The organism is Corynebacterium suicordis DSM 45110 (assembly GCF_015351405.1).
Classification (GTDB): Bacteria; Actinomycetota; Actinomycetes; order Mycobacteriales; family Mycobacteriaceae; genus Corynebacterium; species Corynebacterium suicordis.
The window spans coordinates 747,669-804,452 of the sequence record NZ_JADKMY010000001.1 but is presented as its reverse complement, the minus strand read 5'-3'; the positions used below and the strand labels follow the sequence as shown (position 1 = coordinate 804,452).

Genomic DNA, 56,784 nt, shown 5'->3' with positions numbered 1-56,784 from the left:
CATGAGCAGTTCGACCTTCGTCGCCGCGTACCGGAAGACAGTGCCCTCGGCCACATCCGCCGCGCGCGCGACCTCGCTCATCGAGGTCCGCTCGAAACCGCGCTCTTCGAACAGCGCGCGCGCCGCGGCGAGGATGCGGGCGCGCTTCTCCGCCTTCGCCCGCTCGCGCCTGCCCCGCGTCGCCGACGGCGCCAGTTCCGTGTCATCCCGAGTTTCCATGCGGCCATTGTAGTCGACTCAATTCTGAGTACACTCAATATCGAGGCCGGGTGATCGGCATCCGGCACGCGTCAGGAAGGATGGATCATGCAGCACACTGCAGGTAACTACGAGGCGTTCGCGCGTCCCCGCCCCGCCCAGCACGCGCAGGAGACGAAGGCCTACATCGTCGGCAGCGGGCTGGCCGGACTCGCGGCGGCCGTCTTTCTCATCCGCGACGCCGGGGTCCCCGGTGCCAACGTTACGATCCTCGAGAAGGACGACATCGCCGGTGGTGCGCTCGACGGCCTCGACGTTCCGGAGAAGGGCTTCGTCATCCGCGGCGGCCGGGAGCTGGAGAACCACATGGAGTGCCTGTGGGACATGATGCGCTCCATCCCCTCCCTCGAGCTCGAGGGCACCTCCGTGCTCGACGAGTTCTACTGGCTCAACAAGGATGATCCCAACTACTCGCTGCGTCGGGCCACCGTGCGCCAGGGCGAGGATGCGGGCCACGAGGGCCGCTTCGACCTGCCGAAGCGGGCCCAGAAGGATCTGCTCAGGATCTTCCTCGCCGAGCGTGCGGAGATGGAGGGCAAGCGCATCGACGAGGTGATGGGCCGTGAGTTCCTCGACTCGCCGTTCTGGATGTACTGGCGCACCATGTTCGCCTTCGAGGAATGGCACTCCGCGCTCGAGTTCAAGCTCTATCTCCACAGGTTCGTCCACCACATCGGCGGACTGCCCGATTTCTCGGCGCTGAAGTTCACGAAGTACAACCAGTACGAGTCCTTCGTCCTGCCGCTCATGCACTACCTCACCGAGCACGGCGTCGTCTTCCAGTCCGGCACCGAGGTCCTCGATGTGGACTTCGCCCACCGCAACGGCGAGATCCGCGCCACCGCGATCCATTGCCGCCGCGACGGCGCCGAGGAGACCATCGAGCTCGGTGAGCACGACCTCGCGCTGATGACGATCGGCTCGCTGGTGGACAACTCCGATGAGGGCGACCACCACACGGCCGCCGTGCTCAACGAGGCCCCGGCCCCGGCCTGGGACCTGTGGAAGCGCATCGCGAAGAAGGACCCGTCGTTCGGGCGCCCGGAGGTCTTCTGCTCCTCGATCGAGGAGACGAAGTGGGAGTCGGCCACCGTCACCACGCTCGATCAGCGCATCCCGGCCTACATCGAGCGCATCGCCCAGCGCGATCCGTTCAGCGGCCGCGTGGTCACCGGCGGCATCGTCACCGCCGAGGACTCCTCCTGGCTGCTGAGCTGGACGGTCAACCGCCAGCCGCACTTCAAGAAGCAGCCGAAGGATCAGATCGTCGTCTGGGTCTACGGCCTGTTCGTCGACGTCGATGGCGACTACGTGAAGAAGCCCCTGTCGCAGTGCACCGGCGAGGAGATCACCCAGGAGTGGCTCTACCACCTGGGAGTGCCCGTGGAGGAGATCCCTGAGCTCGCGGCGACCGGCGCCCGGTGCGTGCCGGTGATGATGCCTTACGTGACGAGCTTCTTCATGCCCCGCCGCGCTGGGGATCGGCCTCGGGTAGTCCCGGAGGGCGCCGAGAACTTCGCGTTCCTCGGGCAGTTCGCGGAGACCGGCCGCGACACGATCTTCACCACCGAGTACTCCGTGCGCACCGGCATGGAGGCCGTCTACGAGCTCCTCGACGTGGAGCGCGGCGTGCCGGAGACCTGGGGCTCCACGTACGACGTGCGCGACCTCCTCGAGGCCTCGGCGCGCATGCGCGACGGCAAGAAGGTGGAGATCCCCGGCCCGGCCGCGCTGCGCAGCTACCTGCGCGACAGGCTCGAGCACGGAGAGATCGGCCAGCTCCTCGAGGAGCACGGCCTCATCTGAGTCCCGCCCACCGCGGGTGCGCCTCGGGCCCGGTCCCGAGGCGCGCCTAGGCTGGTCCCATGTCGCCCACCGCTCCCCTCGGCTCCGAATCCCGCCTGCCCGCCGCCTGGCGGCCCTGACGCCGGCCCTCGCCGCTGGCCGGTGCGCGGCCCACGCCGGCCCAGCTCGCCGCGGCGGCGGACGGCCCGGCTCGCGACGACGTGCCGCCGCTGCCCGGCGATGCCGAGTCCGCGGGCTTGGTGCACCTGCTCATCGTGGGCATCACCGCATGCCGTCAGGTTTTCGACCGTCCCGGTGCGGTGCTCGGGGTGCAGCCGGTGGCCGATGAGTCCGGGGCGCCGTGGGTGCCCGGGTGGCCGGACGGGGTGGCCCTGTGGGCGCTGCCCAACCCCAGCGGGCTCAACGCCCATGAGACCCCCGCGACGCTGGCGCAGAAGTGTCGGGAGGTGTGAGCTGCCACCGGCGCCCCGCCCGCCTCCCTGCGGGGCTGAGCCGCCGCGCTCAGGCCGACGGAGCCTCGGGCTCGGGGGCCTGCTCGGCGCGCGCCGCTGTGCCGAGCGCCCGGCCCAGGCCCTGCGTATCCGTGCAGCCGGCCAGCCTGCGGTCGAGCGGATCGGGCCACCAGCGCTTAAGCCCACGGTGAAGCGCCGCGCTGCGCTCGAGCAGGGCCGCTCGCTGCTGGAGCTCGCACTGCCGGCGAGCGTGTTGAAGAGCGCCCGCAGCCGCCGCTGGATCTGGACGCTGCCGGTGCCGTATTGGCGGATCTCGTCGGTGGCCGCGGCCACGTAGTCGGCCCAGCTGCGCGTCCAGTCGCGCAGCACCGACGCGTCGGGGTGGGCAGCCAGGAGCGTCTCGCGCTTCGCGATGTCCGGGGCGAGTTCGGCGAGGATGTCCTCGATCTCGTCGAGCGCCTGGACGGCGCGGCTGGGATCGTTGACCGCGTGCGAGAGCGCCTTGAGCGCGATGTCGACCATGGTGCGGATCGCGCCGAAGGGCCCGCTGGCGGGCGAGAGCACGTCGCCGAACGCCAGCGCCTATTCGAGCGCGCGGCACTGGGCCCGGCCCACCGGCGCCGAGGTCCGGAAGAGGATCACGCCGCTCGGCACGGGGGTGCCCAGGCTGGGCACGAGCTCGATGCGCATGCCCCACGCGTCCTCGCAGTCGAGCAAACGCGGGATGTTGACGGCGAGCACGTCGTCCCCCTGCGGGGCGCGGTGGCGCCGACACACCGGGCGGCCGCCGGCGGCAGTGCCGGTGGCGAGCTCCGCGGCGCGGGTGTGGAAGCGGGCCGGGTCGTAGCGGGTGGAATCGCGGCCCTCGGCGGCGAGGTGGCGTAGCAGCGCGCCGGGGTTGAGCAGCCGGCACACGCGCACCGCGACCGCGTGCAGCGGCGGCGCGAGCGCGCGGTCGAGGGCAGGCAGCACGGCGCCGAGGGCGAGGGCGAGCAGGAAGAGGCGCAGGGGGATGCCCCACATCGTGGGCACGCGGACCTGGCGGCACATGGCCGCCCATTCGCGGCGGGCGGCGGCGGTCTCCCGGCGGGCCGGGCCCGCCTCGGAATCGCCGTCCCCCAGCGCTGCACCCACACGGACCTCCTCGCGACCGGGCCGCCCGGCGGCGCGACCGCCGCACCCGTGGCGCGACAGGGCTAGCCTACCGAGCGCGGCCCACCTCCACCACAGAGCGGGCGGGACTCAGCCCTGCGGGTCGTCGTAGAAGCCGCCGCCCGCGCCGGCGCCCATGCGGCCGCGGTCGATGTAGTGCTCCTTGAGCCAGGCGGCGAGGCGCCGGCTGTGCTCATCGCCGCTCGACAGGATGTTGTAGGCGGTGCCGAGGCCCACGACGTCGTAGATCTGGAACGGTCCCATGGGCGCGCCCGTGGCGATCCGCCAGACGTTGTCGACGTCCTCTGGCTGTGCGTAGCCGCCCGCCGCCAGGTCGAGGGCCGCATTGAGGAAGGGCACGAGCAGCGAGTTGAGCACGTAGCCGGGGCGCTCCTTGAGCACGGGGATGGGCACCATGCCGATGGCGCGGGCGAACTCCACGACCGTGTCGAAGACCGCGGGGCTCGTCTCCGCCGTGCCCATGACCTCGGCGGTGTTGAACTTCCAGATCTGGTTGGCGAAGTGCAGGGCGAGGAAGCGGTCGGGCCGCCCCGTGAAGTCCTTCATGTCGCTGGGCAGCAGGGTCGAGGAGTTCGTCGCGAAGATCGTGTGCTCGGGGGCGAGCGCCGCGAGCTTCTCGTAGGTCTCGCGCTTGATGTCGAGGCGCTCCGGGACGGCCTCGATGATGAGATCGGCATTCCCCGCGGCCTGCGCGAGGTCCGTCGTCGTCGCCAGGCGCTCGAGCGCTGCCTGCGTGCTGGCCTCGGTGGCGCCCTCGACCTCGACCCGGTAGGCGGTGACGAGCGCGTCCAGGCGCTTGCGGCCGGCGCTCAGGGCCTCGTCGCCGATGTCGTAGACGGTGACGTCGAAGCCGGAGTAGGCGGCCTGGTAGGCGATCTGGGCGCCGAGCACTCCGGCGCCCAGCACGGTGACGCGGGCGATGTCGCTCATGGTGTTCCTCCTCGATGGGCCGCCGGGGCGGCAGCCGCGCAACCTGCGCGCCTATTTTTGAGCTTACTCATTTTTCCGCGCTCGGCAAGGGCGCGGCCCGGCGCCCGCTCCCCTCGCGTCCGGGGCTACCTCCGCAGCGCGCGGCGCACGAGCGCGGCGGCGAACCGCGCCCGGTCGGCGGGGGCAACCAGCCCGGCCAGCGCCTCGGGCTCGGCTGGCAGCCCCGCCCGGCGCGCGCCCTCGAGCACCTTGGCATCGAAGACCGGCGGGAGGGACCAGATCCCCTGGACCTCGCGCAGGAAGATCTGCGCCCCGGCGGGCCCGATGCCGGGAAAGGCGCGCAGCAGGCGGCTCAGGGCCGCGGGCTCTGCGTGCCCCGCTGCACGCAGCCGGCGCAGGTCACCGCCGTAGTCCGCGAGCAGGTGCTCGGACATGCGGCCCAGGCGGGTCGCAGTGCTCTCGTCGTAGCGGCGGTAGCCGTCGCGGCCCAGCGCGGCGACGCGCTGGCGGTGCGTCGAGGCGCGCATGTGCGCCGGGGGTGGTGAGGCCGGCGTCCCACAGCTCACGTGCGGCGGCCACCGCGATGTCCGCCCCATCGTGGTCCCTTCACAGTGGAGCAGGTCCATCGGAATCTTAGCTATGGCCACCGACAACGAGAGACGTGTTCGGGGCGCAGAAGGCATCTATGGACCTATCGCCAGACGTTGGATCGGAACACTCAGACCCCTTGCCCTCAGGGCCCAAGCAACACAACCCCTGGTCAGGCCGGCTCCCTATACGTTGAACCGGAACTCAACCACGTCGCCGCAGATAGCAACCTCTGATTGCACCGGTTTCGCAACGGCGGCAGAGAAGCCTCCGCGCGCTAGACCACACCACGCACAACCATACGATTCAGTCGGTATCGATGGTCCGGACGACGGCGAGAGCAAAGCCGGCGCAGATCACGAACACCGCACCACCCACCGCCACGGGCAACGCGAGATGCACGCCAGCGAGAAGCCCGCCGATTAATGATCCAAGGGCAAGGCCGATCAACCCAAGGACGCGCGACGCGGCATTGACCCGCCCGAGGAGCGCATCTGGCACGAGACGCTGGCGAAGCGACGTCGCACAGATCCCCCACACCACGGCGTGGAGAATATAGATCGCCAGTAGCACCGAGGCCACCACTGCATTGCCAGTTACAGCGAGGGCCAGCAATGAGGCGGCCCCGGTGAGCAAACTTGCAACGATCGTCCAGCGGTAGCCGATCCGCGAGCGGATACGAGCTGTCGCGAAGGAGCCGACGAGCCCACCGAGCGCGGACACGGCCAGGATGAGCCCGTACCCAACGCCATCGACTCCCAGCTGCTTCTGAGCGAAAATGACGAGGATGGAGAACGGAAGCATGTAGCCGATACTCGCCAAGGCTCCAATCAATGCCAATCCCCCGACGAGGCGGTGGTGCGCGAGCCACGTTGCTCCCGCGACGGCTTCTCGCCATACCGAGGCGCGCGCCGTGGGCGCAACCGCCTCAGATGGTCTGCCCCGATGCACGGGGAGTGCCAGCGCGATCAAGCCCGCAGCTGCCCACAGCCCGCCCATTGCGTAGACGGGGGGCGGCTGCGGCGATCGCGAAGAGGAACCCGCCGAGTGGTGAGCCAGCGAACTCGTCGGCCACCAGTTGCGCGGCCGAGATCCGGCCGTTTGCCGTGTCCAGCTTGCCCTTCTGGACAAGGCCGGGAACGAGAGAGACCGCGGCGTTATCAGCAGCGCTCTCGAGTGTGCCGATGACCGCGTAAGCGGCGTAGAGGAGGACGAGACCTCCGATGCCCAGGTGCACGCAGATCGCGAGGGCGATGACGGCAACTCCCCGCAGAATATTTGCGACGATCAGGATTAAACGGCGGTCCACACGATCAACCCACACACCGATCGGCAGAGCCACGAGCAGGCGGACGAGAGCGTACAGCGTCGAGAGTCCAGCGATCCAGCGTGGATCGTCGGTAAGCGAGGCCGCCAGCAGCGGGATCGAGACGAACACCAAACCGTCAGCCAGGTTCGACGCGGCGTTCGCTCCCCACAGGACTCGAAAAGACCGACCGAGAGACACCCGCCCCAGACTACCAATTGCACCGCCACCAGCGGCTCATGGGAGCGAGCTGTTAGCGGGACGAAATCACTCGCACTCAGGCGGAACGAGACCTGCCCCAGTGAACCATAGCGTTGCTAGGCAACCGACTTATGAGTCAGACAGATTTTTGAGTCAGCGCACCTTCCGCGAGATCGCGCGTCGAATAACTTGAACCCACCACAGAACTGCGCAGCCGAAGCCACTCGCCAGAGACGCTACCGCAACGCGACAACGAGAATCGGCCTCTGCGGGAGCTCCGCAGAGGCCAACCAAAGTCCCAGGTCAGCGGGACAAACGCTTAGCAACTGATGGTAAAGCGGAACCTGTCCATCGAACCCAACCGGAGGCCGAGAAGATAAAACCCCTGGTCAGAGGCCCTTATTAGACATTAAACCGGAACTCCACCACGTCACCATCGTGCATGACGTATTCCTTACCTTCTTGGCGCACCTTGCCCTGGGCCTTCGCCTCAGCCATTGAGCCCAAGTTATCCAAGTCAGAGAACGCCACAATCTCAGCCTTGATGAAGCCACGCTCGAAGTCCGTGTGGATCACACCGGCAGCCTGAGGCGCAGTGGAGCCCTTGCGGATAGTCCACGCACGGGATTCCTTCGGACCAGCGGTCAGATAGGTCTGCAGACCCAGAGTCTCAAAACCAGCGCGAGCCAGCGCGTGCAGGCCCGGCTCATCCTGCCCCACGGAAGCCAGCAGTTCAGCAGCCTCTTCGTCATCCAGCTCCAACAGCTCGGACTCAGTAGCAGCATCCAAGAACACGCAGTCAGCGGGAGCCACCATGTCGCGCAGCTCCTGCTGCTTGGACTCATCCGTCAGCACGGCCTCATCGGAGTTAAAGACATAGAGGAATGGCTTGGCGGTCATCAGGTGCAGATCCCGGACGGCAGCCAGGTCAATCTCACCCTTGGCAGCAGCGGAAGAAAGAGTGCGGCCATCCTCAAGAATCGTCTGCGCCTTCTTGGTCCCCTCCACCAGCTCGGCCAGGTCCTTGTTCTTCTTGGCGTCCTTTTCCAAGCGAGGCAGAGCCTTCTCAATGGTCTGCAGGTCAGCCAGGATCAGCTCGGTCTCAATCACGGAGATATCAGCCGAAGGATCCACGCGGCCATCCACGTGGATCACGTTGTCATCGGAAAACGCGCGCACCACCTGGCAGATCGCATCAGCTTCGCGAATGTTCGCCAGGAAGGCGTTACCCATGCCTTCTCCATCGGAAGCACCCTTCACAATGCCCGCGATATCCACGAAAGACACGGTGGCAGGCAGAATCCGCTCCGAGCCGAAGATCTCAGCCAAGCGGTTCAGGCGTGAGTCCGGCAGCTCCACCAAGCCAACGTTCGGCTCGATGGTGGCGAACGGGTAGTTCGCGGCCAGCACATCGTTGCGGGTCAGGGCGTTAAACAGGGTGGACTTGCCCACATTTGGCAGTCCAACAATTCCGAGAGTAAGAGTCACGCTGGTCATCCTATCGTGTTCCGCAAACGGATCAGCGGTGGCGTCGGCAAAAAGAACCAACCAACCCACCCACCAAAAACAAATTTTTCCAATTACCCCCATTCGCTAACAATCCGACCCGACCTGCCTATATATTCAACGCACATTGTCAATCCGCACATCTTTGATGTGACCTCGTTCGCAAATGGCGAAAAAAGAAAGAACACGAGTATGGCTGAAACCACTACAACGTCTAGCCAGAGGCAGACGTTTGACTCCCGCCTGGTCTTCCTCATGGCGGCCATTGGCTCCGCTGTGGGCCTGGGCAACATTTGGCGTTTCCCTTATGTCGCTTATGAAAATGGCGGCGGCGCCTTCCTGATTCCTTACCTGGTCGCACTGCTGACCGCGGGTATTCCTATCCTGTGGTTCGACTTCACCGTCGGCCACCGCTGGCGTGCCTCCGCTCCCCTGGCTTTCCGCCGCCTCTCCGGAAACGGCGAGGTCATCGGCTGGTTCAAGGTGGGCGTGAGCTTCTTCATCGCCGTCTACTACGCCGCCATCGTGGCGTGGGCAGCCATCTACACCGTGAAGTCCTTCAACAAGGCCTGGGGCGCTGACCCAGAGACCCACCTATTCAATGACTTCCTCCAGGCTGACACTACCTCCACCTTCTCCGGTGAATACGTGATGCCAATCCTGCTGGTCATGATCGCCGTGTGGGTCTTCTCCATCCTGGTGCTGGCACTGAACGTGAACAGTGGCATCGGCAAGCTGACCGTGGTCTTCGTGCCCGTGCTGGTGGTTCTCTTCGCCATCCTCGTGGTTCGCGCACTCTTCCTGGAAGGCGCTGCCGAGGGCCTGAACGCCTTCTTCACTCCTAACTGGGGCGCGCTGAAGGACTCCAGCGTGTGGATCGCCGCTTACGGCCAGATCTTCTTCTCTCTGTCCGTGGGCTTCGGCATCATGCTGACCTACGCTTCCTACCTGAAGCCACGCACCAACCTCACCGGCACCGGCCTGGTTACCGCGTTCGCCAACTCCTCCTTCGAGGTGCTGGCAGGCATCGGCGTGTTCGCCACCCTGGGCTTCATGGCCCACTCTCAGGGCGTAGGCGTGGACGAGGTTGCCACCAACGGCATCGGCCTGGCCTTCGTGGCCTTCCCGACCATCATCAACAACATGCCGTTCGGCGAGTTCTTCGGCGTGCTGTTCTTCCTCTCCCTCTTCCTGGCCGGCATCACCTCGCTGATCTCCATCATGGAAGTGGTCTTCTCCGCCATCAATGACAAGCTGGGATGGACCCGCGCCAAGTCCGCCATCATCATCGGCTCGCTCATGGCCATCATCTCCACCGTCTTGTTCGCTTCTACCTCCGGCCTCATGGCGCTGGACATCATGGACAAGTGGACGAACAACCTTGGCATCGTGTTCTGTGCCATCGTCGCCCTGGTCATGGTGGCTTGGGTTACTGGTCGACGCAACGAAATCACCCAGCACCTCAATGCCATCTCCTCGGTTCGCGTGGGCATGGTTTACCAGCTCTTCGCGTTCATCGTGACCCCATTGATCCTGGTGTACTTCCTGTACAAGGAAATCTCTTCGCTGATCAGCGAGGGCTACGGCGATTACGCGGCCAACCAGCTGAACATTTATGGCTGGGCTGTGGTGGGCATCATTGTGCTCAACGCAATCATCTGGACGTTCATCCCATTCCGCAACCAGACCGTTCTCTCCGGTGTTCCCGGTTCTGACTACGGTGTTCCGAACAAGGGACGCGCCAAGGGTGAGCCCAACACGCTGGTGAACACCCACATGTACACGGCTGCTGGTACTGCTACTACCGGCGCTGCAACTTCCGGCAAACCAACCTCCACCGGTGAGAACCCGGAAGGCCCTTCCGCCACCGCCCATCCTGCAAGCCCAAGGGGTTAATCACATGACTACAACCGCAATCATTCTGATGGTGCTGTTCATCGCGATCATCTGGGGCGGTCTCATCGTCTCCGTGGCGATGCTGCGCGGCACCAATGATGACATCGCCGGCGAACTCGGCGAAGCCCTCGGCACCGACGATGCCACCCTGGCGGGACTCAACCGCTAGATATTCTTTCCCACCAGTCCCGGCCATAGTGCACAATAGGGAGAATGAGCCCTAAAAAGCGTGATAACGACGCACGCCCCGCACACAATGGCCGGGATTTCGCGGATATGTTGGCCGGTTCAGACCGCCTCGATCCAGAAACCACCCTGCCTCTTCCCGATAGCGCAGTAGATAACTCTTCGGAACCTACCCAGCCTTCCGCTCCAGAATCCTCCCCTCCACTCCCCAACGGAGTTGTTGAGGGTCGCCAGGCTGATGAAGCTGCAACGGCGCCGGATTACTCCGAGAGCAAGGCCCTCCCCGCCGAGGACATGACTCCAAATGAAGAAACTCTGGATAAAGACCTGAAGACCAACGAGGGTCTCAACGAGGAAGTACGCGACCGCGCGGAGGTCATCGGAACCACCGGCCGCTGGTTTGCCGGCTGGTGCCTGCGCTTCCTGGTGATGGGTGCTGCCGCCTACATCCTGTTCAACTTCCTGGGCCAGGTATGGGCGGGCATCCTGCCAATCCTGCTGTCCATCATCGTGTGTACCGTCCTGTGGCCAGTGGTCCGGACGCTGCGCAAGTGGCACATCCCCAATGCTCTGGCGGTGCTCATCGCCCTGCTTGGTTCCTTCGCTGCCATCGGCGGCATCCTGGGTGCCATGGCTCCCTCTGCGGTGGATCAGACCGGTGAGCTGATCAACAAGGCCAATGACGGCATCTTCCGCATCCAAGATTACCTCTCCGGCCCTCCTTTCAACATCGAGTCTTCCCAGCTGAACGACGCCATCAGTCAGGGCACCAGCTGGCTGCAGGAGCAGGCTGGTCAGATCGCCACCACCGTTGCCGCCGGCGCTTCCGCCACCATGTCCGCACTGGTGACTCTGTTCATCGTGCTGGTCCTGACCTTCTTCTTCCTCAAGGATGGCGAGCACTTCCTGCCTACCGTGCGCCGCATTACCGGCCGCCGCGTGGGCTGGCACCTCACCGAGGTCCTCACCCGCATGTGGAACACCCTGGGCGGATTCATCCGTACCCAGGCTCTGGTGAGCTTCATCGACGCGTTCTTCATCGGCATCGGCCTGGTCATCCTCGATGTCCCACTGGCAGGATTCCTGGCAGTGATCACCTTCTTCGCCGGCTTCATCCCCATGGTTGGTGCTGTGACCGCTGGTGCACTGAGCGTTTTGATCGCTCTGGTAGCAGTGGACTTCACCACCGCGCTGATCGTGCTGGCCATCATCATCGCCGTACAGCAGCTGGAGGGCAACATCCTGCAGCCAGTGCTGCAGTCCCGCGCGATGAACGTGCACCCAGTGATCATCCTGCTGGCCGTCACCATCGGTGGCACCCTGTTCGGCATCGTGGGAGCCTTCCTGGCCGTGCCAGTTGCTGCCATGATCATGGTCGCGCTGCGCTACATGGGCGATCTCACGGACCTCGCCACCGGAGAAAAGACCTCCGCGCAGATCAAGTTCTCCACCACCGCAGGTGCTCTCACGGGCGCCCAGAGCGAGCAGGCTGCCAAGCAATGGTTCTCGCGCCTCAAGCAGTCCCAGGACGAGTCAGCTGCGGCCAGCTCCCACCATGCGCACTCCGAGGGTTCCGATTCCGGCAAGTTCAAGTTGGGCGCGCTTCTCAAACCACTGCGGGGAAATACTAAATCTTCGGAAGACGAGAAGTAACATCTAAACCCGTGCCTGAATCCACCTATAGTCGTTCGCGAGCCAAATCCCGTCACTCAGCACCAACGGATCGCCCCATGTTTCCCGTGTGGGCACCGATGCTGATGATGATCGGTGTCACCATCACCGGACTGATTTTCGCGATAGACAAGGGGATCACTCCCCTGGTGTTTTTCATCCTCTTCGCCATCGCCTGCGTGCTGTGCACGCTGCTGGTGGAGCCCCGCGGGCTTTTCCTCACCGTTGTCACCCAGCCGATCTACTACGTGATCGGCACGGTGCTCATCGGGTGGATCGCCGCCGCGGATTCCGTGTCCTCTGCGGGCACGAAGACCAAGGTCCTCACCACCGCTTACCCAGCCATTGAGCATTTCCCCTGGCTGGCTGTGCCTTTCCTCATCTCGCTCATCATCGCGGTCATCCGCTGGCGCCGGTTCAATGCGAAGCGAAACCGTGCATTGCAGGCGGAATCTTTTGCTCGACGCCGCCGCCGTGAGGCCGATGAAAACAATCGTTTGAGCTACACCAGTGCCCGCTCCCGCTCACGCAGCGAGGAATTCTCCGGCCGCACCTCCCGCGCAGCTGAGCTGCAGGATGCGGACGAGAATGATGCGGAGTTTGAACGGTTTGAGTCTGAGTTTGAACGGGCTGACTATGAACGCACTGACTATGCTCGCGCTGACTACGAACGCCTTGAGCCCAAGCGCTCACGCCCCAGCGCCAGCTACCGCTCCCCTAGTTCACGAGCTCGCGAGGGCGAGCAAACCCACACTGTGGACGAGCTGCTGCGCAAGGCCGAACAGCGCCGCGCAGCGCGCAGCGAACTCCCCCGTGCAGATGTCATTGAGCCGATAGAGAGCGTTGAATCTGCGGAGCAGACCGGACCCGAAAGGTCTACGCTGCCTCGCCCGGCTCGGCGATACCGGGCGTCGGAATAAAAACCTTTAGCGGTTAGTGCGGGAGGGGCGCAGCTCGCGCGGCAGGGAGAAGATCAGATCTTCGGTTGCGGTGGTGACTTCCTCCACGGAGGTGAAGCCGTTCTCCGCCAGCAGATCCAGCACACCGCGGACCAGGATCTCCGGCACCGATGCGCCGCTGGTCACGCCCACGTTGGTCACGCCATCTAGCCATGCCAGATCGATCTGGTTGGCGTAATCCACCAAGTAGGATTCCTTGGTTCCGTGCTGCAGGGCCACTTCCACCAGTCGCTTGGAATTGGAGGAGTTCTGGGAGCCCACCACGATCATCAGCTCCACCTTCGGCGCGATTGCCTTGACGGCGACCTGGCGGTTCTGGGTGGCGTAGCAGATGTCATCGCTCGGAGGATCCTGGATATCCGGGAACTTCTCGCGGAGCATGCGGACGGTATCCATGGTCTCGTCCACGGACAAGGTGGTCTGGGAGAGCCAGATCAGCTTGGTTCCCTCGGGGAATTCCAGGGCGTCCACGTCTGCCTGGCCATCGACCAGGTGGACCACGTCTGGAGCCTCGCCCGCGGTGCCTTCCACTTCTTCGTGTCCGTGGTGGCCGATCAGCACGATCTGGTAGCCCTGACGCGCAAAGCGGATGACCTCGTGGTGCACCTTGGTGACCAGCGGGCAAGTGGCGTCCAGGGTGTTGAGCTCCAGGGTGCGGGCCTCCTGGTGCACCATCGGGGACACGCCGTGGGCGGAAAACACCACGTTGGAGCCGTGGGGAACTTCGGTGGTTTCATCCACGAAGATCACGCCGCGCTCTTCAAAGGTGGTCACCACGTGCTTGTTGTGCACGATCTCCTTGCGCACAAACAGTGGCGCCCCGTACTTTTCCAGGGCTTTTTCCACAGTTTCGACTGCGCGATCCACACCGGCGCAATAACCGCGCGGCGCGGCCAGCAAAACCCGCTTTTCAGACTGGTTGTACTGTTCGTTCACGGTGGTCTCGTCTGTGTGAGTAGTGGTCATGTCAGCCATGTTAACGCACGTGCGAAATGCGAGTCTGGGTGCCATCTGGGTTGCCCTGTCTTGGCAGCCCATACAATGAATAATTGTGAGTCCTCAAAGTTCATCCCCTGGCCAACCAACCGGCCAATCTTCTGCGCCTGATTCCGCCAACCAACCGGCCGGCCCCGACGCCCCGTGGCACGTGGCGCAGTTAAACGCGAAGGTCAAGCAGTGGATCGAGCGGCTGGGCCAGATCTGGGTGGAGGGCCAGGTGGCGCAGATCAACATGAAGCCCTCGTGGAAGCTCTCCTACATCACCCTGCGCGATGTGGAGCAGGAAGCTTCCGTGCAGGTCACCTTGAGCACCAGCAAGTTGGCGGCCATGCAGCCCCCGCTGCAAACCGGCGACCGGGTGATCATGCACGGCAAGCCCGCCTTCTACGCAGGCAGGGCATCCTTTTCTCTGTGGGTCACGGCCGTGCGCCACGTGGGCATCGGCGAGCTACTGGCGCGCATTGAGGAGCTCAAGCGCGCCCTGGCTGCGGAGGGTTTGTTCGATGCTCGCCTGAAGAAGCCCCTCCCCTTCCTACCCCGACGCATCGGTTTGATCACCGGCCGTGGATCCGCCGCAGAACGCGACGTGCTCTCCGTAGCGCAGGCGCGCTGGCCCGCCGTGCAGTTTGAAGTGATCAACACCGCCGTGCAGGGTCCCACCGCTGTGCCCCAGGTTATCGACGCCCTTGCTGCCCTCGATGCCAACCCAGCCGTAGATGTGATCATCATCGCCCGCGGAGGCGGGTCCGCGGAAGATCTCCTCCCCTTCAGCGAAGAGGCACTGGCCAGGGCAGTCTCCCGCGCGAAGACCCCGGTGGTCTCCGCCATCGGGCATGAGCCGGACACGCCCGTGCTGGATAACGTGGCGGATTTCCGAGCCGCCACACCGACCGACGCCGCCAAACACGTGGTTCCAGACGTGCTTGCGGAAAAGGCACTACTGGATGAGCTGCGTGGCCGCGCTGGCGGGGCATTGCGCGGATGGGTGGCCAACGAGAAGAAAGGCCTCGGCAATATCCGGAGCCGGCCAGTGCTGGCAGATCCTCTCCTGCCGGTGAAACAACAGCAAGGCCTGCTGGAAGAAGCCATCGCGCGGAAGGATCGCGCGCTGGGGCTCGCGGTGCGGGAGAGGCGCAGCCACATTCAGGGACTCAAGGCGCAAGTCAATGCGCTGGGCCCCGCGCAGACCCTGGCGCGCGGATACTCCGTGGTGCAAGTGGTGCCGAGGGATGGGTCTGGGCCCGCTGTGGTGACAGGCATAGAGCAGGCGCCGCCTGGATCACAATTGCGCATTCGCGTAGCTGATGGTTCCATCACCGCGGCCGCGATGGGAGTGCAGGCCGCGCCTGGTGGCGTCGGGAAAAAATTGGAAGCCAATCCAAACAACAACAACACTGATCACACCGAGAAGGATGAAGACAATGAGTGAGCAACAACAGCAGTTCCGCGCGCTGGACGAACTGAGCTATGAGCAGGCTCGGGATGAGTTGGTGGAGATCGTGAAGATTCTGGAGCTCGGGCAGATGAGCCTGGATGAATCCCTGAATTACTGGGAGCGCGGCGAAGAGTTGGCGGCTTACTGTGAGCGCTACCTGGATGGTGCCTCCACCCGGATCGAAACCGCTCTGGAGAAGCGCAATAGTGCGCAGGAGGATGCGGAAGAGGTCCTCGAATAGTTTAGTGGGGACTAACTAGCTGGGCTGCTTGATCGGCTCAGTTTTCAACGTGATCTCCGCAGCTTGGCGCATGTGCGCGTCATCGGCCATGCTTTCCAGGATGAGGCGGACATCCCCCAGGTCAGTCACCCACAGTGAGCGGGCATCCTCACCCTCCATGACCTTCCACTCCTTGCCGCCGATGTTCTCGGTGCGGACTTCCTCCCGATAATCATCATCGGGCTGCACTGCATGCTTCATATCCGCCGGGGTTTGAGTCAGGGAAATGAACTTATCCCCATCGATCACCCAACCGGTGACCACAGAGGACTCGCTGCCCACCTGCGTGCGGCGCTGCGAGTTGGGCACCCACCCTTCCGGCATGTGCGGGTAGCGGATGGGGAAGTTCAGGGCCTGTGCGTCCATGGCGAGGATGTTCTCCGCGTCCACCTCTTCCACCGGGCCGCTGGTATCGGGAGACCCCGGGTCCACGCTGCACATGCCGGTGAAACCCACCACCAAAAACATGGACACAATGAGCACGCCCAAAGTCAGAAAAAGATCCTTGGACGACTGAAACACGCGGGGTTTTTCGATACGCACAAGCGCCATTATCGCACTAACCGGCACTCAACCCCCCAATCGGTGGCGTGGTTTGTGCTCGAAACGGCGCAACAGTGTCACAATGGACAACAGCAATCGATAAAAGAAACCTACGAAAAGAGTTGGTGCACATGACCGCCACGGCGAACGTCAATCCGTCTGCTGATCGCAAGAACGAAGCCCCAGACCGCAACCTGGCCATGGAGTTGGTTCGCGTTACCGAGGCAGCAGCCTTGGCATCCGGCAAGTGGGTTGGACGCGGGCAGAAGGAATCCGGCGACGGTGCCGCGGTGGATGCCATGCGCCAGATGATCAACTCCGTGGCCATGCGCGGCGTGGTTGTCATCGGTGAGGGCGAAAAGGACGAAGCCCCCATGCTGTACAACGGCGAAGAAGTGGGCAACGGCGAAGGTTCCGCCGTGGACATCGCTGTGGATCCAGTGGACGGTACCACGCTGATGGCTGAGGGTCGCCCCAACGCCATCTCCGTGATCGCAGCTGCTGAGCGCGGCTCCATGTACGACCCATCCGCCGTGTTCTACATGGACAAGCTGGCCGTGGGCCCCGAGGCTGTGGGCGTGGTGGACATCGAAGCTCCCGTGGCCCACAACATCAACGCCGTGGCCAAGGCCAAGGGCACCGTACCTGGTGGCATCACCGTGGTGGTGCTGGATCGTCCCCGCCACCAGGACCTCATCCGCGAAATCCGCGAAGCCGGCGCCAAGGTGCGCTTGATCGGTGACGGCGACGTAGCCGGTGCCGTTGCCGCAGCTCAGGATGACCTGGTGAACTCCGTGGACATCATGATGGGCATCGGAGGCACCCCAGAAGGCGTGATCTCCGCTGCCGCCATGAAGTGCATGGGTGGCGAGATCCAGGGCAAGCTGTGGCCTCGCAACGAGGAAGAGCGTCAGAAGGCTATCGATGCCGGACATGACCTCAACCGCGTGTTGACCACCTCTGACTTGGTGAACTCCGAGCACTGCTACTTCGTGGCCACCGGCGTGACCAATGGCGACATGGTGCGCGGTGTCTCCTACCGCAAGAATTCCGCCATCACCCGCTCCCTGGTGATGCGCTCCAAGTCCGGCACCGTGCGCCACATCGAGAGTGTGCACCAGCTGAACAAGCTTCAGGAATACTCCGTGCTGGATTACACCAGCTAGTAGTTGATCCGCATTCCCCGGCGTATGTTCGCGCGTATTCTGGGGACGTATTCTGGGCACATTTTCTGCGCGCATTTCTGGGCGCTAGAAATTCTCCCTGCATCACAACACTAATGAAGGTGGATTGAATATGACTGAGCAAGACTTCCGCATCGAACACGACACCATGGGTGAAGTGAAGGTTCCCGCCAAGGCTCTGTGGCGTGCACAGACCCAGCGCGCAGTGGATAACTTCCCCATTTCCGACCGTCCTTTGGAATCCGCACAGATCCGCGCCATGGGTCTGCTCAAGGCAGCCTGCGCGCAGGTGAACCTGGATCGCGGACTGCTTCCAGCTGATCGCGCCGAGGCCATCATCTCCGCTGCCAAGGAGATCGCCGACGGAAAGCACGATGCAGAATTCCCCATCGATGTCTTCCAGACCGGCTCCGGAACCTCCTCCAACATGAACACCAATGAGGTCATCGCGTCCATCGCGAAGGCCAATGGCGTGGAGGTTCACCCCAACGATGACGTGAACATGGGCCAGTCTTCCAATGACACCTTCCCCACCGCGACCCACGTGGCCGCCACGTTGGCCGCTGTGGAAGACCTCATTCCTGGGCTGAAGGTCCTGGAAGAGTCCCTGCAGAAGAAGTCCAAGGAATGGGAGAAGGTCGTTAAGTCCGGCCGCACCCACCTCATGGATGCAGTACCCGTGACCCTGGGTCAGGAATTCGGTGGCTACGCCCGCCAGATCACCCTGGGTATCGAGCGCGTCGAGGCCACCCTGAACCGCCTGGGCGAGCTGCCTATCGGCGGCACCGCAGTGGGCACCGGCCTGAACACCCCAGCTGATTTCGGCGCTAAGGTCACCGAGGAGCTCATCAACCTCACCGGTGCCAAGACCCTCAGCGAGGCCGTGAACCACTTCGAGGCTCAGGCTAACCGCGATGCCCTGGTTGAGTTCTCCGGCGCCATGCGCGGCGTGGCAATCTCCCTGAACAAGATCGCCAACGACATCCGCTGGATGGGCTCCGGCCCACTGACCGGTCTGGGCGAGATCCACTTGCCTGACCTGCAGCCAGGTTCTTCCATCATGCCGGGCAAGGTCAACCCAGTGCTCTGTGAGACCGCAACCCAGGTTGCTGCACAGGTCATCGGCAACGATGCCGCTGTGGCTTTCGGTGGCTCCAACGGCCACTTCGAGCTCAACGTGTACATCCCAATGATGGCCCGCAACGTGCTGGAATCCGCCAAGCTGCTGGCCAACACCTCCCGCCAGTTCGCCACCCGCTTGGTGGATGGCATCGAGCCAGATGTGGGTCGCATGCGCACCCTGGCTGAGTCTTCCCCATCCATCGTGACGCCACTGAACTCCGCAATCGGCTACGAAAATGCCGCCAAGGTGGCCAAGGCCGCTTTGAAGGAAGGCAAGACCATCCGCCAGACGGTCATCGACATGGGCTTCGTGGATAACGACAAGCTCACCGAGGAAGAACTGGACAAGCGCCTGGACGTGCTTGCCATGGCGAACACCGACCGCGATAAGTAATCAGCGCTTCGTCTTTTCTCGAGCTCTCAACCCGAGCTCCGTTGCATCACTCTGCAACGGATCTCGGGTTTTCCGCTGCCCCAGACCACGTTCCTCAACCGCTCGAAAAACTTTCAGAAAAGTCTACAGTGAGTGCAAAAGTTCACAGGTGGACATTTTCACTCAAGGAAGTCTAGTCTGGAGTCTTGTGAATTTGAGGATAATTTCTCGCCAATTAAGGCCAGATAAGGAACTACACTCACGACTATGAATCCCTCCTACCCAGACCGGAAGACCATGGGACTGCGCGAGCTCAAGCGCCTCGAGACGCATCTCCGCATCGAGGACAAAGCCACTGAACTCTTCTTAAAACGTGATTATGACGATGTCACGCTAGAAGAGATCTGCGAAGCCGCCATGGTCTCGCGTCGCACCTTCTTCAACTACTTCCAGTCCAAGGAACACGTGGCGGTGGGATCCGCGCCCATCAACTTCTCTTCTTTCAATTTCCAACAGATCGAAAATCTCCGTGTCCCCGAAGGCTCATCGCTGATTCACGAGCTGTCCAGCATCGTGGCCAAGGTACGCGTGGAGCATGCTGCGTCGATGGAGGCAGGTTCCATCCATCCGGAACTTTCTGCCGAACTGCGCAAGCGTCGCACCGAATTGCTCCGCCGCACCCCGTCGCTGGGCATGTCCAAGCTCAGCACCTTTGAGAAGACCCGCAACCAGCTGGCCATCGCCGTGACCAAGAACATGGAGACGTACCCGGAACACCGGATGCTCCCCCACCGCTCGCTGGCGCAAGAAGCTCGCTTGGTGGTGACTTCCACCACCATCACGCTGTGGGCCGCGTCCATCCTCCCGATGCAGCCCGATGCCGCCTATCTCACCGAACAATCCGTAGACACCACTGCCTCGGACTTTGCACAAATTTTCTCCGCTATGACTGTTTCTTCTCTATTTCCACCCGCAGAATAGGTTTGTCTTGTCACACCCAGTTTCCCCCGCTGAAGAACCCAATAATTCCAAGTCTCTAGATTCGACCAAGCCTCTAGAGTCCCAGGCCAGCACCCCGCCGAACAACAACGTGGCGGTTGTGGTGGCTTGTCTCATGCTCACCATGCTCATGTCCTCCCTGGGACAGATGATCTTCTCCACCGCGCTGCCCACCCTAGTTGGCGAGCTCGGTGGCGCAGAACACATGACGTGGGTCATTTCCATCTTCCTGCTCACCATGACCGTGGGCATGCCCATCTACGGCAAGCTCGGTGATCAGTTGGGTCGCAAGCCTCTGTTCCTCGCCGCCATCGTGCTGTTCCTCATCGGTTCCGTGGTGGGAGCGCTGGCGCAATCCATGAACATGATGATCTTCGCTCGCGGCATCCAGGGTCTGGGTGGCGGTGGCCTGATGGTGCTCTCCCAGGCCATCATCGCGGACGTGGTTCCCGCCCGTGAGCGCGGTAAGTACATGGGCGTGATGGGTGCCGTGTTCGGCGTGAGCTCCGTGCTCGGCCCACTGCTCGGTGGCTTCTTCACCGATGGTCCCGGCTGGCGTTGGGCGCTGTGGTTTAACGTCCCCCTGGGTCTGCTTGCCCTGTTTACCGCCGCGAAGGTTCTGAAGCTTCCTCGACGCCACTCCACCGCGGCCCATGACATCTTGGGAACCATCACGATGATCGTCGCCACATCTTCCCTGATCTTGACCGTGACGTGGGGCGGCCGCGAGTACGCCTGGGATTCCCCGCTCATCATCACGATGATCGTCGTAGCGATCCTGGGTTCCATTCTGTTCGTGTTCTTCGAGAACCGTCACTCCAACCCGCTCATCCCGATGACTCTGTTCAAGCACCGCAACTTTGCGCTGACTGTGGCCAGCGGCATTGTTCTGGGCGCGAGCATGTTCGGCACGCTGAGCTTCCTGCCCACGTACATCCAGATGGTGCACAACTTGTCCCCCACCAAGGCGGGTCTGATGATGATCCCGATGATGGCAGGCATGATTTTCACGTCCATCGTGGTGGGTCAGTTCGTCACGCGCACGGGATCCTATAAGTGGTTCCCCGTGGTGGGCATGTTCGTGATGGCCGCAGCTCTGCTGCTACTCGGTCAACTGGACGCGGACGATACCCTGGTCCACCTGGGCCTCGTAGAAGCACTCATGGGCTTAGGTCTGGGACTTTCCATGCAGACCCTGCTGCTCATCGTGCAGAACACCTTCCCTTTGCGGATGGTGGGAACGGCGACGGCGTCGAACAACTTCTTCCGCCAGATCGGCGGCGCGGTGGGCGTGTCCGTGGTGGGCTCGCTGTTCACCCACCGGCTCAGCGATCTGATGAAGGAAGGGCTGCCCGGCGCGTTCGCGAAGCTCTCCCCTGAGGAAGCCGCGCAGGCGCAGGCCTACAAGGGTGGCGCGAACTCCATGACCCCAGAGATGGTGCACAATGCACCGGGGGCTCTGGGTGAGATGATCGTGAATAGCTACAACGACGCTCTGGTCCCCATCCTCGGTGCGATGGCTCCCCTGGCGATCTTCAGCGCGCTCGTGGTGTGCTTCGTGAAGCCCGAGAAGCTGAAGGAAACGCTGGACTAGCTTTCTTCAGCTGAGGCTTCCCAGGCCGGGCCGTTTTCGAGGATGCGTTGCATGTAGACCACATCCCGCCACTGCCCGGCCTTTCTGCCGTATTCCATCAGCCCCATGCGGTGCAGCACACCCACTTTTTCAAAACCACGGGATTCATGCAGCTTGATGGAGGCCACATTCTCCGGGAAGATACTGGAGTGCATCACCCAGAATCCTTGCTCGGCTGCGGCCTTGAGCAGGTGATCCAGGAGACGACCGGCCACGCCCTTACCCTTGGCTGCGGAGGAGACGTAGATGGAATCTTCGATCACTCCGCGCAGTGCCTCGCGGTGGCTGGTGGGGGCTGCAGTGACCCAGCCGATGATGGCCTTTTCACCGTCCTCGTTGGTCTCCTCCGCGACAAAAGCCAGGGTCATGTGGCGGTTCTTGGAGAAGACATTCCACTGCGGTGCCACGCGCTCATAGGTGGCCTCGCCCGTATCCATTCCGTTTTGCAGAATCACACGAACTTGCGGGTAATCGGATCCGGTCATGGGACGAATCTCGATGCTGGCTTTCTCAGCGGAAGTCATGCGCACAATTTTGCCTCACGGAACGGGGTCCCCGCTAAATTTATGCACAATTTTCCCACCCCAGGGGGTTAGTTACCCGTTTTCCAGCAGGTTGGTCACCAGTTCCGCGATCTGCGAACGCTCGGAACGGGTGAGGGTCATGTGCGCGAAGAGCGGGTTACCCTTGAGCTTTTCGATGACCGCCTGGATGCCATCGTGGCGGCCCACGCGCAGGTTGTCTCGCTGGGCTACGTCGTGGGTCAGCACCACGCGGGAATTCCGTCCCAGGCGGGAGAGCACGGTGAGCAACACATTGCGTTCCAGGGACTGGGCTTCATCCACGATCACGAAGGAATCATTGAGGCTGCGTCCGCGGATGTGGGTCAGAGGCAGGACCTCCAGCAGATCCCGGCTGACAACTTCCTCGATAATGTTATCGCTGACCACACCCTCCAGGGTGTCGAAGACAGCTTGAGCCCATGGGTTCATCTTCTCGTTTTCGCTACCCGGCAGGAACCCCAGATCCTGTCCGCCGACCGCGTAGAGCGGGCGGAACACCACGATGCGCTTGTGCTGCCCGCGCTCCATCACTGCTTCCAACCCAGCGCACAGTGCCAGCGCAGACTTACCGGTTCCGGCGCTTCCGCCCAGGGAAACGATGCCGATTTCTTCATCCAGCAACAGATCCAGCGCCACACGCTGCTGCGCGCTACGCCCGCGAATGCCGAAGGCTTCCAAGTCAGCCGGTACCTGATCCACCAGGCCATCGCCCACCACGCGCGCCAGCGCGGACTGGCTGCCAGCGGTCAGCTGCACACCGCAGTGCACGGGTAGTTCATCCAGATCCACACCGGTGACGGTCTGCACTCCGGTGAGGTCCACCTCGCCATTGAGGTAGAGCTCATCAATCAGGTGGCTGGGCACTTCCGCCCGCGCCATGCCGTTGTAGCCGGTCAGCACCACATCCTGAGCCTTGTATTCATCGGCATCCAGGCCCACGGATCCGGCCTTCACGCGCAGCGGTACATCCTTGGTGACCAGCGTGACGTCATGCCCCTCGGCACGCAGGTTCAGTGCGCAGGCCAGAATGCGGTGATCATTATCTGAGCCGCGCAACCCGGATGGCAGCACTTCCTGATCCACGTGGTTGAGCTCCACCTGCACGGTGCCCTGCTCCTCGTTGATCACGCTGGGCAGATCCAGGCGACCATGCTCAGTGCGCAGATCCTCCAGCAGGCGCAGAGCCTGACGCGCGAACCATCCGAGTTCCGGGTGATGCCGCTTACCTTCCAGCTCGCTGATCACCACCACCGGCAGAATCACGCGGTGTTCTGCGAATTTGCGCAGAGCGAAGGGGTCCGAAAGCAAAACGGACGTGTCCAGCACGTAGGTTCTCACATCAGTTTCTGCGAGATTTGCGCTGGCCACGCCCGTTTCGGTGGCGGTTTGATCTGTTGTGCGCCCTGGATAGTTCAGGGCTGGTGTGGTGTTCATGTCTCTAACCGTAGAAATCCACAGTGGAAATTACATGTTTGTGAGTTGAACATTAAGTTAATATGCCCAACGGTCTACTAGAGGTTCAGACCAGCGGTTTTCCGCCGAATTAGCGCTTCTTCCGCGGCCGATTCTTCGCCGCCGGACCCGTCACCAGGGCACTACTCTGCTGCGCCGCCTTCTTCTTCGCCTTAGATTTCTGCTGCGGATTGTGCTGACGAGAACTATCGGATTTCCGCCCGCGGCACACGCCCACGAAATCCTGGACCTCATCCGAGTCCTTATCCCGCAGCCACACGGCGATCACGCGCGTCGACCCGGCCGAGGTGGCGTCGAGAAGATCACGATGCACCACCCCGCGCATGTTGATGGCACGCAACAACGGCCGCGGCGCAATCACCACACCCACGTTCGCAGCCACCACCCCCAGGGCTTCCTTCACGGCTGCCACATCCACTTCGCCATCCGCGGGCGTGACATACATTTCCATCTCACCGGCCAACTCCGCGTAACGCACCCGCTCCATGACCTTCACCGGGTGGTCCTTCGGGGCAGCCACGCCCAGCTGTTCCTCATAGAGATCCACGGAATGATAAGTATTTTTATCGACGCCAGCATCTCCCACCCGCAGCAATGCCACATCTGCAGCGCCTGCCTTGATGTACTTCAAGGGATCTTCGGCCTGTGCACCGGCTACTCGCCAGTGACGAACGCGCTCATCAAAGCGAGTGAACCACTTGTCCGGCTGGACTCCGGGACTGAACACGACTCGTAGAAACTGGGTAGGCATGTGTTCATTCTAGGGGCAGCGTTAGAATAGCCAATGTGAGCTCTCAAAATGCGAAATCCGGTCCACCCATGAAGCCGTTGACGGCGGCCAAGAAACTGAACATCTACCTGCCAGCGGCGCCGCAGGAGTTTCAGGAGAACGACCTGACTCATGAGCAGTTCGTGGAGATTCAGAACAATCCGCCCGAGTGGCTGGAAACGCTGCGCCGGGAAGGACCACACCCACGCCCCGAGGTGGCCCGCAAGCTGGGCATCACCATCACCGCGCTGAAGAAGCACAACGTGGATGATTCCATGACCACCGCGCAGATCAAGTCCCTGCTGGAGGATCAGCCGGAGTGGTTGCGGGAGTCTCGTCGGCAGATGGCTGAGGAGCGCGAGCGCCAGCTGGCTGCCGAGGAACGTCAGAAGCAGTCCTAGGTTCTGTTTCCGCTGGCGCGGCAAAACTAACGGGAGCAGCAAAGGCCGCCTTGTGAGCCGCGCGACGCAAAGTGGCCAGCACCACCGGGGCTGCCACCAGCAATAACGCGATGGTCACCAGCGCGCGGATGATGTCCCACCCCAGCGAGGTACTGAGGGAAAAGACGATGAAGCGGTGGAGATTCTCCACCACGGCCGCGCCGGGAACATAGGACAGTTCGGTGTCCGCGCCCAGCGTGAACGGCCAAAAACTTAAGTTCAGCGCGAGGCCATAACCCAGCGCGGCGATCGCACCGTATGCAGCGAGCACCAGCATCTCCAGTTTCCCACGCCACTGCGGGAGCAATCCGGCGCCAAACGCCACCCAGGCCGCGCCCAGCATCTGATACGGCAGCCACGGCCCCACCCCACCGGTGAGCAGCGCGGAAGCGAACATCCCGGTGCAGCCCAGCACGAATCCAAAGGCTGGCCCAAATACCCGTCCGCCCAGGATGAGCACGAAGAACACGGTCTCAAACCCCGCACTTCCCGCCCCGAGTGGACGCACCGCTGCCACCGCGGCCGAGAGCACCCCGAGCATCGCCACGGCTTTCACATCAAAGCCCTCTTCGCTGATCTCCGCCAGGACCACTGCCAGGATCATGGGGATGAGCACCGCGATGATCAGCGGAGTGCGCGAGGAAAAACCCTCCAGTGCGCCGGGACTGGCGAACAACGGCCACGCGAACATCACCACGCTGGCCAGCGCCACGATCCCTAGGAACACCAGCGATTTCCTGCGCAATCGGATGGCGTTAGTCGTCTGCTCAGGCATCCAGAACCCCAGCGCGTTGCACGTCAGCCACGGTGAGCCAGCGGGAATCGTGGTGCACACCCGCGGTCACCTTGGCTACCTGCGGGGCATAGCCCACTGAGCTGGAGAGAATATCCACCGCGGGGCCATCGGCGATGATCTCTCCCCCGGCCATCTCCAGCACCCGATCCGCGCACAAGGCCGCAAACTCCACATCATGGGTGGCGATAAGCACCGCGTGTCCGCGCTCCCGCAAAGTCTCAAGTGCGCTGACCAGCGCTCGCTTTGCCGAATAGTCCAAACCGCGGGTGGGTTCATCACACAGAATTATCTGCGGGCCGGCTGCCAGCTGAATGGCCAGCACCAGGGCCAGGCGCTGCCCCTCGGAGAGATCCCGCGGGTGCGCAGAATCCGGCACCCCGGGAAGCAACGAATCCAGGATGCCACGGGTATCCGCCCCAGATTCTCGATCACTGCGCTCTAATTCCTCCCGCACGCTGGGGAGATACAGCAGGTCGGTCGGGGTTTGCGGGACCAGGCCCACCAGCCGCCTGCGCGCACCCGGTTTGAGCTGAGCCGGATCCGCTCCCTTCACCGAAACCTCGCCAGAAGTTCTAGCCAGCCCTCCCTGCAGGGCCCACAGCAGCGTGGATTTCCCGCAGCCGTTACGCCCCATCAAAACCGCCACCTCGCCCCCGCGAAGGCTGAGGTCGGTCTTCTGCAGCGCCTCAATTCCCGGGTAGCTCACGCGCAATCCGCGAGCTTCGAGGAGCACCTCACCTTGAGGCTCCGCAGTCTCTGATCCCGGGCGGGGGGTGGAATGGAGTTGGCGTCGCAAAGCAGACCCTGCAACTCGCGCCTCCCGCACGGACAAAGGCAACGGCAACCAACCAGCCCACCGACCCAGTTCCACCACGGGTGGGGCCACCTCCGAGGTACGCATGATCTCCCGCGGCTCCCCCACCTGCACGTATCCCTGGCTATCCACGTGCGCCACGCGATCCGCATACTGCAGCACGCGCTCGATGCGATGCTCGGCAACCACGACCGCTGTGCCCATCTCATGCGCCAAACGCTGGATGATACCCAGCACGTTATCGGCGGCGTTCGGATCCAACGCGCTGGTGGGCTCGTCCATCACGATCAACGCTGGGTTCGCCATGAGCACCGCCCCCAGCGCCACTCGCTGCTGTTCCCCGCCGGAAAGCATGCGCAGGGGCATCTCGCGCAACTCCGCAATGCCCAGCAGATCCAGGATTTTCTCCATCCTCCGCCGCATCTCCGCCCGCGGCATCCCCAGCTGCTCCATGCCATAGGCCAGCTCCTCTTCCACGGTGTCCGCCACGAACGTGGATTGCGGATCCTGATGCACCACCCCGATGGCATCGGCCAACATTCGCGGCGGGAATTCGCGGGTATCACGGCCCAGCACGCGCACGGTTCCGGACAGCGTGCCGCCCGTGGTGTGTGGCATGGCCCCGGTCATTGCCCGCAGCAACGTGGATTTTCCACTCCCTGTGGCACCGACCACCAGCAGGATCTCGCCCTCGTTCAGGGTCAGGGAAACCTCTTTGAGTGTTTCGACGCCAACCCCTGCGTAGCGCGCGGACACCCGATCCATCTCCAAAAGCGGCTCGGTGGACCAGGGTTCGCGAAGCGGGATATTTTTCATGCGCTCATCTCAACTTTCCTTCGCGGGCTCCTGCGCCGGGCAACGGGTGCCGGTTCTGGGGTGAGCACTGCGGGCAGGGCTGCCACGAGCAGGGAGGCGATCACCAGCCACGGTACTTCCGGTGGCGCGAGGGGGAAATTGGGCTGCAGTAGTGCGCTGGGGTGAATGGCTTTGGTGAAAAATACGGACATTGCCACCAGCAGCCCGCAGCCCACGGTCAGCCATTCTGCGCCCGCCCATTCGGGGCGGAAGTATCGCGTGACCTGCGAACGCTTGCTCTGCAGGCGCAGCGCCACAAACACTAGCGCACAGCTCACGAGCAGCACGCCCACGTTCACCAGCGGCGGCAGTGTCGCATCCAACAGCAGGTAAAGCCCCACGCACACCCCCACCAAACCGCAGAAAGATACCGCAGTATTGAGCCTTCGTTGCCCCCGCGGGAGCAAAGCCCTACGGCCGTATCCGCGAGAATCCATGCTTGCCGCCAATTTGAGCGCGCCTTCCAAGGTGTCCTGCAGCACCGGCAGCAAGAGTGCCGGGATGCTGCGCAGTCCCGTCGTATTTTCGCCACGCAATCCCTGCGCCCGGCGCACACGCACCAGAGATTCCGCGAACTGCGGGGCCAGCGACAACGCGATCACCACCGCGGTGCCCACTTCCCCCAACGCGGCGGGTAAGGAGCGCACCAGCTGCTTGGGATTGGCCAGTGTGTTCGCGGCACCCACAGCGATGATGATGGTGCCCAGCCGCAGACCATCCACCCCGGCCTGCACCACGCCTTCCCAGTACACCGGCCCCAGTATCCCGATGCCCGCTGCCCATTCGGGAAGATACAACCGCGGAAACTCCAGGAGAAGCAGCTTGCCCATCTTCACCCCGACCAGCACATACATGCCCAGGCGGAAGGCCACGATGAACCCCGCCAGCGCCACATAGAGCCCAAACGCCCGGGCCCATGGCGCGTTTCCCTGCCGAGCCACCACCACCAGCCATAACACTGCGATCATGCACAGCAGCACCAGCGGGTTATTCACGAAACCCGCGCTCACCGCCATCCCCACGGCCCAGATCCACCACGCCCACGGATTCAGGGAACGCGGCGCAGCTTGACCCAACACGGTGAATGCAGACTAAGCGGGGAAATTAAACGGTGCGGCGAGAATTGCGCTTGCGCACGAAGTACATGGCCAGCCCCACCAGTGCCAGCAGAACCACGATCACGCCGGCGATCGGTAGCCACACGTTCTCGCTCTTTTCTTCCTCAATCACCGTGTCATCATCGTTCTGCTTGTTCCCAGCCTCCGGTACTTCTCCGGGCTGTGCGGAGTTTCCGAATGCCCAGCCTTCAACGGTGCCGGCCTTGGCGATCTGCTCGTTGGCACCCTTCTCGCTGAATGCCCACTCCCCGCCCAAAGGCGCGGTGTAGTAACCCCAGAAAGCATCCATTTCCGGCGCCTTGGAACAATCCGCGTTCTCCGGAGCACCATTGATCTGGCAGATCATGCCCGGCATGCTGGACACGGGGGTGACTTCGAATCCGGCCTGATCCAGCGCTTCCAATCCCGTGGCGCCGTCCTTGGCGCAACCTTCGCCTTCACCGGCGACGACCACGGTCACCTCGTCGGTTCCACAGCTGCTGGTTTCCGCGCCTGCGGTGCTCATCATGGTGGTGCTCAGGCAGCTCATGGCAACCAGGCCGCTCGCGGATACTGTGGCTGCCAGTCGACGTGTGAAAGTGTGGGAATTCATCGCACCATTGCTTCTTTAGTGTTGAGTGACCACTTCCCTCGCTGGGAGTGGGTAGACATGAAGATCCTATACTGCGGCCAAGACAGCGCATGCGAAAAACCGCCCGCAAGCTAATGCTCGGAGCGGTTTATCTCGCAAAAGTTTTCGGTGACGAGCCGGAAACAGTGCCATTCAATCTTGCTCGGATATTCAGCCGCGCAGGTGACGAGTCTGCGCAGATCGTGTGAGTATCCCGCCACGCTTAGCTCGAATCCGCTTCGGCGGTATTAACTCCGCGGATCGGGCTCGGCTGCCGGAGAGAAGAGATCCGGTTGCCAGTGGCTATTCCACAACTGCAGTGCATCTCAGGTGACTAGCCTGTGACACATAGATAGGTTAGCTAGACCTCACTTAGTATGTCAATATTTTCGCAACTTCTTTGTTGTTTAATTGCATACCCGCAGGCAGCTCCATTTATTTTCTTTTCGACGCCACCCTCTTCCGCCCTCCCCCAGGCCCCTCCCGATCCCTCACCCGCGGTAAACGAGGACCCATCCACCCCTCCGCTACACACAAAGCGAAGATATTTAGCAAAGAGACTGCGTAAGCGATATGGTTATAGCCATTGCGAGGTGCAGATCACACTGAGTGTCTGTGAGTCTCCAAAACCATATTTTCCTTGATCCTCTGAGAGGGAGTTCATGAAGAATTACTTGCCACGCGAAATTTTCGAAGATGAGCACAACATGTTCCGCGAAACCGTTCGCGACTTCGTTAATGCCGAAATCAAGCCAAACGTAGAGCGCTGGCACGAGCAGGGCTACTGCGACCGTGAGATGTTCAAGAAGGCAGGCGACATGGGCCTGCTGGGCATCATGGCACCGGAGGAGTTCGGCGGCGGCGGCATGGCCAACGACTACCGCTTCAACGCAATCGTTTCCGAGGAACTCGCCGAAGCTGACTCCGGATCCGTCATCGTAGGCATCCAAACCGTGAACGATTTGGTCATCCCCTACCTCGATCGATTTGGCAATGACGAACAAAAGCGTCGATTTCTAGCGCCGCTGATTGCGGGCGACAAGATCGCCGCTCTGGCCATGACCGAGCCGGGCGCCGGTGCTGACCTCGCTGGTATCCGCTCCATCGCCCGCAAGGACGACAACGGCGACTACATCCTCAATGGCTCCAAGACCTTCATCTCCAACGGTGTTCAGGCTGACTTCACCCTCGTCGTGTGCGTCACCAACCCGGAGAAGGGCCGCGCTGGCGTGTCCATGCTCATCATCGAAGATGGCATGGAGGGCTACACCAAGACCGGCCCGTTGAAGAAGGTTGGCCTGAAGTCTCAGGACACCGCCGAGCTGTCCTTCGAGGACGTTCGCGTTCCCAAGGAGAACCTGCTGGGTGAGGAGGGCGCCGCTTTCGGCTACCTGCGCACCAACCTGGCTCAGGAGCGCCTGTCCATCGCCGTGGGCTCCATCGCCACCTCCCGCCGCGCGTTCGACCTGGTCTTCCAGCACGGCAAGGACCGCAAGACCTTCGGTAAGCGTCTCGTCGATCACCAGGCTTACGGCTGGGAGCTCGCCAAGATGGTGACCGAGATCCAGTCCGCTCAGTCCTTCGTTGACGCCTGCATTATGGAGAAGGTCGAGGGCAACCTCGATGAGGTTACCGGCGCTATGGCTAAGTACCTCACCACCGAGCTGCAGATCAAGGTCGTTAACCAGGCTCTGCAGATGCACGGTGGCTACGGCTTCATGATGGAGTACCCGATCGCTACGCACTACCTCGATTCCCGCGTGCAGCCGATCTACGGCGGCCCGAACGAAATCATGATCGAGATCATCTCCCGCCGCCTGGCCAAGAGCGAGTAATCCTCTAGCGCTAGTCGCAGGGCGACTCGCCCCCAAGTCTTCACCACCCGTTCCGGTTTTCCCCGGTGCGGGTGGTGTTCGTCGTTTCGCGGGGCTAGTCGATCGTGGTGCGCAGCGTGACTTCCTTCACCATCACCAGCAGCACGAACGCAGCGATACAGAACGGCAGCATGATGAGAAAGACCGGGGTGAGCGCGTCATTGTACGAGTTCACGAACACGTCGTGGATCGGTCCGGGCAGGTGGTTGACGATGGCCGGGGTCAGGCTTCCCTCCGTCACGTGACTGGACTGTTCCTGCGCCTGCAGCTTTGCAGACATCTCCGGTGGGAGCTCGGCCATCGCGGCTGGGATTCGTTCCTTAATCAACGTCGACAGGTGGCTGGAGAAGATACCGCCCACGAGGGCCGAACCCAGCGCTGCGCCGAGCTGGCGGATGAAGTTGTTTGTGCCGGTCGCCACGCCCACCTTCTTCAGCGGGAAAGAGTTCTGCACGACCAGGATGAGAATCTGCATCGTCATACCAAGGCCGAGCCCCAGCAGGAACAGGCACATCCCCAAGTACCACAGCGAGGTATCCGGGGTCAGGCGGTGGAAGAGCACCAGCGCGATGCCGACGATCACCATGCCCACGGGCGGGAACACTCGGTAGCGACCCGACCGGGTGACGTAGCGTCCGACGGTAATCGACATCACGAGCATGCCGATCATCATGGGGATCATCATGTAGCCGGACTTCGTTGGGTTCAACGAGTGGACCATCTGAATGTAGGTCGGCATGTACCCCATCACGCCGAACATCGTGATACCAATGCACAAGCCGGCGAGCGTAATCATGCGGAAATTGTGGCTGCGGAAAAGGTCCAGCGGAATCATTGGCTCCTGGGCCTTGCGCTCGACCGCGATGAGCAGCATCAAGGAGACAACAAAGCCGATAATGAGGCCGATGATCACCGGGGATCCCCATGGGTACTGGTTTCCTCCCCAAGTGGTGAACAGAATCAACGTCGAGGCCGTCGATGCCATGAACAGCATTCCCAGCCAGTCGAGGTTGAGCTTCGTCTTGCGCGCGGGCAAGTGCAGAGCCCAAATCGTCACAGCGATCGCCAGTAGGCCCAGCGGAATGTTCATCCAGAACGCCCAGCGCCAGCCGGGGCCATCCGTGAACCAACCACCGAGGGTGGGGCCGAGCACTGAGGACACACCGAAGATGCCTCCCATGTAGCCGGCATACTTGCCGCGCTCACGGGCGGAGACAACGTCCGCCATAATGGCCTGCGACAGAATCATCAAACCACCGCCGCCCGCGCCCTGGATACCGCGGCCGATAATCAGCATGGTCATGTCGGTCGCCAACGCACCCATGACCGAACCCACCAGGAAGATGGCGATAGAGGCGATGAACAGGGGCTTGCGGCCCATCTGGTCGCCGAGCTTGCCATAGATCGGCATCGTAATGGTCTGCATAAGCAGGTAGGCCGTGATGACCCACGACATATGTTCGACGCCACCAAGGTCACCGACGATGGTCGGCAGTGCGGTGCCGAAAAGCATCTGGTCGAGGGACGCCAAGAGCATCGCCATCATGATGGAAGCCATCACCGCGGCAATGTTGGTCTTCTGGCTCCCTGAATTGGCAGCAGTGTCCTCAGCAGCGGGAGTCGCCTTGTGGGGTTGACTCATGATTCTTTTCCTTCGTTGTGCGCCTGAGGACCGCTGTCGCCAACAGCGCGCTGGTTGTCGGCGGGGGCTTCTTTCGGCGAGTGGACGGGGCAGTATTCCTGATCGAGCACGTAGGCCATCGTTCCTAGTGCGCCCACACAGGCATTGTAGAGCTCGGCGTGTGATGATGACGTGCCGTTCATCCAGTAGTGCGTGCCCATGCGGATGGCCGAGTGTGCCATCGTGACGAGCATGCGGGACTCTTGTTCGGCATCCACCGTGGGCAGTCGGCGCGCCTCGGGGTGACGGTCGAAGTACTGCCCTACCAAGAGCGAGACCAGATCGAGCTGGCGCATCATTGACATGACCCGAGCCGCGGCCAGCTCCTCGCTGGCGTGCATGATTTTCTTGCGGCGGCGCTGCAAGGTGGCCATGAACTCTTCGGAGCGGCCTTCGTTGAGCTGGGCTTGCTGCAGAATCAAGCGAATAATGCCCTTGATGAGCTCGTTGGCCGAGGTGGCGAAGAATTCGTCTTGCAGCTCGTCACTGATGTCTGTGTGGAGCCGCTCTAGTGTGGCGGTTCGCTTGGAGTCGAAGTAGTTGAAAAACGTGCGCTTCGAAATGTGAGCGGCGTGGCAGATGTCATCGACGGTGACGTTCTCGTAGCCGTTGTCGAGGACCAGTTGGGTGGCGTGATCCTCGATACTGCACAGGGTCTCAATTCGTTTGCGTTCGCGTAATCCAGCTTCTTCGACGGAAGCGTCGAAGTACGGGATATGGGAACTCACAGAAGTAAACCTAGTGAATATTTACACCAGGTGCAATGTTTTACCGCGGGCGAGCCAGCCACACTACCAGTTGCCAGCCACTACTGCCCGGTAAAGCTCGGCGGCCGCTTGTCCAGGAATGCCTGGATAGCCTCGAGGTGATCGGAGGTCGTCCCCAACTTGTCCTGGGCCACGGACTCCTCCGAAGCTCCAGCAATGGTCTCGGCGGCGCGCTTCACCAAGTTCTTCGTGGCGACAAAAGAGGCCGTGGGACCGCTAGCCATGCGGTCGGCCAGCACCTGCGTAGCGGCGTCGAGATCCTCGGGAGCAACCAATTGAGTAACGAGCCCGAGGTCGTTGGCGCGCTCTGCGGGGATCTTCTCGTCAAGAAGCAGCAATTCCAGCGCCTTGGAACGGCCCACAGCGTGGACGAGCGTCACGGACAGGCCCGAGTCGGCCGTCAGCCCCACACCGGAGAACGCCCCCTTGAACGAGGCCGCGGTGCTCACCACGCGCAGGTCGCACGCCATGGCCAGCCCCCAACCGGCACCGGCGGCCGGGCCCGGGATAGAGGCGATGACGGGCACGGGGATGGCCAGCAGGGCGGCGACCATGGGGTTGTATTCGCGCACAACCTTGCCGGTGGCCCCGCCTGTGCGCATGTCCTCGAGTTGCTCCTTGAGGTCCTGGCCAGCACAAAAAGCCTTGCCCTCGGCGCGCAGCACCACCGCGCGGATCGTGCCAGCCTCCGCATCGGCGGCCGCGCGGATGAACGCATCGAGCAGCGCGCGGCGGAGCTCACGGTTGAGCGAGTTGTGCGCCTGAGGGCGGTTGATGGTGATGGTGCGCACCGCACCGGTGGTGGAAACGAGCAGTGTGTCCTGAGTCATAGTTCAAGTCTAGGACACGTGCCCATCCTGATAATCCACGAGGAAGGGCAAAAACCAATGCGCCGGTTCGGAGAGCTGGTTTTTCGAGCTCCACACCACCCGCAGCGGCCGGTCGAAACTCACCCCCGCCACCGGAACTTCCACGTACTCCCCCGTGGCCAACTGCGCGGCCACCGCCCGGCGCGCGATCACACCCGGCGCGCCCAGGGCCCCGATCGCCGTGCGCTGGGCTCCCAGCGAGCCGAACTCCCCGGCCGGGGGTGCGAGCCTGCCGAGGACATCCTCCACGACCTCCCGGGTGCCACTGCCCTGCTCACGCAGCACCAGCGGCGTGGATTGCAGCTCCTCCATCGTCACCTGAGCAGGGGCAGGTGCGGCCGTGCCCGGTCGCGCTGCTGGGCGTTCATCGTTATCCGAGTTATCCGACGCCACCCAGTGGTGATCTGCCGGCACAACAACCACCAGTTCATCGTGGCCCAACACCCGTTGGTGCAGTTCGTGCGCCACCCAGTTGCCCTCCACCACCGCGAGCTCCGCTTGGCCTTGGACCACCTGGTGTTGGGCTTCCCGGCTATTGAGCTGGCGCATGTGCAGATGGGTCTGCGGGTGGGCTCGTTGGTAGGCCGCCGCCCAGCGGGGGTAGTCCAACTCCGCCACCGTGTGGGAGACCACCAGGGTGAGCTCCTCGGTGATGTCTTCGCCGATGGCGGCCTCCAAGCCGCGGGCGCAATCGTTAAGAGCCTCCTCCAACCCCTCGAGGGCGCGGACGACTTTCTGGCCCGACTCTGTGGTGGAACTACCCGCGGCACCGCGCCAGAAGACGCGCGTGTTCAGGTGTTTTTCCAGCTTGGCGATGCGCGTGCTGACGGCTTGCTGGGAGACTCCCAGGTATTTAGCGGCCTGGTTCATGCCGCCATGCCGGGCGACGGCGAGGACGGCATCGACCGTGAGGGCATCGGGAACGTAGCCGCGTCGAACATGGGACGACGCATCGTTACCATCATGTCGTGGAGGGTACATTCATTCATTGTAACCCCGTTCCGTTTTTACGCTCTCCCGCATCGGTTCGGCGGTGCTTAACCTCGAAAACATGATTAAGACACAGAGCAGGTTGGAACTACCACCACTAGGACCCGGCTGGGCCGGAGCAGTTATGGGACTGGGCATCACCTCGTCCCTCATGGATATTCACTTGAGCCCGATCATGGGCCACCTCCCCGCCGAGATCATGCTCGGCGCCGCAACACCCCTCGCCCTGGCACTCGCCGTGGGCTTCATCAAGTACCGCAACCCGGGCTTCTACGCCAGCGACATGCCGGCATGGGGCATGGTCTCCATGGGCATCCTGGCCCTGGGCAGCGCATACTCCCTCATCTTCAACGCCTGGCCGATTCACGCATTCTGCTGGGCAGTCGGAACCGTCTTGGGCGTGATTACCTGCGTGAGGTTCCTCCACTTCCTCATCTTCAACCACCACCCCGCACCCGCCTTCACCTGGGGACTACCGCTCGTGGCACCCATGGTTGCCGCAACCTCCTCGGCGCAGCTGGCACCGCACGCCGGTGACTGGGGCTCGACCGTCCACGGGATCGGCGTAGCCTGCTTCGTGCTGGCCTGGGCCGCAGCAGTGCCGGTATTCGCCTTCGTCTACCTGCGCACCTTCCCGAAGATCCCCACCAGCTTCGCCACCACCGCATGGATCCCGCTGGGTCTGGTTGGCCAGTCCACCGCAGCTGCACAGCTGCTCGCCGGTGAACAGTGGCACTTCCGCACCATGATCTACGGCATCGCAATGCTCAGCGTGGGCATCCCGCTGGCCGTCTACGCCCTCATCAAGCACTGGGGCGCAGCCCTCGGCGGCACCCCGATGTCCTACAACCCCACCTGGTGGGCCAGCACCTTCCCCGTGGGCACCTGCTGCCTCGGCGCCCACATTCTGTCCACGCAGCCCGCTGCACTTGCTTGGGGCATGAGCTGGATGAACGGCATCAGCGCCGCCCTGCTGGTCCTGCTTCTCGTCCACGTTACCTGGGCAGCCTTCGGAGTCATCAAGATCATTGAAAACCCCTTCCGCCCGGTGCGCACCAACGGCCCCAGCACTGTTGCTCAGCTGGGACTGGCCAACTCCGCAAGCCACTAGATTCACTGGGATCACTTGGCTCGCTAGGATCAGCCACTACACCCGAGTACCCCTCCCGCTCTGTCTGATCACAACAAACAACAAGCCCGCCGATGGTTTCTCACCATCAGCGGGCTTGTTGCAGTGCTGCATGCTTCAATGCTGCTTGTCTCAATGCTGTTCGGAGCGTCAACCAGCTCGGCAATCGAGAAGGCTAGCCGCGGACGATCTCCGCGCCAGCATCCTCCATCTCCTGAATCGCGGACTTTCCGCCCTGCTCAGTCACCGCCGAGCACAGCCGTTCAATGACGCGCACTTCGAATCCAGCCTTCAACGCATCCAGTACCGTGGCGCGCACGCAGAAGTCCGTGGCAATGCCCACCACAGTCAGCTTCTCAACCTCGCGCGAACGCAGCCACTGCTCCAGCGTGTCGCTGGCACCCTCCAGGTGCCCCTCGAAGCCGGAATAGGCAGCCGTGTACTCGCCCTTGCGGAACCAGACCTGCACGAGGTCCGCGTCCAGCTCGGAGCAGACCTGGGCGCCGTGCGAGTTCGCTACGCAGTGCACTGGCCATGTATCCACGTAATCCGGCTCATCGCTGAAGTGGCCCTTCGGGTCGATGTGCCAGTCCATCGTGCCGACAACGTAGGTGTTGTCCCCCATGTCGGCGTCGGACAAAAAAGAGGAAATGCCGCGGGCGACTTCCACGCCCCGTGCGGTTCCTAGGGAACCATCAACGAAATCGTTTTGGACGTCTACAACCAGAACGGCCTTAGACAATTTTCCAGTCCTCCAGGCCCTCGTACAGCGGGAAGTCGCGGGTGACCTTCTCCACGCGGGCGCGCAGAGCCTCAAGGTCGGCGTTGCCTGCCAGGGCGGTGCCGATCACGTCGGCAACCTCGGTGAACGCCTCGGCATCCAGGCCACGTGAGGCCAGCGCGGAGGCACCGATGCGCAGGCCGGAGGTGACCATCGGCGGACGAGGGTCGAAAGGAACAGCGTTGCGGTTAACGGTGATGCCCACCTCGTGCAACAGATCCTCGCCCTGCTGACCATCCAGCTTGGAGTTGCGCAGATCCACCAGCACCAGGTGCACGTCCGTGCCACCGGTCAGAACCTGCACACCAGCGGCCTGCGTGTCCTCGGCATTCAAGCGCTCCGCCAAGATCTGCGCGCCCTCGATGGTGCGCTGCTGACGATCCTTGAACTCCTCTGTCTGTGCCACCTTCATGGCCACAGCCTTGGCAGCTACAGCGTGCATAAGAGGTCCACCCTGCTGACCAGGGAACACAGCGGAGTTGAGCTTCTTGGCCCACTCCTGCTTCGCCAAGATCAGACCAGAGCGCGGGCCGCCCAGCGTCTTGTGCACGGTGGTGGAAACCACGTCAGCGTGAGGTACTGGAGAAGGGTGGAGACCAGCGGCCACCAGACCAGCGAAGTGCGCCATGTCCACCCAAAGCTTGGCTCCCACCTCATCGGCAATAGATCGGAACGCAGCGAAGTCCTGGTGGCGAGGGTACGCGGACCAACCCGCGATCAGAACCTGCGGCTTTTCCTTGATGGCCTGCTCGCGGATCTGATCCATATCCAGGCGCATCGTGTCCGGATTAACCTCGTATGCAGCAACCTCGAAAAGCTTGCCCGAGAAGTTCAAGTGCATGCCGTGAGTCAAGTGACCGCCGTGAGCCAGGGACAGACCCATGATCTTGTCGCCGGGGTTGGCCAGGGCCATCAGCACAGCGGCGTTAGCCTGCGCACCAGCGTGAGGCTGCACGTTGGCGAACTCTGCACCGAAGACCTGCTTGGCGCGGTCCCGGGCGAGGTCTTCTACCACGTCGGCATATTCACAGCCACCGTAGTAGCGACGCCCTGGGTATCCCTCCGCGTACTTGTTCGTCAGCACCGAGCCCTGAGCCTGCAGCACGGCGCGGGGCACGAAGTTCTCGGAGGCGATCATCTCCAAGGTCCCGCGCTGGCGCCCCAGCTCCCCCGCGATGGCTGCAGCCACTTCCGGATCGAGCTCATCAAGGGGCATATTGTGCTGAAGCTGCTCTGTCATCGGGTTCTAGCCTTTCGAGGGTTTCACTGCGGCATAAAAGAGCCATATCTATTCGCAATCAATTCGCATTCTACGCCAGCAGCATGACTCCCACTACCACCCACCACCCCGCCTCTCGACCACTTTCCTGGCAATAATTTCAACAAGCACGCAAGGAGGGTGCACAATGGTCTGCATGACGCAGCCCCCACCGGTGCCGACGGGTCTCCCCGAGGAAGAATCCGCGATGAATCCCCGCGCTTCTACTCGCGATTCTTTTTCCACGGTCAGCCCCTATATTGAGCTGCGACGCAGCCAATGGCAGAAGCTGCGCAAGTCCATGCCCCAGGTGCTCACGGAAGACGACCTCGAAGAGCTGCGCGGCATCGGCGAGGAGATCAATCTCGAAGAGGTCTCCGAGATCTATCTCCCCCTCTCCCGCCTGATTCACCTGCGCGTGGAGGCGCACCGTCTGCTCAACGAAGCCTCGGCGATCTTCCTCGGTGAGCAGGATTCCAAGGTTCCCTACATCATCGGCGTGTGTGGCTCCGTGGCCGTGGGCAAGTCCACCACCGCCCGCTTGCTCCAGGTGCTGCTGCAGCGATGGAAGTCCAGCCCGCGGGTGGACCTGATCACCACCGATGGCTTCCTCTACCCCACCAAGGACTTGGAAGCCCGGCGATTGATGCACCGCAAGGGATTCCCGGAATCCTATGATCAGGCAGACCTTCTGCGGTTTGTGACCCAGGTGAAATCGGGCGCGCGCAACGTCAAGGCTCCCATCTACTCCCACGAGGCCTACGACCGCGTGGAGGGTGAATACATCAACGTGGACCAGCCGGACATTCTGATCGTGGAGGGGCTCAACGTCCTCCAGACCGGCCCAACCCTCATGGTCAGTGACCTCTTTGATTTTTCGGTGTACGTCGACGCCAAACGCGAGGACATCGAAGACTGGTACATCAACCGCTTCCTGCGCCTGAAGAACACTGCGTTCAAGGACCCCAGCGCGCACTTCCACCACTTCGCGGATCTCTCTGATGAAGAAGCCACCGTGGTGGCCCGCGAGATCTGGCAGAACGTGAACCTGCCCAACCTCACGGAAAACATCCTCCCCACCAAGGTGCGCGCCTCATTGGTGCTGCATAAGGGCCCAGATCACTTGGTGGAAACCGTGCGGATGCGCAAGCTCTAAACTCTGTTAACCCTTAGAGCCCGAAGCGGCGGTGGCGCTCCCCATAGGAGCGCAACGCGCGGAGGAAATCCACGCGACGGAATGCTGGCCAGTACGTCTCGGTGAAGAAGATCTCTGAGTATGCGGACTGCCACAGCAGAAATCCGCTGAGTCGCTGCTCGCCGCTGGTGCGGATCACCAGATCGGGATCAGCTTGCCCCGAGGTGTACAGGTGATCCCCCAGTGCCTCGGCGGTGATGCGCTGAGCCATCGCCTGGGATTCCACGCCCTGTTCTGCAAGCTCATCGACTAGTTCCTGGACGGCGTCGATAATCTCCTGCCTACCGCCGTAGCCCACCGCAATGTTCACGCGAACGCCGGTGTGACCCGCGGTGGCCTCTTCGTTTTTCCGCAGGCGAGCAGTGAGGCTTTCCGGGAGAAGTTCCAGATGGCCCACGGCGTGGACTTGGAAGCTGGCGTCGTCCTTGGCCAGCTCCTCGGCGACATCCCCGATGATGGTGCAGAGCAAATCCAATTCCTCGGATGCTCGCTTCAAGTTTTCGGTGCTGAGCAGGTAGAGCGTGACCGTCTCGATACCCAGCTCATCGCACCAGTTGCAGACTTCCGCGATCTTCTGGGCCCCCACCCGGTGCCCGTGCGAAACATCCGTGAACCCATTTTCGCGTGCCCACCTGCGGTTACCATCGGCCATGATGGCGATGTGCTGCGGAATCGGCTTATCGCGCAGCGAGCGGGCCAGTTGCGCTTCGTATGCGGGATAAAGAAAATTCGGAATGGTGGTCACCCCGTTGATTCTAGCGCCCGCACTTCGTGTTGGCGCTTAGCGCTCTTCCGGGTGCTGCTTGCGCTGTTTCTCCGCATCAATCGCTGCTGGTCCCGTGGTGATGCCGGAAACTGGCTCGAAGCGATCGCTCGTCTTTGGCACCTCGGTGCGGGCAAACATCACGCCATCGCGCGCGGTCTCGTCGTAGCCCTCCGCAGCCATGGCTGCTTCCAGCTTCTCCTTATCGAACAGATCGATCCCCCGCGCATCGGCAAAGGCGCGCCGGCGTTCCATGCGGCGGATCCGCTTGTTCATGAGAAAGCCCAGCGTCAGCACGACAACCAGCAACCCGAGGATCACGAAGAGGCCGATGGGAGCGGCCTTGCCGAACTCCGGGCCCATGGGGCCTTCGTGGACTTGTTGCTGAGCGATGATGAAGGTCGCGGTGTTCATATCTCTAGTGTGCTCCGCCTATAGCCCTGCAAACAAGTCAGTTTCCGGGATTTCGGTCTTCACCCGGCTCTTGGCCAGCTCAAATTCCTCGGTGGGCCAGATCTTGCGCTCCACTTCTGGGCTGGACACGAAGAACGGTCCGTCAGGATCCACCTGGGTGGCGTGCGCGCGCAGAGCGTCGTTACGCTTCTCGAAATAATCCCCCGCCGGAACCTGGGTGGTGACCCGGGGAAAGATGTCCGGCATCTTGCGCCACAGCGACATGCGATCCAAGACCTCTTCCGCATTGGGCAGCGTTGCCTTGAGCTCTTCTTCCAACAGCTCGAAGCGGCGGCTGACGAACCCGTGCGTGTAGTAGAGCTTCTTGATTTCCCACGCTTCTCCCAGATCCGGCCGGTACTCCGGATCCGCGGCCGCATCCCACGCCCGCATGGAGACGTTGTGCACCATGATGTGATCCGGGTGCGGGTAGCCACCGTTTTCGTCGTAGGAGATCACCACGTGCGGGCGGAATCGGCGGATGACTTCCACCACCGCAGCGGTGGCCTCATCTTCCTCCAGCATTGCGAAGCAACCCTCCGGGAGTGCGGGCAGTGGATCGCCCTCCGGCAGACCCGAATCCACGAATCCCAGCCATTCGTGTTCCACGCCTAGAATCTCCGCGGCAGCGGACATCTCCGATTTCCGGGTGGCGATCATGTCTTCCACATGCTCGATATTCGGGTTGAGGATATCCCCGCGCTCACCGCCGGTGCACGTGAGCACGCGCACGGTATGCCCTTCTTCCACATAGCGCGCCATGGTGGCGGCACCCTTGCTGGATTCATCGTCAGGGTGCGCGTGAATCGCCAGCAGGCGGAAGTGCTCCCCACCTTCGGTGGTTTCGGCTGAGTGTGTGGTCACGGGAAAGTTCGCTCCTCAAAGTTGTGAACAGATAATAATGTACTCTCCGGCGAACTGGTGTTATACGATGGCATACATCATGAACACCGTAGATACCCCAGTGCTGCAAGATCGTTACGGCGATACCCGGAACTCCAATTTCACCGGGAAAATTCTGGTCATCATCTTCGTGGGGATGATCATCGCAGCGGGTATCTACATCTTCTCCATGGTCACGCGCACCTCCGAGGCCTCCGTCACCGCCGTGGAAACTAATGGCGAGGTGGTCTCCGATTCCAAGGTGACCAGCCAGATCGATGTCACCCGCGATGACCCCACCCAGGCCGCCTACTGCATCGTCACCGCTCTGAACTATCAGAAGGACGAGGTTGGGCGTCGAGAAGTACTCATCCCCGCGGGAGGTGCGAGCACCACGCGCTACGAGATCGACATCCAGACTCGCGAATCTGCGCACGCCGCCAAGGTATACGGCTGCTCCATTCACATTCCTCCGCACCTGGAGGCAAAACCAGCCCAATAAGTTTTCCTAACATTTTGGATTGCTGATGGAAATCGCCGGGATGGCCGGGTGTTACACTAGCTCGGACAATCTCGGCACTTGTGCCCCACTTCGCCTTGTTGCCCCAAGTTGCGAACAATACTTAAAAAGGATGTGTAAGCACCATGGCTGATGACCAGACTCGCTGGCTCACGCAGGAAGCCTACGACCGCCTCAACCAGGAGCTCGTCTCCCTCAAGGAGAACCGCCCCATTCTGGCCGCGGAAATCAACGAGCGCCGCGAAGAGGGCGATCTGAAGGAGAACGGCGGCTACCACGCTGCCCGCGAACAGCAGGGTCAAGAAGAGGCGCGCATCGTGTACCTCGAGGAACTGCTGGATAGCGCCACCATCGGTGAGGCTCCACAGGAGTCCGGTGTGGCTCAGGTGGGTTCTGTCCTGCACGTCTACTACGACGATGACAAGGACGATAAGGAAACCTTCCTCCTCGGTACCCGCGGCCTGGAGAGCTCCAACCCAGACCTGGAGACCTACTCCACCGATGCTCCTCTGGGTGCAGCTCTGGTGGGCGCCAAGAACGGTGAATCCCGCGAGTACCAGACCCCGCAGGGTTCTTCCGTGAAGGTCACGCTGATCTCCGCTGAGCCTTATGATCCGGACCGCGATGTCCCCCGCGACCAGCAGTAATACTTCCCGCTGATCGCTGCATACAACCCGCTCCTCCCCATACTGAGGAGCGGGTTTTGCTATGCCGGCGGGTAGATCAGGTTACCTTCAGAATCCTTGGTTGGCGTGGCTCCCCATTGCCCCAGCACGTGTTGCTTGGGCTTGCCGTTGGTCATGAGGTGCCAGACATCCCAGTCCCGCGAGACCAGCACGTTGGAGACCAGCAACCGGTGGCAGCGCCAGGGCATCGGCTCGCCGCACATGATGGCCACATTGTTCTCGCTGGCCAGGGCTTCCAGTTCCTTGAGCCCCTCGCGAAAGTCTTCCGTGAGGGTGTAATCGGCGTAGTTTTTAAAGCTGGCATTTTCCCAGCCCGCGTTCACGTCCGGGTCAACGTCCTTTTGTTTCCGACGCCGCCCACCCAGCTTTTCCATGCGCTGATAGCGCACTCCATGCTCGGGGAGCCACTCCGCCATTGCATCCTGCCCGAACTGTGGGTTTCGTCGAGATCCAGGGTGCGCGCGGACATCCACCAGCACGTCGATGTCATGTTCCTTGAGCGGTTCCATGAAGTCGGGGATGGGGCAGGTCCAGTGCCCGATGGTCCATAACTTTCTTTCCATATCTTAAACTTACGCTGCCCTGCACACGCAAAAACCGCCTCCCCCGATTGGTTTTCGGGGAGGCGGTTAGCTTAAAAGATCCGGCGAGAAATTAATCCCTCTGGAAGTAGCTCAGCAGACGCAGGATCTCGACGTACAGCCAGACCAAGGTCACGGCCAGGCCAAGGGCCACGCCCCATGCCATCTTGGAAGGAGCACCGGAGCGCACCAGGCGATCAGCCTGGTCGAAGTCCAGCAGGAAGCTGAAGGCTGCGATGCCGATGCAGACCAGGGAGAAGATGATGGCGATTGGGCCACCATCGCGCAGTGGGCCAGCGGAGCCGGTCAAGAGGCCGAACACCAGGTTGCCCAAGGCCAGGACCAGCACGCCGATGAGGGCGCCGACCATGAAGCGGGTGAACTTAGGAGTCACGCGGATAGCGCCGGTCTTGTAGACGAAGAGCATGCCCACGAACACGCCGATGGTACCGAGGACTGCCTGACCGATCAGGGCGCCGGCGTTCACTCCGGAGACCATGAGGTTGGCGAACATGAAGCTGATTCCGCCGACAAACAGGCCTTCGAACGCTGCGTAGATCAGCGTGACTGCTGCGGAGCCGTACTTCTTGCCGAAGGTGGACACCAGCACGGTGACCAGACCGCCGATGGCACCAACAATGGTGAGGATCGCGCCCACTCCGGGGTTAGCGGAGTAGATGAAGTAGTTCACCAGAGCCACAGCCACGATGACGGCCAAGGTGATTCCGGTCTTGGTGACCACATCATCCACGGTCATTGGGCGATCAGAGGTGCCTGCAGCACCGTAGTTAGCAGCACCCTCCATACCCTGATGGTAAGCGGCGGTCTGCACGCCACCCTGGGCAGCAGCCATGTTGCCCATGTTTCCGTAAGGATCCTGCTGGCCACCCTGTTGCTGCTGGTTGGCTGGACCGAAAGGATGGCCGCCCTGGTTGGACAGCGATCCCATGACTGGGTTCGTTGAACTTCTCATGCGAATGTCACTCCAATTCTGCGATCTATTTCTGAGATCAGATTCTGAGACCTAATGTGGTGTTAGTGATGTTTCGCCACTCACATTACATGTGCTCTCCCCCTACATAACGCGCACACTAACAAGAAAGTTCCCAGCGTGTGAACTTCCTTGCGCAGGTGGCCAGGGCTTGGCGTCGGTTAAAGAAAAAATAAGAAACCCGGCGCATGGGTTCTCATGATTCACTAGAATCCGAACTCATGACACCACAGCGTTTGGAATTCGGACCCCTTCCTACCGATTTTGCACAGGAACTACGGGAGCTCACGGCGAATGCGCGCTTTGGCACTCTCGATGAGCACGGCGACAGTTTGACCATTGAAGCCCCCATGACCGGCGAGCCCATCGGCTGGGTTGGCGTGGGCAACGAGGAGATCACGAACCAGGCTTTCGAAGCGGCTCGTCGCGCTCAGAAGTCCTGGGTTCACGTGCCATTCTCTGAGCGGAAGAAGATCTTCCTCCGCTTCCACGATTCCGTGTTGAAGAACCGCGAACTGCTGGCCGATATGGTGCAGCTTGAATCCGGCAAGAACCGCACCGGCGCGTTCGATGAGATCATGGACGTGGCCAACAATGCTCGCTACTACGCCAATCGCGTGGAGAAGCTCATGAGCCCGCACACCCGCGCCTCCGCGATGCTTGTGCTGGCCAAGCCACGCGAGCACCGTCAGCCATTGGGCGTGGTTGGACAGATTTCCCCGTGGAACTACCCGCTGACCTTGGCCATCTCCGATGCTATTCCAGCCCTGCTGGCAGGTAACGGCGTGGTCTCCAAGCCAGACTCCAACACCCCGTTCACCGCGATGCTGGTCTTCAAGCTTCTCTACGAAGCCGGACTTCCTCGTAACCTGGCCCAGCTGGTCACCGGCTCCGGCCGCGTGGTGGGTTCCGCTATCGCTGAGCAGTGCGATTACCTCATGTTCACCGGCTCCACCAAGACCGGTAAGCACCTGGGTGAGACCATGGGCCGTCGCCTGGTGGGCTTCTCCGCCGAGCTCGGTGGCAAGAACCCGCTGATCGTCTCCAACGACGCGGACATGGAAAAGACCGCTCGCGGTGCCGTGGAGGCATGTTTCTCCAACACCGGCCAGCTGTGCGTGTCCGTGGAGCGCATCTACGTGGAGAAGGACAGCTACGATGAGTTCCTCGAGAAGTTCGTGGAGCGCACCAAGGCCATGTCCATCGGCGCAGGTTTCGATTGGGAGACCCAGGTTGGCTCCCTGGCCAGCGCGGATCAGCTGGAGACCGTGACGGACTTCGTCAACGATGCACGCGAGGCCGGCGCCACCATTGCTACCGGTGGCCGTGCTCGCCCAGATCTGGGCCCGTACTTCTACGAGCCCACCATTCTCACCGATGTGCCCAACGAGGCACGTCTGCTCAGCGACGAGGTCTTCGGTCCAGTCGTTTACGTCCAGCCGGTTGAGGACCTGGCGGAGGCAGTGAAGCTGGCCAACGACACCCCTTATGGCCTCAACGCATCCGTGTGGGCTGCGCCAGCGACCGGTTGGCGTATCGCGCCGCAGGTTTCCGCTGGTTCCGTGGGCATCAACGATGGCTACGTGGCCGCATGGTCCGCCATTGGCGCTCCTTCGGGCGGCATGAAGGAATCCGGCATGGCTTCCCGTCACGGTGAGTCCGGCCTGCTCAAGTACACCGCAGCGCAGAACATCGTGGAGCAGCGCTTCATGTCCATGCGTGGCCCAGAGCGGCTTGGTCGCAAGACCTACGCCACCGCGATGTCCACGCTGTTGCGTCTGGGCAAGAACCTGCGCATCCTGCCTTAGTTTTGTCTGATTCCCGCGTCTCGCGGTCGCATTGGGATGCCGATGCCGCGCGTTATGTCACCGAGCATGCCGATTACCTGGATGATTTCTACTGGTGCCCCGAGCGCCTGAGAGAATCCGAGGCGCATCTCCTCGGTGACGTCTCCGGCCAGCGCATCCTAGAGCTGGGCGCGGGCACTGCTCCCTGCTCTGAGTGGGTCGCTGCCCACGGTGGTTTTGCCGTGGCGCAGGATATCTCCGCCGCAATGTTGCGCGCCGGCCAGGGTGCTGGTGCGCACCGCGTGCAGTCCGATGCTGCGGAGCTTCCTTTTCTTTCCTCTGTTTTCGACGCCACCTTCTCCTCTTTCGGAGCTCTCCCCTTCGTGGCGGATCTCCCCCAAGCACTCCGCGAGATCAAGCGCGTGCTGAAGCCCGGTGGCCGGTGTGTGCTGGCCAGCAATCATCCGATGGCATGGGTGTTCCCGGATGATCCCGGCCCTGCAGGTTTGCTGGCGCAGGTGCCCTATTTTGAGCGCGCGTACGAGGAGTTCGGGGAGGATAATCCCACGCCTCCTTCGGACGACCCGCAGGTCAACGCATCGGCACGCACCTATGCGGAATACCACCACACCGTGGGCGATTGGGTGCGGGCCCACGCTCTGGCTGGGTTGCAGCTGGAGGACGTCATCGAACCCGAATGGGTGCCGGGCACGCCCCAGTGGGGTCAGTGGTCTGAGCTGCGGGGATCGGTGTTCCCCGGCACCGCGATCTTTATCAGCCGGGGCTGATTACTTGCCGTTGGCGGGGCGGATTGCGAGCTCCTCGATCACGGCGTCATCCCCCAGATCCACCGCGAGGCGCACTGCTTGGGCGATGGATTCTGGCTTGATGAATTGGCTGGCATCGTATTCGTTGCCGCGCTCGGCTTGGATTTCGCGCTGCATATCGGAATCCGCCTTGCCCGGGTGGATCGAGGTCACACGGATGGAGCCGCGCTGCTCTTCCCGAAGCGCGTCCGTGTAGGCCTTGAGCGCGTGCTTGGTGGTGGCGTATGGGCCGTAGCCATCACCGGAGTGGTAGCCGGCGCCGGAGTTCATGGCCACCAAGGTGCCGCCGGTGGCCTGCAGCGCTGGAAGCAACAGCTGGGTGAGCTCTGCCACGGCGAAGAAGTTCACGTCAAAGGCGCCCTGCCATTCCTCAGCTGCGGTTTCCGTGGTTGCCTTGTGCGCCACTACTCCGGCAGCGTGGACGATCACATCGACGCTCTGCAGGTCTAACTCAGCTACCTTGGCGCGCACCTCTTCCAGGTTGGCCAGGTCTGCGATGAACGGCTCCGCGCTGGGGAACAGCTCTGCCACTTCAGCAGCATTGTCGCTGGTTCCGCCCACGATAATGTGGTGGTCTTTGCTCAGCTCTTGGGCGATAGCGTGGCCCAAGCCGCGCGTAGCTCCGGTGACGAACGCGATGCGGGGGTGGCTGGATTTCTGCTGTTCTCTTAGATTGCTCATGGCTTCCGTTCTACCCCAGCTTCGCGATCGCCGAGGGAATCATCTCCGCAATCTTGGCGGCGCTAGTTGGTGCCGGGCCGAACTGGGTCTGCGCGGCGAGGTATGCCGCGTGGGAATGGATCATCACCCCGGTGGTGGCTGCGCGCACCCCCTGTCCGGGCTCTTCATCCGGGCGGGCCAAGAGCGCGCCGATGATCCCGCTCAACACATCCCCGGAGCCAGCGGTTGCGCCCCAGGATGAGCCGGCATCAATGGCGTGGGTCGTGGTGGCGTCGGAAATAATGGTGGTACGGCCCTTGAGCAGCACGGAGCAGCCTAGGGAACGGGCCAATTCTTGCGCGATGCTCACGCGGTCTTGGTCCGGGATGTCCAATGCCTCTTGCAGTCTGTCGGCTTCCCCGGCGTGCGGAGTGAGGACGGTCAAATCGCGCGTGTGCACGAGTTCCTGCAGGTGGGGATGCTTAGATAACAAGGTGAGGGCGTCTGCATCCAGCAACACTGGCTCCGGGCGGTCCAAAACTTCCTCGAGCTCGTGGAGGGCATCGTCATCGGTTCCGCGACCTGGCCCCACCACCCACGCCTGCGCTCGGCCAGCGGTGGACACGTCTGGGTGCGCCACGATCTCCGGATTGGCCAAAACCGGCGCGGTTGAATCACCGATATAGCGGACCATCGAGCTGGTGGTGCGCACGGCGGCTGTGGAACACAGGATTCCCGCCCCAGGAAAGTCCCTGCCACCTGCGCAGATAGCCACTACCCCGCCGCTGTATTTATCGTCTTTCGCGCTGGGCTCCCCCGGCAGGCCCATTTCCACGGTATCTGCGAGGGCATTCCACTGCTGGAGGGAAGAATTAGTCATGCCATTCAGCATAGGGCGTGCCAAGACAGGGGTAGCCCAACCTGCATGTTCGATTAATCAATCGAACCCTTTCAAGAACTGTCCTACCCACCACTATGCTGATTCAATAACCAATTTCCACTCACCAACTAGTCTCCTGAGGATCCCGCACCCACATGCCTCGTCCCATTAACAAGAATCATCGTTATGTCTCCGGTCTGGATGGTCTCCGGACCCTCGCCGTAGCCGCGGTGCTGCTTTACCATCTGAGCGTTCCCGGTTTTGTGGGCGGCTTGTTGGGCGTGGGCGTATTTTTCACGCTCTCGGGGTACCTGATCACGACGAACCTCATGCGCTCCTGGGATGAGCGGGGTTCGCTGGGGCTATCAACGTTCTGGCTGCGCCGTTTCCGGCGGTTGATGCCGGCGGTGATACTCACGCTGAGCGCGGTGCTTATTCTCACCGCTGCCCTCAAGAGGAAGGATCTGGGCACGACGTTCTGGGAGGCATTGTCCAGCTTGTTCTACGTGAACAACTGGCACGTGATCTTCCAGGAGAAGTCCTACTTCGATAATTTCGGCGGCCCCAGCCCTCTGAGCCACATGTGGTCCTTGAGCGTGGAAGAACAGTTTTACCTGCTCTGGCCACTGCTTTTGCTGGCCCTGCTGACCATCTTTCGTAGCCGTTTGGGAGCACTAGCGGGAACCTTGCTGCTCACGGTGGGCAGCTTCGCGCTGATGTGGTTCCTGGCTCATCCCGTGGGCGATAACACCCGCGTGTACGAAGGCACAGATACCCGCGCCGGTGGCCTGCTGGTGGGCGCGATGCTAGCGCTGTGGCTCAGTTCCCGCAAGCACGATGGCAAGACCGTGCTGCCCAATCTCCACTTCGCCAACCTCGCGGGTCTGCTCGGCCTGGGTGGCGTGCTCTCCCTGATTCTGCTGGTTCCGCAGGAATCCACGTTCCTCTACAACGGCGGAATCGCCCTGCTCTCCATTTCCACGGTTTTGGTGATTTTTGCCGTGCTGCATCAGAAGTCCGTGTGGGCACATGTGCTCGGTTTTGCGCCTTTCCGCTGGATTGGTGAGCGCTCCTACGGCATCTACCTGTGGCACATGCCGGTGATCGCCTTCATGCCGCAGGTATGGCTGGAGAAGCACCGCCTGTGGGCCACGTTGATCACCGTCGGCGTGTCTGTGTTGATCGCTGCCCTGAGCTGGCGTTTGGTGGAGGATCCCATTCGCAAGCACGGCATCGTGGAGCCCATCCGGAAGTGGCGACGCGGCCGCCAGGCTGATCGCGAAATGAACATGGTTCCTTCCCGTCCTTTCCCCGCCTTCTTCGCTGCTGGTTGCGCCGTAGTTTTGGCAGCCATCGTTGCGGTGGGTGCCACCCCGGTCGCTTTGAATTCGACGTCAACCGCCGCCCCAGCCTCTCCTCCAGCCATGGAATTGAATCCCGCAGACAAGCCCGTTCCAGACGCTTCAGTGGATCCTCAAGCAGGTGCTGGGGACGAATCCGACGCGCAAGCCGCACCTAGCCGCCCCGGCACCGTGAGCTGTACCCGCGTTGTCCACGTGGGCGATTCCACCTCCATCGGAATGTTCGCTACCGGGCAGGTGAATACGCCGAAGTCCACCGCGTTCACCACCTACATCGATTACGGCGCTGAGGAAGTCATCGATAGCGTCTTCGGTGCGCGTGCCACCACCGAGGGTTGGAGTGATCCCGCCAGTGCCACCGTCTACCCCTCCGCCATCGATTCCGTAACCGAGCTGCAAACTAGGGTTCCGAACAAGGACACCTGCTGGGTCATCGCCACTGGCGTGAACGATGCCGCCAATATCTCCGCCGGTGCTACCGCCCAGTACGACGAGCGCATCGAGGCCATGATGGATCTCCTCGGCCCAGATGCAGATGTGATGTGGCCGCTGGTGACCACCAACACCACCGAGGGTCACTACGCCAAGGCGAACATGGACAAGTTCAACGAGGCCCTGAAGCGCGCGGAGAACAAGTACCCTAACCTGCGGATTTATGACTGGGCTAGTGAGAGCCGCCCCGAGTGGTTCGCGGATGAGGACTTCGCGCACTACAACTCCGAGGGCAACACGCAGCGTGCCAAGCGATACGCCGCAGCACTGGCCAATGCCTTCCCTGCGGAGAAGAACGGCGCCCCTGCAGACAAGAAGATCGTGGGTTCTGGGCTGTAGGCAGGGCCTTCCCGGAACCCTTTGCTTCAGCTCTGCAGGGTGCTCGCACCTCGCTTAGGGTTATCAGTGGCTTGTCAAAGACACTCCCCACACCACTACGCGAGGAATCCTCATGTCTCAGCTTCAGAAGCTCCACTCCCAAGCAGGCTGGCGCAAGAAGTTCGCCGCCACCCTCACCGCCACCACCTTCACTCTAGCGGGCGGATTTTTGGTTGCAGGCTCTACTGCTCAAGCCGCCGATGGCTCTTTGCCTGTTGATCCTTCCGGCTCTTCCTTTGGTTCCTCTTTCGGCTCTGACTTTGGTTCTTCCTTCGACGCCGCGCTTGGCTCTTCCGCGCAACCCGAGGAGCGAGGTTTCGATCTCCAGTCTCACCGCGGTGGACGCGGCGAGTGGACTGAGGAGTCTGCCTTCGCTTTCGAGCAGTCTCTGAAGCTGGATGTCACCACGCTGGAGCTCGATATCGTCTTGGCTGAGGACAACACTCCCCTGGTCTGGCACGATCCTTCCATCCAGGCGGACAAGTGCTCCGATTCCGAGCCCGCCACGCCAAACGATCCCGAGTTCCCCTACGTGGGCAAGCTGGTGCACGAGCTGAACTGGGCACAGTTGCAGACGCTGACCTGTGACAAGGTCCTGGCCGGCTTCCCCGATGCTGCCTCTGTGGACGGCAACAAGCTTATCCAGCTGCAGACGGTTTTCGACATCGCTAAGGCTGATCCTGCGGTGCGTTTCAACATCGAGACCAAGATCGAAGCCGAGAAGCGAGAAGATTCTGCGACTCCTCAGGAATTCGTAGACACCATCGTGCCGATCATCCAGAAGAACGGCGCGGTGGATCGCTCCGCTATCCAGTCCTTCGATTGGCGCTCACTGCCTCTGGCTCGAGCTGCTGCACCTGGCCTGGATATCGTGGCGCTGTACGACGAGACCACATGGGTTCCCAACTCCGTGTGGACCGGATCGGTTGATTACGCTGCCGTAGATGGCGACCTCGTGAAGGCTGCCCAGCAACTGGATGTGGATGTACTCTCCCCCAATTACCGTTTGGTGACTAAGGAGAACGTCGCTAAGGCTCAGGAAGCTGGCCTGCAGGTTATACCTTGGACCGTGAACTCTGAGGCGGACATCAACCAGATCATCGATACCGGTGTGGACGGGCTGATCACCGACTACCCCACCCGCGCGTCGAAGATCCTGAAGGATCGCGGAATTACTGTCGCCTAGCTCCTCAAGGTTCAGTCGGAAGTTTCAGGCGGTGGTCTCAGGCCACCGTCTGATGTTCTCGGTTCTGCGCTCGCTGGTTCTCCTTTCGTCGCAATCCGCGGCGTTCCAACGTCCGCTCCTCCCAATTCTGACGCCACCGGCCATCCAGCATTTGCTTCGCCGGCCACTTGATCGGACCACCGGGCAACGTCACCACTACTGAACCATCAGGGAAGATCCAGTGATCCGCACCTTGGGCGTCCATGATCACTTTCATCACGCCATCGGTCTTCCGGTTGTGGCACTTTCGGCACAGCGCATGCAGATTCGCCGCTGTGGTTAGACCGCCCTGGTCGAACGGGATCCGGTGATCCAAATCGCATCGCGAGGCCGGAACCACACACCCTGGACCTCGGCACGCCCCATCCCGGCCGCGCACAAACGCTGCCATCACCTCCGGCACCGCGTAGCTATCCGCCACCTGCTCCGCGACGCCTTCCCGCAGATCACGAATGCTGGTGACTCTCGCGGCCTGCCGTTCCGATGCCATGGGCGACAACGAGCCCGCGCCATCCATGTAATCAGGCACATCTGCATTCGAATAGACGTTGAGCACCACGCGCACGTCCACCTTCTCACTCACCAGCTTGAGCAGTGCATCAACCAGCGAACAGTCATGTTTGCGCGCAATTGCCTTCAACGAATCATGCACAGTCTTCGCCTCATCAGCGGGCAGATAACCCAACATCTTCGCTCCCCCGCAGCTGGTCGGGGTGAATCCGAGGCTGCGGCTTTCATCCTCATCCCGCTCCGCAGCTAACGGATCATGCTCCAACACGATCTTGCGCACCTTGTTCCGGATAGCCACCGCGCCCGGCAGATGCTGGTTGGGATAGCGCGGGGTGAGGTACTCGGTAATGGCGGTATCCACTGCCTCTAGTGCGTAGTGCTCCACGCCGATGGTGGCCCGATCAATGGCACGCAACCGCCACAAATCAATGTGGGCCATCTCATCAATGAGCCCCGCCAATTTCGGCAGAGAGTGCAACATGAGCAGCGCATCGAAATTCTGCCGCGCCAAGGTTTCTGACACCCCCATGCGGCAGGCGATGCGTACCGAGTGGACCCCGACATCATCAGTGACTGGGTTGGGCATGACCGAGCGCCAGGCGGCGTAGTCTGCGCGGTTGGTGTGCATGTAGTGGATGGATAGTGGGTCGTCCGGCGCGCAGGCGTCGAAATATAGGTCCCCCATGACAACGTTCCCCTAGTTGTTCGAGTGAAAAATCGAGATGCTCGTTCCTTTGAACTGCTCATCAATCATCATAGGAACGGCCAAGACAATAACCCGAACAAACCACTAATTAATCGAACATGGGTTCTAAACCTGTTCAGCGTTCGCTGCAATGAGCAGGCGATCCAGAGTCCGCAGCTGCTCATCAACGATCGCTGGGTCCTGGCCGGGTTCGCGTCTAGCCTCCAACATCGAAGCCTGCGCGGCCTGTAGCGCGATCACCCGGATCTGGTTCGCCTTCTTCTTCATCGCCGAGGCATACGCCACGCGCTCGGAAATCAGCTCAGTCACCGCGACCTCCATATTCATGGCCCTCACAGCAGTCCCCACGGTGGTCCCACCAGTAGCGGTGGCGCGCTCCTCAACCAGCTTCTGGCAGCGGGCGTCGGCGGGCTGGCCATTCTCATCGAGCGTGATTTTCCCCTCCGCCACCAGCGCCTTCTTTGCCTTTGCACGACGGATGGCCGCCAAGGCCATTGAAGGATCCACGCGGGCTTCGGATTCTTCCGTCAACCAGTTTTCAATCGACGCCACGAACTGCGGCGGAAGTTCATCAGTATGTCGGTACAGTTCCTTGATCGCGGCTTTGTGCCCGCGCACAATCAACGCGTCGCGAGCCTGATCTCCCGCAGCATCCGGCCCCTGGGAAAGGTCGAGCTTTGCAATCAGCCACGGGAGGGTCATTCCTGGGATCACCATGGTGCACAGCAGCACCATCAGGGCAATCACGGACACCTCGTGGGCATTGGCTAGCGCGCTTGCGGGAATGGAGAGCACCAGCGCCAAACTCACCAAACCGCGCATGCCACCCCACGTGAGCATTACTACCTCTTGCAAACGCAGCGGAGCGAATTCGCGACGAGTCTTCTGCTTGTTGATCTTGTAGAAGCCAAACATCCACACAAAACGCACGGCAATCAGCACGATGGAAATCACAAAGCCCACCCACACCGCGTGTAGTAGATCGGAGCCGACTTCCTCGATCGCGTCGCGCACCGAGAGGCCAATCATGCCGAACGCCAGGCCGGTGAAAACCATCTCCACGGTCTCCCAGAACGCCTGGCCAGAGAGCCTGTCTTCCGCGCCCACGTGCAGGCGAGAATTCATTTCCACCGCCGCAATCACGATGGCAATCACGCCAGAAGCGTGCACCTCCTCCGCCACCAGATACACCGCGAAAGGGACAATCCAGCTAAACGCCGTACGCGCGGTAGTGGATTCCATGAAATTCGAAAGCTTTGCAGATCCAAAGCCAAACGCAACACCCAACACGACAGCCAAAACCACGGATACCACGAAGTCGCGGATCCCCTCCCCGATGGACAGTTCGCCCCCAGCCAGCAGAGCGCCCAGAGCTACGTGGAAGGTGACGATGGAGGCGGCGTCGTTAAAAAGGCCTTCCATCTGCAACGTTGAAGTAAGACGACGTGGCACCGCGGTGGTCTCCGCAACCGCATCCACGGCCACGGGATCCGGCGGGGCAAGTGCTGCGCCAATGACAACTGCGGCGGCCACACCAATGGTGGGATACATCAACAACACCGTGCCGGTGACCGCGGCAATGGTGGCGATCACGAGTAGCACCGAGAGGCTGATCACGGTGGAGAGTTGCGAGCGGATCACTGCCCAACTGGTTCGTCTCGCCAAGGCCCAGAGCAACGGCGGGAGAAATATCGGCAGGATCATCTCCGAAGGCACTTCCATGCGTGGCAAACCCGGCAGGAAGATGGCGCCGGCGATCACCAGGGTGAGCAGCGTGGGCCATGGGAGGCCGAGGCGCTCGCCGACCGCCACAGTGATGATGGTGACGAAAATAAGGGCGACGATGCCGATCAAAATTTCCACAAGGACCTACTTCAACGGTGCGTGAGCTGCCGGCGCAGCGGTGGCGGGGAGACGATTGCGTATGAGCTTACTCTGGGGCAAGACAGGGCCTTGGGGTGCGAAGACTGAACAGGTTAGAAAATTGCTCTTGCGTTTGAGCGCGCTCCAAGCCGTAGGGTCATCGGCATGGATGACCAGGCACTAATTCAGGCATTGCGACTCGCGGTGGATCCGCCGGGTGAAGTCAGCGTAGAGGCGCTCCGGGACTTGGTGCGAGATGAAGAATCCATCGAGTGGGACATTGGAACCACAGCGGAACATTTGCAGGTCAGCCCGCATACCTTGCGCTACTACGAACGCATCGGGCTCATCACCGTGGCACGCGATCGCCTGGGCCACCGCAGCTACGACGCTGCGGCCGTTCGCCGTTTGGTCTTCCTCACCCGAATGCGGACTTCTGGCATGCCCATCGCAGACCTTCAGCGCTACATCAAGCTTGTGGAGGATGGCCCAGAGTCTGTTGCGGAACGCGTTGACCTGCTCAAAGAGCATCGTGAGAATTTGCGACGCCAGATCATCCAACTCCAACTTTCACTTGCTGCCACCGAATACAAGATCAGCACTTACCTTGAAGGGCCCAGGCCATGACTAATTCTCAGCACGATATCGACTCTCCGGAAAATATGGCACGACGCCGCCATGGCCAAGACGTCTTGTCTTGCATCGACGGGGATCAAGGCGAGGCAGTGATTGATTCCTTGGCGAATATCAATCCTGCTCTGGGGCACCATGTGGCGGCCTTCGCGTTTGGCGATATCTACGACCGCCCGGATTTGGATCCTCGATCTCGGCAATTTGTGACGCTTGGGGTGCTCACTGCCTTGGGTGGATGTGAACCCCAGTTGAAGGTGCATATTGGGGCTGCGCTCAATGTGGGGATTACTCGTGAGGAGATCACGGAAACCCTGTTGCACGCTGCCGTCTATTGCGGTTTCCCACGGGCGCTGAACGCTACTTTTGTGGCAAAAGAGGTGTTTGCGGAGAGGGATGGGTTAGTGCCCCTAGACTGAATGAAAGTCAGTGACAATTAGCGAAAACGTGGAGCGATGAGCAGACTTACCCCTTATATCCGTGAGGTTGGTTATTCCAACGATGAGCTCAAGCGACTCCGTGCGGAAATTCAAAAGGGATCTGGTTCAAAGAGAAACCGAGAGCATCAGGTTCTCTTTCGCTTCCCCACTGTCTATGTTGTCCACGATCAACCTGTCAGCAATCAAGATCAGCCTGAGTACACGGTCTATATCGGCGAAACCTCGGATATTGCGACTCGAACTAACCAGCATCTCACCATAGATCCCAAGACCCGGGAAGATTGGCACGGTTTGGCCAATTCTGGAACTTCGAAGATGTTCATCATTGGCCATGAACACTTCAATAAATCCCTCACATTGGACATTGAAAACCGGCTGATGACATACATGCTGGGTGTGAACGCGGTGAAGAACCTGAATAATCGCCGCACGAATCAGCAGCTCGATTACTACACGCGAGAAGAATTCGACGAGATATTCACTCGAGTGTGGAGAGGGCTCCGCAATAAAGACAAGAAACTCTTCCCAGCTGAGTCCATCGTGCGTGATTCGGCATTGTTCAAAGCCTCTCCGTTCCACAAGCTCTCTGAGGAGCAATTAACTGCGAAACGGGACATCCACGATGCAATTCAGGATGCGTTGGCAACAAATAAGCGGGGCCAGTTGA

The 56,784-nt window shown here is 61.7% G+C and carries 56 protein-coding genes (2 of these 56 running past the window's edge); 24 read left to right on the top strand and 32 right to left on the bottom strand.

Translation table 11 applies throughout. The features are described 5' to 3' along the window. Window positions 1-219, bottom strand: the start of a protein-coding gene (locus IRY30_RS03770) for a TetR/AcrR family transcriptional regulator (protein WP_194556029.1). 522 nt of this gene lie to the left of the window's left edge; 219 of the gene's 741 nt are visible here — the first part of the coding sequence; it begins with the start codon at window positions 217-219; its stop codon lies beyond the left edge, outside the window. A gap of 87 nt (window positions 220-306) precedes the next feature. Here IRY30_RS03770 and IRY30_RS03765 point away from each other — a divergent pair, with 87 nt between their 5' ends. Further along, window positions 307-2,064: an oleate hydratase gene (locus IRY30_RS03765; RefSeq protein WP_194556028.1), complete on the top strand. Its 1,758-nt coding sequence runs from the start codon at window positions 307-309 to the stop codon at window positions 2,062-2,064. Here IRY30_RS03765 and IRY30_RS10480 read toward each other — a convergent pair. The 7 genes from IRY30_RS10480 to ychF form a co-directional block, all read right to left on the bottom strand. Further along, a complete protein-coding gene (locus tag IRY30_RS10480) occupies window positions 1,998-3,080 on the bottom strand; it encodes a DUF2254 family protein (protein WP_410374640.1) in 1,083 nt (360 codons plus the stop codon). The two genes, IRY30_RS03765 and IRY30_RS10480, sit on opposite strands and share 67 nt — an antisense overlap. Window positions 3,081-3,098: 18 nt before the next feature. Further along, on the bottom strand, window positions 3,099-3,650 hold the full coding sequence (locus tag IRY30_RS10310; RefSeq protein WP_228502547.1) for a hypothetical protein: 552 nt from the start codon (window positions 3,648-3,650) through the stop codon (window positions 3,099-3,101). A gap of 108 nt (window positions 3,651-3,758) precedes the next feature. Next, window positions 3,759-4,619, bottom strand: a complete 861-nt coding sequence (locus tag IRY30_RS03755) for a 3-hydroxyacyl-CoA dehydrogenase (RefSeq protein ID WP_127362042.1) — start codon at window positions 4,617-4,619, stop codon at window positions 3,759-3,761. Window positions 4,620-4,744: 125 nt separating this feature from the next. Beyond that, window positions 4,745-5,146 (bottom strand): HhH-GDP family DNA glycosylase, encoded by a 402-nt coding sequence (locus IRY30_RS03750; protein WP_194556027.1) that lies wholly within the window; start codon window positions 5,144-5,146, stop codon window positions 4,745-4,747. A 367-nt stretch (window positions 5,147-5,513) separates the two neighbouring features. After that, complete coding sequence (locus tag IRY30_RS10305) at window positions 5,514-6,206, bottom strand: MFS transporter (RefSeq protein ID WP_323741497.1); 693 nt, start codon at window positions 6,204-6,206, stop codon at window positions 5,514-5,516. After that, window positions 6,136-6,714: an MFS transporter gene (locus IRY30_RS10300; protein ID WP_309825224.1), complete on the bottom strand. Its 579-nt coding sequence runs from the start codon at window positions 6,712-6,714 to the stop codon at window positions 6,136-6,138. The genes IRY30_RS10305 and IRY30_RS10300 overlap by 71 nt, the downstream gene beginning before the upstream one ends. A 402-nt stretch (window positions 6,715-7,116) precedes the next feature. After that, window positions 7,117-8,202, bottom strand: a complete 1,086-nt coding sequence (ychF, locus tag IRY30_RS03740) for a redox-regulated ATPase YchF (protein ID WP_194556026.1) — start codon at window positions 8,200-8,202, stop codon at window positions 7,117-7,119. Between the two features lie 210 nt (window positions 8,203-8,412). On the opposite strand from ychF, the gene IRY30_RS03735 reads away from it, so the two are divergent. Genes IRY30_RS03735 through IRY30_RS03720 form a run of 4 tightly spaced genes read left to right on the top strand, consistent with a single transcriptional unit; the run spans window position 8,413 to window position 12,893 of the window. Then, complete coding sequence (locus tag IRY30_RS03735; RefSeq protein ID WP_194556025.1) at window positions 8,413-10,116, top strand: sodium-dependent transporter; 1,704 nt, start codon at window positions 8,413-8,415, stop codon at window positions 10,114-10,116. 4 nt (window positions 10,117-10,120) lie between these two features. Then, window positions 10,121-10,285 carry a methionine/alanine import NSS transporter subunit MetS gene (metS, locus tag IRY30_RS03730; RefSeq protein ID WP_194556024.1) on the top strand — a complete coding sequence of 55 codons (165 nt, stop codon included), beginning with the start codon at window positions 10,121-10,123 and terminating at the stop codon, window positions 10,283-10,285. 44 nt (window positions 10,286-10,329) lie between these two features. Continuing rightward, window positions 10,330-11,955, top strand: coding sequence for an AI-2E family transporter (locus IRY30_RS03725; protein WP_194556023.1), 1,626 nt, complete (start codon window positions 10,330-10,332; stop codon window positions 11,953-11,955). 11 nt (window positions 11,956-11,966) lie between these two features. Beyond that, window positions 11,967-12,893: a DUF6542 domain-containing protein gene (locus IRY30_RS03720; protein ID WP_194556022.1), complete on the top strand. Its 927-nt coding sequence runs from the start codon at window positions 11,967-11,969 to the stop codon at window positions 12,891-12,893. Window positions 12,894-12,899: 6 nt separating this feature from the next. On the opposite strand, the gene IRY30_RS03715 is transcribed toward IRY30_RS03720, so the two are convergent. After that, window positions 12,900-13,898, bottom strand: a complete 999-nt coding sequence (locus tag IRY30_RS03715; RefSeq protein WP_228502543.1) for a 4-hydroxy-3-methylbut-2-enyl diphosphate reductase — start codon at window positions 13,896-13,898, stop codon at window positions 12,900-12,902. Between the two features lie 181 nt (window positions 13,899-14,079). Between IRY30_RS03715 and xseA the strand changes: the two genes are divergently transcribed. Together xseA and IRY30_RS03705 are read left to right on the top strand one after the other, a co-directional pair. Beyond that, window positions 14,080-15,360, top strand: coding sequence for an exodeoxyribonuclease VII large subunit (xseA, locus tag IRY30_RS03710; RefSeq protein ID WP_309826324.1), 1,281 nt, complete (start codon window positions 14,080-14,082; stop codon window positions 15,358-15,360). Continuing rightward, window positions 15,353-15,607, top strand: coding sequence for an exodeoxyribonuclease VII small subunit (locus IRY30_RS03705; protein WP_194556019.1), 255 nt, complete (start codon window positions 15,353-15,355; stop codon window positions 15,605-15,607). The genes xseA and IRY30_RS03705 overlap by 8 nt, the downstream gene beginning before the upstream one ends. Window positions 15,608-15,622: 15 nt before the next feature. Here IRY30_RS03705 and IRY30_RS03700 read toward each other — a convergent pair whose 3' ends face one another. Beyond that, entirely contained in the window at window positions 15,623-16,198 is a 576-nt protein-coding gene (locus IRY30_RS03700; protein ID WP_194556018.1) for a DUF4245 domain-containing protein, read from the bottom strand. 122 nt (window positions 16,199-16,320) lie between these two features. Here IRY30_RS03700 and glpX point away from each other — a divergent pair, with 122 nt between their 5' ends. The 4 genes from glpX (at window position 16,321) to IRY30_RS03680 (ending at window position 21,461) form a co-directional block, all read left to right on the top strand. Further along, complete coding sequence (gene glpX / locus IRY30_RS03695; protein WP_194556017.1) at window positions 16,321-17,355, top strand: class II fructose-bisphosphatase; 1,035 nt, start codon at window positions 16,321-16,323, stop codon at window positions 17,353-17,355. 130 nt (window positions 17,356-17,485) lie between these two features. Continuing rightward, a complete protein-coding gene (locus IRY30_RS03690; RefSeq protein WP_194556016.1) occupies window positions 17,486-18,889 on the top strand; it encodes a class II fumarate hydratase in 1,404 nt (467 codons plus the stop codon). A gap of 246 nt (window positions 18,890-19,135) precedes the next feature. After that, on the top strand, window positions 19,136-19,849 hold the full coding sequence (locus tag IRY30_RS03685; protein WP_194556015.1) for a TetR/AcrR family transcriptional regulator: 714 nt from the start codon (window positions 19,136-19,138) through the stop codon (window positions 19,847-19,849). 7 nt (window positions 19,850-19,856) lie between these two features. After that, entirely contained in the window at window positions 19,857-21,461 is a 1,605-nt protein-coding gene (locus IRY30_RS03680; RefSeq protein WP_228502541.1) for an MDR family MFS transporter, read from the top strand. On the opposite strand, the gene IRY30_RS03675 is transcribed toward IRY30_RS03680, so the two are convergent. The 3 genes from IRY30_RS03675 to IRY30_RS03665 all read right to left on the bottom strand — a co-directional run bounded on the left by IRY30_RS03675 (window position 21,458) and on the right by IRY30_RS03665 (window position 24,287). Further along, entirely contained in the window at window positions 21,458-22,024 is a 567-nt protein-coding gene (locus IRY30_RS03675) for a GNAT family N-acetyltransferase (protein WP_228502539.1), read from the bottom strand. The two genes, IRY30_RS03680 and IRY30_RS03675, sit on opposite strands and share 4 nt — an antisense overlap. A 72-nt stretch (window positions 22,025-22,096) precedes the next feature. After that, window positions 22,097-23,497 (bottom strand): PhoH family protein, encoded by a 1,401-nt coding sequence (locus tag IRY30_RS03670; protein ID WP_194556014.1) that lies wholly within the window; start codon window positions 23,495-23,497, stop codon window positions 22,097-22,099. Window positions 23,498-23,606: 109 nt separating this feature from the next. Beyond that, on the bottom strand, window positions 23,607-24,287 hold the full coding sequence (locus IRY30_RS03665) for a type 2 periplasmic-binding domain-containing protein (RefSeq protein WP_194556013.1): 681 nt from the start codon (window positions 24,285-24,287) through the stop codon (window positions 23,607-23,609). Window positions 24,288-24,355: 68 nt separating this feature from the next. Here IRY30_RS03665 and IRY30_RS03660 point away from each other — a divergent pair, with 68 nt between their 5' ends. Next, window positions 24,356-24,706, top strand: coding sequence for a DUF5997 family protein (locus IRY30_RS03660; RefSeq protein ID WP_194556549.1), 351 nt, complete (start codon window positions 24,356-24,358; stop codon window positions 24,704-24,706). On the opposite strand, the gene IRY30_RS03655 is transcribed toward IRY30_RS03660, so the two are convergent. The 4 genes from IRY30_RS03655 to IRY30_RS03640 are packed head-to-tail and all read right to left on the bottom strand — an operon-like array spanning window position 24,597 to window position 28,920. Beyond that, entirely contained in the window at window positions 24,597-25,520 is a 924-nt protein-coding gene (locus IRY30_RS03655) for an ECF transporter S component family protein (protein WP_194556012.1), read from the bottom strand. The two genes, IRY30_RS03660 and IRY30_RS03655, sit on opposite strands and share 110 nt — an antisense overlap. Next, a complete protein-coding gene (locus tag IRY30_RS03650) occupies window positions 25,513-27,171 on the bottom strand; it encodes an ABC transporter ATP-binding protein (protein ID WP_194556011.1) in 1,659 nt (552 codons plus the stop codon). The genes IRY30_RS03655 and IRY30_RS03650 overlap by 8 nt, the downstream gene beginning before the upstream one ends. Continuing rightward, window positions 27,168-28,289 (bottom strand): energy-coupling factor transporter transmembrane component T, encoded by a 1,122-nt coding sequence (locus tag IRY30_RS03645; RefSeq protein WP_194556010.1) that lies wholly within the window; start codon window positions 28,287-28,289, stop codon window positions 27,168-27,170. The genes IRY30_RS03650 and IRY30_RS03645 overlap by 4 nt, the downstream gene beginning before the upstream one ends. Window positions 28,290-28,314: 25 nt before the next feature. Continuing rightward, window positions 28,315-28,920 carry a hypothetical protein gene (locus tag IRY30_RS03640; protein WP_194556009.1) on the bottom strand — a complete coding sequence of 202 codons (606 nt, stop codon included), beginning with the start codon at window positions 28,918-28,920 and terminating at the stop codon, window positions 28,315-28,317. Window positions 28,921-29,600: 680 nt separating this feature from the next. On the opposite strand from IRY30_RS03640, the gene IRY30_RS03635 reads away from it, so the two are divergent. After that, on the top strand, window positions 29,601-30,773 hold the full coding sequence (locus IRY30_RS03635; protein WP_194556008.1) for an acyl-CoA dehydrogenase family protein: 1,173 nt from the start codon (window positions 29,601-29,603) through the stop codon (window positions 30,771-30,773). Window positions 30,774-30,867: 94 nt separating this feature from the next. On the opposite strand, the gene IRY30_RS03630 is transcribed toward IRY30_RS03635, so the two are convergent. The 4 genes from IRY30_RS03630 to IRY30_RS03615 all read right to left on the bottom strand — a co-directional run bounded on the left by IRY30_RS03630 (window position 30,868) and on the right by IRY30_RS03615 (window position 35,110). Beyond that, window positions 30,868-32,454, bottom strand: coding sequence for an MDR family MFS transporter (locus tag IRY30_RS03630; RefSeq protein WP_194556007.1), 1,587 nt, complete (start codon window positions 32,452-32,454; stop codon window positions 30,868-30,870). Then, on the bottom strand, window positions 32,451-33,221 hold the full coding sequence (locus tag IRY30_RS03625) for a TetR/AcrR family transcriptional regulator (protein ID WP_194556006.1): 771 nt from the start codon (window positions 33,219-33,221) through the stop codon (window positions 32,451-32,453). The genes IRY30_RS03630 and IRY30_RS03625 overlap by 4 nt, the downstream gene beginning before the upstream one ends. Before the next feature lie 80 nt (window positions 33,222-33,301). Beyond that, window positions 33,302-34,090: an enoyl-CoA hydratase/isomerase family protein gene (locus IRY30_RS03620; protein ID WP_194556005.1), complete on the bottom strand. Its 789-nt coding sequence runs from the start codon at window positions 34,088-34,090 to the stop codon at window positions 33,302-33,304. Window positions 34,091-34,099: 9 nt separating this feature from the next. Then, complete coding sequence (locus tag IRY30_RS03615) at window positions 34,100-35,110, bottom strand: LysR family transcriptional regulator (protein ID WP_194556004.1); 1,011 nt, start codon at window positions 35,108-35,110, stop codon at window positions 34,100-34,102. Between the two features lie 70 nt (window positions 35,111-35,180). Here IRY30_RS03615 and IRY30_RS03610 point away from each other — a divergent pair, with 70 nt between their 5' ends. Further along, window positions 35,181-36,230 carry a TDT family transporter gene (locus IRY30_RS03610; protein WP_194556003.1) on the top strand — a complete coding sequence of 350 codons (1,050 nt, stop codon included), beginning with the start codon at window positions 35,181-35,183 and terminating at the stop codon, window positions 36,228-36,230. Window positions 36,231-36,423: 193 nt separating this feature from the next. Here IRY30_RS03610 and IRY30_RS03605 read toward each other — a convergent pair whose 3' ends face one another. Then, complete coding sequence (locus IRY30_RS03605; RefSeq protein WP_194556002.1) at window positions 36,424-36,990, bottom strand: isochorismatase family protein; 567 nt, start codon at window positions 36,988-36,990, stop codon at window positions 36,424-36,426. Next, on the bottom strand, window positions 36,983-38,269 hold the full coding sequence (gene glyA / locus IRY30_RS03600; RefSeq protein ID WP_194556001.1) for a serine hydroxymethyltransferase: 1,287 nt from the start codon (window positions 38,267-38,269) through the stop codon (window positions 36,983-36,985). Before glyA ends, IRY30_RS03605 begins: the two co-directional genes overlap by 8 nt. A 226-nt stretch (window positions 38,270-38,495) precedes the next feature. Between glyA and coaA the strand changes: the two genes are divergently transcribed. Further along, entirely contained in the window at window positions 38,496-39,443 is a 948-nt protein-coding gene (coaA, locus tag IRY30_RS03595) for a type I pantothenate kinase (RefSeq protein WP_194556548.1), read from the top strand. A gap of 13 nt (window positions 39,444-39,456) precedes the next feature. Here the strand turns inward: coaA and IRY30_RS03590 are convergent, their stop codons facing one another. Genes IRY30_RS03590 through mca form a run of 3 tightly spaced genes read right to left on the bottom strand, consistent with a single transcriptional unit; the run spans window position 39,457 to window position 41,562 of the window. Continuing rightward, complete coding sequence (locus tag IRY30_RS03590) at window positions 39,457-40,227, bottom strand: isoprenyl transferase (protein ID WP_194556000.1); 771 nt, start codon at window positions 40,225-40,227, stop codon at window positions 39,457-39,459. A gap of 36 nt (window positions 40,228-40,263) precedes the next feature. Beyond that, window positions 40,264-40,659: a hypothetical protein gene (locus tag IRY30_RS03585; RefSeq protein ID WP_194555999.1), complete on the bottom strand. Its 396-nt coding sequence runs from the start codon at window positions 40,657-40,659 to the stop codon at window positions 40,264-40,266. An 18-nt stretch (window positions 40,660-40,677) separates the two neighbouring features. Beyond that, window positions 40,678-41,562 (bottom strand): mycothiol conjugate amidase Mca, encoded by an 885-nt coding sequence (gene mca / locus IRY30_RS03580; protein ID WP_288813458.1) that lies wholly within the window; start codon window positions 41,560-41,562, stop codon window positions 40,678-40,680. 79 nt (window positions 41,563-41,641) lie between these two features. Here mca and IRY30_RS03575 point away from each other — a divergent pair, with 79 nt between their 5' ends. Together IRY30_RS03575 and greA are read left to right on the top strand one after the other, a co-directional pair. Beyond that, entirely contained in the window at window positions 41,642-42,082 is a 441-nt protein-coding gene (locus IRY30_RS03575; protein WP_194555998.1) for a DUF4307 domain-containing protein, read from the top strand. Window positions 42,083-42,225: 143 nt separating this feature from the next. Next, on the top strand, window positions 42,226-42,747 hold the full coding sequence (greA, locus tag IRY30_RS03570) for a transcription elongation factor GreA (protein WP_194555997.1): 522 nt from the start codon (window positions 42,226-42,228) through the stop codon (window positions 42,745-42,747). A gap of 59 nt (window positions 42,748-42,806) precedes the next feature. On the opposite strand, the gene IRY30_RS03565 is transcribed toward greA, so the two are convergent. After that, window positions 42,807-43,349: a DUF488 domain-containing protein gene (locus tag IRY30_RS03565; RefSeq protein ID WP_194555996.1), complete on the bottom strand. Its 543-nt coding sequence runs from the start codon at window positions 43,347-43,349 to the stop codon at window positions 42,807-42,809. A gap of 91 nt (window positions 43,350-43,440) precedes the next feature. Continuing rightward, complete coding sequence (locus tag IRY30_RS03560; protein ID WP_194555995.1) at window positions 43,441-44,340, bottom strand: Bax inhibitor-1/YccA family protein; 900 nt, start codon at window positions 44,338-44,340, stop codon at window positions 43,441-43,443. A 239-nt stretch (window positions 44,341-44,579) separates the two neighbouring features. On the opposite strand from IRY30_RS03560, the gene IRY30_RS03555 reads away from it, so the two are divergent. Then, window positions 44,580-46,166 carry a succinic semialdehyde dehydrogenase gene (locus IRY30_RS03555; protein ID WP_194555994.1) on the top strand — a complete coding sequence of 529 codons (1,587 nt, stop codon included), beginning with the start codon at window positions 44,580-44,582 and terminating at the stop codon, window positions 46,164-46,166. Between the two features lie 2 nt (window positions 46,167-46,168). Then, a complete protein-coding gene (locus IRY30_RS03550) occupies window positions 46,169-46,933 on the top strand; it encodes a class I SAM-dependent methyltransferase (RefSeq protein ID WP_194555993.1) in 765 nt (254 codons plus the stop codon). On the opposite strand, the gene IRY30_RS03545 is transcribed toward IRY30_RS03550, so the two are convergent. Both IRY30_RS03545 and IRY30_RS03540 read right to left on the bottom strand, forming a co-directional pair. Then, a complete protein-coding gene (locus IRY30_RS03545; RefSeq protein ID WP_194555992.1) occupies window positions 46,934-47,653 on the bottom strand; it encodes an SDR family oxidoreductase in 720 nt (239 codons plus the stop codon). It abuts the gene before it with no gap. Between the two features lie 10 nt (window positions 47,654-47,663). Next, the gene (locus tag IRY30_RS03540; protein WP_194555991.1) at window positions 47,664-48,512 is read right to left on the bottom strand and encodes an NAD(P)H-hydrate dehydratase; all 849 of its coding nucleotides are present in this window, start codon (window positions 48,510-48,512) and stop codon (window positions 47,664-47,666) included. Between the two features lie 155 nt (window positions 48,513-48,667). Here IRY30_RS03540 and IRY30_RS03535 point away from each other — a divergent pair, with 155 nt between their 5' ends. Both IRY30_RS03535 and IRY30_RS03530 read left to right on the top strand, forming a co-directional pair. After that, window positions 48,668-50,704, top strand: coding sequence for an acyltransferase family protein (locus IRY30_RS03535; protein WP_194555990.1), 2,037 nt, complete (start codon window positions 48,668-48,670; stop codon window positions 50,702-50,704). Between the two features lie 112 nt (window positions 50,705-50,816). Further along, complete coding sequence (locus tag IRY30_RS03530) at window positions 50,817-51,929, top strand: glycerophosphodiester phosphodiesterase family protein (RefSeq protein WP_194555989.1); 1,113 nt, start codon at window positions 50,817-50,819, stop codon at window positions 51,927-51,929. Window positions 51,930-51,966: 37 nt separating this feature from the next. Here IRY30_RS03530 and IRY30_RS03525 read toward each other — a convergent pair whose 3' ends face one another. Next, window positions 51,967-53,163 (bottom strand): HNH endonuclease signature motif containing protein, encoded by a 1,197-nt coding sequence (locus tag IRY30_RS03525; RefSeq protein ID WP_194555988.1) that lies wholly within the window; start codon window positions 53,161-53,163, stop codon window positions 51,967-51,969. A gap of 126 nt (window positions 53,164-53,289) precedes the next feature. Next, window positions 53,290-55,047: a cation:proton antiporter gene (locus IRY30_RS03520; protein WP_194555987.1), complete on the bottom strand. Its 1,758-nt coding sequence runs from the start codon at window positions 55,045-55,047 to the stop codon at window positions 53,290-53,292. Between the two features lie 165 nt (window positions 55,048-55,212). Here IRY30_RS03520 and IRY30_RS03515 point away from each other — a divergent pair, with 165 nt between their 5' ends. The 3 genes in view from IRY30_RS03515 to IRY30_RS03505 are tightly spaced (at most 36 nt apart) and all read left to right on the top strand, a layout consistent with a single transcriptional unit that may run on beyond the window. Beyond that, entirely contained in the window at window positions 55,213-55,674 is a 462-nt protein-coding gene (locus IRY30_RS03515) for a MerR family transcriptional regulator (protein ID WP_194555986.1), read from the top strand. After that, window positions 55,671-56,096, top strand: coding sequence for a carboxymuconolactone decarboxylase family protein (locus IRY30_RS03510; RefSeq protein WP_194555985.1), 426 nt, complete (start codon window positions 55,671-55,673; stop codon window positions 56,094-56,096). Before IRY30_RS03515 ends, IRY30_RS03510 begins: the two co-directional genes overlap by 4 nt. Before the next feature lie 36 nt (window positions 56,097-56,132). After that, window positions 56,133-56,784, top strand: the 5' end (the start) of a protein-coding gene (locus IRY30_RS03505; RefSeq protein ID WP_194555984.1) for a DUF2075 domain-containing protein. It continues 1,163 nt past the right edge of the window; the window shows 652 of its 1,815 coding nt (coding positions 1-652); its start codon is at window positions 56,133-56,135; its stop codon lies off the right edge, out of view.

Coding starts and splice junctions, on each gene's coding strand:
- IRY30_RS03655 (WP_194556012.1), bottom strand. CDS start 25,520: ATGCCTGAGCAGACGACTAACGCCATCCGATTGCGCAGGAAATCGCTG.
- IRY30_RS03685 (WP_194556015.1), top strand. CDS start 19,136: ATGAATCCCTCCTACCCAGACCGGAAGACCATGGGACTGCGCGAGCTC.
- IRY30_RS03510 (WP_194555985.1), top strand. CDS start 55,671: ATGACTAATTCTCAGCACGATATCGACTCTCCGGAAAATATGGCACGA.
- IRY30_RS03530 (WP_194555989.1), top strand. CDS start 50,817: ATGTCTCAGCTTCAGAAGCTCCACTCCCAAGCAGGCTGGCGCAAGAAG.
- IRY30_RS03630 (WP_194556007.1), bottom strand. CDS start 32,454: ATGAGTCAACCCCACAAGGCGACTCCCGCTGCTGAGGACACTGCTGCC.
- IRY30_RS03515 (WP_194555986.1), top strand. CDS start 55,213: ATGGATGACCAGGCACTAATTCAGGCATTGCGACTCGCGGTGGATCCG.
- IRY30_RS03575 (WP_194555998.1), top strand. CDS start 41,642: ATGAACACCGTAGATACCCCAGTGCTGCAAGATCGTTACGGCGATACC.
- IRY30_RS03525 (WP_194555988.1), bottom strand. CDS start 53,163: ATGGGGGACCTATATTTCGACGCCTGCGCGCCGGACGACCCACTATCC.
- IRY30_RS03640 (WP_194556009.1), bottom strand. CDS start 28,920: ATGAATTCCCACACTTTCACACGTCGACTGGCAGCCACAGTATCCGCG.
- glpX (WP_194556017.1), top strand. CDS start 16,321: ATGACCGCCACGGCGAACGTCAATCCGTCTGCTGATCGCAAGAACGAA.
- IRY30_RS03560 (WP_194555995.1), bottom strand. CDS start 44,340: ATGAGAAGTTCAACGAACCCAGTCATGGGATCGCTGTCCAACCAGGGC.
- IRY30_RS10305 (WP_323741497.1), bottom strand. CDS start 6,206: ATGGGCGGGCTGTGGGCAGCTGCGGGCTTGATCGCGCTGGCACTCCCC.
- IRY30_RS03700 (WP_194556018.1), bottom strand. CDS start 16,198: ATGGCGCTTGTGCGTATCGAAAAACCCCGCGTGTTTCAGTCGTCCAAG.
- IRY30_RS03545 (WP_194555992.1), bottom strand. CDS start 47,653: ATGAGCAATCTAAGAGAACAGCAGAAATCCAGCCACCCCCGCATCGCG.
- IRY30_RS03665 (WP_194556013.1), bottom strand. CDS start 24,287: ATGCCTACCCAGTTTCTACGAGTCGTGTTCAGTCCCGGAGTCCAGCCG.
- IRY30_RS03650 (WP_194556011.1), bottom strand. CDS start 27,171: ATGAAAAATATCCCGCTTCGCGAACCCTGGTCCACCGAGCCGCTTTTG.
- IRY30_RS03755 (WP_127362042.1), bottom strand. CDS start 4,619: ATGAGCGACATCGCCCGCGTCACCGTGCTGGGCGCCGGAGTGCTCGGC.
- IRY30_RS03585 (WP_194555999.1), bottom strand. CDS start 40,659: ATGAACACCGCGACCTTCATCATCGCTCAGCAACAAGTCCACGAAGGC.
- glyA (WP_194556001.1), bottom strand. CDS start 38,269: ATGACAGAGCAGCTTCAGCACAATATGCCCCTTGATGAGCTCGATCCG.
- IRY30_RS03750 (WP_194556027.1), bottom strand. CDS start 5,146: ATGCGCGCCTCGACGCACCGCCAGCGCGTCGCCGCGCTGGGCCGCGAC.
- coaA (WP_194556548.1), top strand. CDS start 38,496: ATGAATCCCCGCGCTTCTACTCGCGATTCTTTTTCCACGGTCAGCCCC.
- IRY30_RS03660 (WP_194556549.1), top strand. CDS start 24,356: ATGAAGCCGTTGACGGCGGCCAAGAAACTGAACATCTACCTGCCAGCG.
- IRY30_RS03635 (WP_194556008.1), top strand. CDS start 29,601: ATGAAGAATTACTTGCCACGCGAAATTTTCGAAGATGAGCACAACATG.
- metS (WP_194556024.1), top strand. CDS start 10,121: ATGACTACAACCGCAATCATTCTGATGGTGCTGTTCATCGCGATCATC.
- IRY30_RS03675 (WP_228502539.1), bottom strand. CDS start 22,024: ATGACTTCCGCTGAGAAAGCCAGCATCGAGATTCGTCCCATGACCGGA.
- IRY30_RS03735 (WP_194556025.1), top strand. CDS start 8,413: ATGGCTGAAACCACTACAACGTCTAGCCAGAGGCAGACGTTTGACTCC.
- IRY30_RS03540 (WP_194555991.1), bottom strand. CDS start 48,512: ATGACTAATTCTTCCCTCCAGCAGTGGAATGCCCTCGCAGATACCGTG.
- greA (WP_194555997.1), top strand. CDS start 42,226: ATGGCTGATGACCAGACTCGCTGGCTCACGCAGGAAGCCTACGACCGC.
- IRY30_RS03765 (WP_194556028.1), top strand. CDS start 307: ATGCAGCACACTGCAGGTAACTACGAGGCGTTCGCGCGTCCCCGCCCC.
- IRY30_RS03565 (WP_194555996.1), bottom strand. CDS start 43,349: ATGGAAAGAAAGTTATGGACCATCGGGCACTGGACCTGCCCCATCCCC.
- IRY30_RS03670 (WP_194556014.1), bottom strand. CDS start 23,497: ATGAACACCACACCAGCCCTGAACTATCCAGGGCGCACAACAGATCAA.
- IRY30_RS03725 (WP_194556023.1), top strand. CDS start 10,330: ATGAGCCCTAAAAAGCGTGATAACGACGCACGCCCCGCACACAATGGC.
- IRY30_RS03715 (WP_228502543.1), bottom strand. CDS start 13,898: ATGACCACTACTCACACAGACGAGACCACCGTGAACGAACAGTACAAC.
- IRY30_RS03555 (WP_194555994.1), top strand. CDS start 44,580: ATGACACCACAGCGTTTGGAATTCGGACCCCTTCCTACCGATTTTGCA.
- IRY30_RS03615 (WP_194556004.1), bottom strand. CDS start 35,110: ATGTACCCTCCACGACATGATGGTAACGATGCGTCGTCCCATGTTCGA.
- IRY30_RS03705 (WP_194556019.1), top strand. CDS start 15,353: ATGAGTGAGCAACAACAGCAGTTCCGCGCGCTGGACGAACTGAGCTAT.
- IRY30_RS03535 (WP_194555990.1), top strand. CDS start 48,668: ATGCCTCGTCCCATTAACAAGAATCATCGTTATGTCTCCGGTCTGGAT.
- IRY30_RS03610 (WP_194556003.1), top strand. CDS start 35,181: ATGATTAAGACACAGAGCAGGTTGGAACTACCACCACTAGGACCCGGC.
- IRY30_RS03620 (WP_194556005.1), bottom strand. CDS start 34,090: ATGACTCAGGACACACTGCTCGTTTCCACCACCGGTGCGGTGCGCACC.
- IRY30_RS03690 (WP_194556016.1), top strand. CDS start 17,486: ATGACTGAGCAAGACTTCCGCATCGAACACGACACCATGGGTGAAGTG.